Origin of the sequence: Bacillus sp. SH7-1 (assembly GCF_008042405.1) — a bacterium.
GTDB lineage: Bacteria > Bacillota > Bacilli > Bacillales > Bacillaceae_G > Bacillus_A > Bacillus_A thuringiensis_N.
In genome coordinates this window covers 115344-172171 of record NZ_QNUD01000041.1, presented here as the reverse complement: position 1 = coordinate 172171, position 56828 = coordinate 115344, and the positions used below count along the sequence as shown (strand labels likewise).

The following is a 56828-nucleotide window of genomic DNA, read 5'->3' as shown; positions in this document are numbered from 1 at the left end:
CGAATGCACCAACTGTGAAAAAAGCAAATGATGAGCTTCATTCAGTTGGACTTGGCGCAATGAACTTACACGGATATTTATCAAAAAACAAAATCGCATATGAAAGTGCAGAAGCGAAAGAGTTCGCTCGTACATTCTTTATGATGTTAAATTACTACTCTATTGAGAAAAGTATGGAAATCGCTAAAGAAAAAGGCGAAACATTTAAAGACTTCGATAAGTCTGATTATGCGAATGGCACATACTTTGAAAAGTATGAAACGACAGATTACAGCCCAGTAACTGAAAAAGTTCAGCAATTATTTGAAGGAATTCATATTCCAACAAAAGAAGATTGGACAAGTTTAAAAGAGCAAGTGAAGAAGAATGGATTATATAATTCCTACCGTCTTGCTATTGCTCCAACACAATCTATCAGTTACGTTCAAAATGCAACTTCAAGCGTAATGCCGATCGTAAGTCAAATCGAATCAAGAACATATGCGAATGCGACAACATATTATCCAATGCCATATTTATCAAAAGATACGTTCTGGTACTATAAATCTTCTTACGATATGAATCAGTTTAAATTAATTGATTTAATCGCAGAAATTCAAGAACATATTGACCAAGGAATTAGTACAATTCTTTACGTTAATAGTGATATTTCAACACGTGAATTAGCACGTTACTACATCTATGCACATAAAAAAGGTTTAAAGAGTCTGTATTATACGAGAACACGTAAATTAAGCGTGGAAGAGTGTGTGGCTTGTACCGTTTAATATAAGAAGTGAGACATGATGAGCAGGGTTTTCTGAACCCTGCTCATGCTTAGTTATCAATTATTCATGTTTATTTAGAGAAGGGGCGATTGAATGCGTGCGGTAAACTGGAACAAAAAAGAAGATGATTTTAGTTTAATGTTTTGGAAGCAAAACATCGCTCAGTTTTGGACAGAAGAAGAAATCGCAGTGTCTTCTGACAAAAATACTTGGGCGCAATTATCAAAAGAAGAGCAGGTTGCTTATAAGCGTGTATTAGGCGGCTTAACACTTTTAGATACGAAACAAGGCGGCGAAGGGATGCCACTTGTACTTGTTCATCTTGAAAACTTACAAGCAAAAAGTGTATTAGCTTTCATGGGAGCTATGGAAGAAGTACATGCGAAGAGTTACAGTCATATTTTCACAACGTTAGCTACTGAAGAAGAAATCGATGATATTTTTGAATGGGTAGATAAACATCCATTACTTGAGAAAAAGGCTGGTATTGTTACTAGTTATTATCGTCGTTTATTAAAGCCTGAAGTAACGAAAAAAGAGTTATACATGGCGATGGTAGCAAGTGTATTCTTAGAAAGTTATTTATTCTATAGTGGATTCTTCTATCCGCTTTACTTAGCAGGTCAAGGTAAATTGACGGCAAGTGGTGAAATTATTAACTTAATAATTCGTGATGAGTCAATTCACGGCGTATTCGTTGGTATTTTAGCACAACAAATCTTCGCAGAACTTTCTGCAGAAGATCAACAAGAAGTGCAAAAAGAAACGCAAGAGTTATTAATGGAACTATATGAAATTGAAATGGCATACACAGAAGAAATTTATACTTCTATCGGTCTTGTAGAAGATGTAAATCGTTTTGTTCGTTACAATGCGAATAAGGGACTTATGAACTTAGGGCTTGAGCCGAAGTTTGAAGAAGAAGAAATTAACCCAATCGTTTTAAATGGTTTACGTACAGATACGAAAAACCATGATTTCTTCTCTGTAAAAGGAAATGGTTACGTAAAAGCAACGAACGTTGAAAAGTTATCTGACGATGACTTTATGTTTAATTTTTAATATAGGATTATAAAGAAAAGCTGTCTTATCAATGAATAAGACAGCTTTTCTTTATGATTTTGTTTACATAACACTATTATTTTCATATAACAAGTTCTGTTTAAAAAGTTCTATTCAGCTAATGGATAGAACATTTTTGTAATTAAATGGGTATTTACAAACGTTTTGTATCAGTGTATTATTTAACTAGTACACCGATACAAAAGGAGGGAAGAAATGAAAATAGAGTTTTCTCCAAATACACCAATTTACATTCAGGTAATGGAATACATAAAAAAGGAGATCGTAACAGGACATTTATTGCCTGGTGATAAAATTCCCTCCGTACGTGAATTAGCGAGTGAATTACAAGTGAATCCGAATACGATTCAGCGTACATTTCAAGAGCTAGAACGGGATGGAGTTGTTGTAACGCGTAGAGGAATGGGACGATATGTAACGAATGAAGGGGAGAAAATTATGGAGCTGCGAAAAGAGATGGCGAAAGAATTACTTCATTCTTTTATAGATGGAATGGACAATTTAGGTTTTTCAGAAGAAGAAATTCTTACAATCCTTCGTTCTTCATTACATGAGAAGAGGGAGGAGAGCGAATGACAGAACTATTAAAAATAGAAAACTTATGGAAGAGATACGGGTTAAAAGCAGTGATCCGTGAATTGAACATAGAGATTACGGAAGGGAAAATTATAGGGCTTGTTGGAGATAATGGGAGCGGGAAAACGACGTTATTGAAAATGATTGCCGGTCTGCAACACCCTTCTGAAGGTAGCATTACAATCGCTGGTAAAAAGGTAGGATTAGAAACGAAAGAAATTGTTTCTTTTATGTCGGATAAACCAGTATTTGATGATTGGATGACGGTTAAAGATTCTTTATTTTTCTATAGAAACTTCTATAAAGACTTTGATATTCAAAAAGCGGTAGATACGATTGCGGAATTAAAAATACCGTTAGAAGAAAGGATTATAGCTTTATCAAAAGGCATGGTTGAAAAGCTACAAATTATTTTAACGTTTTCTCGGAAAGCGAAGTTATACGTATTAGATGAACCGCTTGGCGGGATTGATCTCGTTTCTAGGGAACACGTACTGGAACTTATTTTACAGTTTTATCGCGAAGATTGTACCATTTTAATTGCAACACATTTAATTGGAGAAGTGGAAAACATTTTTGACGAAGTAATCATTTTAAAAGATGGTGAAAGTGTACTTCATGAAAATGTAGAGGAGTTACGCTTCCAGCGAGGAAAAGCTGTTACGGATTTGTTTAAGGAGGTGTTTAGTAGATGAAGGCCAGTTTAACATATATGTACAATGCGAATAAAAAACAAATTTTTATTTCGTTATTGTCATTCATATTTATTGTAGCTGTCGCTTTTGTAAGTATGGGGAATTATATTAAACAAGAATCAGGAGAAGTAAGGCAAATGATTATTATTGCTTTAGTATTCTTAGTTTATATGATTTTTGCAGTATTAGTATTTCTGCAGGCGATATCTGCGTACGGGAAAATGACCGAAAGTACATTATTTCGATTAACACCGATATCTGGTAAAAAAATTGTTTTAGCAATATTGTCGTATGCGGCAATTAGCTTCATGTGTTTTGAAGTAATAGGTGCTATGTTTGTCTATAGTATTTCGATGAAAGTAATAAAAGGTACAGAACTCTATGGATTGTTATTTACGGAAAGTACAATTGAGATAGATATAGTAAAGCAATTATTTAGTAGTATGTTATATGTATTTAATTTATCAAGTATATTGTTAGTTTTACTTTTTACAGTAGCCGGTGTGAAAGTATTTTCTTTGAAAAAGAAAAAAATGGAGTATGTAATTATTTTCTTCCTATTTTTACTAGTAACGAAAGTAATCAATCTGATATATGAAATGCTGGGCCGACTTGCGCCTACACCTACTTTTATTAAAAAATCAGTTTATATAGATGAATCAGTGGATATAAATCTCATACTATATCCAGAAAGTCTTATGAATTTATATAGTATTACTTTTTCAATAGGTATATTTGTTTTACTTGTTTATATAACAGGTCGCATAATCGATAAAAAACTAGAAGTTTAAAGGAGGAATTGGCATTGGGAAACGTAGTAGTAAAGTTAGAAAATGTTCGAAAAAGGATTGGTGGAACGGAAATTATTCGCGGTTTATCATTTGAAGTTCGCGAAGGGGAAGTGTACGGGTTCCTTGGACCGAACGGTAGTGGTAAAACGACGACAATTCGTATGATGACAGGTCTTATATCAATGACAGAGGGCGATATTACAATTTGTGGTCATAGTATTCGCACGGAGCGTGAAAAAGCGCTAGAGCAAATTGGAGCGATTGTAGAAAATCCTGAACTATATGATTATATGACAGGAATGCAAAACTTAAAGCATTTTGCGAACATGGCAATTACACCGATTAGTAAAGAGCGCATTGCTGAAATTGTAAAGCTTGTTGAATTGGAGCATGCGATTCATAAAAAAGTGAAAACATATTCACTTGGCATGAAACAACGTTTAGGAATTGCACAGGCATTACTGCATCAGCCAAAAATCTTAATTCTAGATGAGCCGACAAATGGATTAGATCCAGCTGGTATTCGCCAAATTCGTGATTATTTACAACGTTTAGCGAAAGAGGAGAATATTGCTGTAATCGTATCAAGTCACTTATTAAGTGAAATTGAACTCATGTGTGATCGTGTTGTTATTATTAAACAAGGTGAGTTTGTACAAGAGTACAACTTACATGAACAAGCAAAACATGATGAGACAGTAGTTGTAGCGTTTGAAGTAGATCAAGTACAGAAAGCAAATGAAATCATTGAAGGTAAGGCGCAAGGAAATGTCATTGTAGTATCTGTAACGAAAGAAGAAATTCCACAACTTGTAAAGAAACTTGTGAGTGACGATGTGCTTGTATACGGGGTTACCGTTCAAAATAAAACGTTAGAGGATGAGTTCTTAGCGATTACAGGGGGAGTGAAAGCGTAATGTTTAAATTAATTCAAAATGAATTTTTAAAGTTGCATGCGAAAAAAGGTATGTATATTTTAATTGGTGTTATTGCAGTATTGGAGATTTTGGGAGTTTTAGCAATGCTGAAATGGGGGGACGGAACTGAATTTAAAGGATCATATTTAGATTTTGCAAGTTCAGAGATTGGTTTAATTACTTTGTTTGCAACAATTTTTGGGATTACGATTGCTTCTCGTATGATTACTGATGAGTTCCAAAAAGGTACAATTAAGCAGTTATTAATCCGTCCAAGAAAACGAGTGACAGTTTTATTCTCTAAATATATTACAGTGTTACTTACTATAGTATTTATCATATTTGCTAGCACGTTAATTGCAATGATTGTTGGCGGAATTGTAATGGATGGTAGTAAAACAGAATTAACGGTAGGAATTGTAATGAAATCTACTTTATATCAAGTACTTTCGCCGTTCTTCTTTGCGACGCTTGCATTTTTCTTAGCAAATGTATTTAGAAAATCTGTATTACCATTAATTATTACGATGTTTTTCTTCTTTTTACAAGGACCAATTAATATGGTACTGATGATGTTTGCAAAAGGTGTAGCGAAATTTGTAGTGTTTTTCCATTTAAATTTAAGTGTTTACGATAGCAATAAATTAGTGAGCGGCGGGATGGAACCAACATTTACAGAGTTTACATTTACAACTTCATTATTACTTGTAGCTGCATACTTTATTGTATTACTTGTAGCATCAAGTGCATTATTCCAAAAACGTGACGTATTATAATAAAAGAAATCCCCGCTTGTAGAAACGGGGATTTTTCTTACATAACTTTCTTGTAGATTGCAACTTAAAGAACAGTGATATGGTATTTTAAAAGATATGTTGTTTAAAAGTATTTGAGAAAAATAGGAAGAATTTCAACTATATTCGAATTATAATTTAGTTATCTGACCATTTATTTATATTATCTTTGGGGGGGTTCTATATGCACTATGCATTTTCACGTATAAGACTCCGTAGCTTTTTTGGATGGATGATTATAGGGTTGTTCCTTACGATGATCCCATTAGGTCTATCGAATGTTTCTGAGAGTACGATGGAAGTTATTTCACAAATAACTATATTTTTTGTATTTCCGTTATTTTGGTTATACGTAAAAACAAATAAAAATAATGTTGTATTTAACAGTTTTTTTGATAAGCCAGGACGTTTACCGTGGGGGTTAATTGTATTAGCGACGATAATGGGAATGATTTTTTCAGTTGGTATATCTCATATTCAATTTTACATATTAGCACATACGTTACCGAATTTCTTAGTTACTATGTTAGAAGATGGAACTGTTATTAATACGAGTAACATATATATGACGATATTTACTTTCATTTCAGCATGTGTATTAGCACCTATTATGGAAGAGGTTATTTTTAGGGGATTCTTTTTACAGCGAATGGCTTATAAATGGGGGATTAAAAAAGCTGTAATTATATCTTCAATTATTTTTGGTCTAGGACATTTTGATGTTATTGGTGCGTTCATGTTTGGTGTTGTGATGTGTCTCTTATACATAAAGACGAAAAATATATGGACGAATATCGCTGTACACGCTCTAAATAATTTGATTGCAACAAGTATGCAATTTGTCGGTGGAGAAGAGAGTAGCGCAATCTCAATTCCTGAATTACAACTGCAAAGTAATTTATGGATCGGTATCGGTCTTACAGTTGTTGGATTACTTTGGTTAATTCCTTACGTTTGGAAACAATGGAGTACAGTAAAAGAAGTGAGTGTGCCACCAGTGCGCTTCATAAATGAGGAAAAAGTAGTGAGTGCATCACCAGAAAATGAAGTGTATAGTCAAGTGATCGTAACGGATAGATTGATGGCTGTAGAGTTACCAGATGAGGCTGTAAATAAGCTCCGGTTAGAAGAAAATGATTATGTAACAGTAGCTGTAGAAGACGATAAAATCGTTATAAAGAAAGTGCATGATAGATAATTAAAAAGTAGCTCCTAAAGAGCTACTTTTTAATTTGTAATAATTTCTACACGAAAATTATTACCGTTCTTTACATATTTAATATCTGTAACAGTGCGGACTGTTTTTAAAATCTCCACTTTTTCACCAATTCGAGGGATAGTCGGAACATTATCCCAAATGCCAAGCAAATCATCTAATTGTGCCGTTTTTTCATAAAACCAGATTTTCAATTCAAAGCCCCTTTCTCGAACTTTATGTATTTTAATACATAATATATTATTTTTATTCTTATTGTAAGGGGTTTTTATATATTTTATGAATAAAAATAAACTAATCTTCTGGAAAGATGTGTTCAATATCAGGAGTAAGAGATACTTCTGATAATACGATATGAGAAACTGTCGTTGCATATGAAGAAACATCATTGATAAAATCTTCAAGTTCAACGAGTGAAGGAATAGAAATTTTTACAATGTAGCATAAGCTTCCTGTTACGCGGTAACAAAAACTTGCGGATGGATAAGATTGGATAAACTGTTGCATACGTGTTGTATCACCGTTTTTTAAAGTGATTTCTAAAATACAATCTAAAACAAGTCCTGCTTTTTTATAATCGATATCAATTGTATATTTTTGAATAACGCCTTCACTTTCGAGTTTACGAACACGTTCTGCAGTAGACGGAGCAGATAAGTTTACTCGTTTCGCCAATTCGCGCATGGAAAGGCGACTATCATTATATAATTCATTTAAAATTTTTCGATCAACACGATCTAGTTGCATTTGTAAATATACCTCCAGTAAAATAATAATTTTTGTAAAGGAAAAATATAAATTAAGATTCATATGAAATGTGAAGTGAACTTTATTTATTTTACAATAAAACAGAAGGAAATAGGAGGGGAAATGATGGAGAGAATTTCATTATCAAATATAGGAGATACAAAATTTCAAAAGTTATTAGGGCATAATCCGGATCTATTACATGCATGGAGTATGGTAGAGAATACGCTGTATAGTAAAGGAACTCTTTCAGCAGAGTTGAAGGAGCAAGTAAGAAGAACATTAGCGTACGGGAATGAATGTCCGTACTGTATGGCAAAGGGAAGACCTGATGATATGCAAAAGATAGAAGAAATGAGTGTCGCAGTTACTTTTGCACATACATTTCTTCATGACAAAAAGGCGATAGATGATAATATGTTTCATATATTGAAACAATATTGGACGGAAAAAGAAATTGTAGAGCTTTGTGCATATATTTGTTTCATTACTGCGTCACAACAACTTGGTTTTCTATTTCAATTACAGCCGAATGAAGGAGAAAGTGATAATGAATCAAATAGCACTTATCATAATTGATGTACAAAAAGCGTTTCAATTACCATACTGGGGCGAGAGAAATAATCTTTTTGCTGAAGAAAATATGAGAATTTTGTTAGAAGAGTGGAGAAAAAGGAAGCGACCAGTTTTTCATATTCAACATGTAAATAAAGAAAATGCTCAGTCGATATTTTATGAGAGAGCCGAAACGGTCAATTTTAAAGAAGAGGTGAAACCACTGCCAGGTGAAGTGGTTATTCAGAAATTCGTTAACAGCGCGTTCATTGGAACAAATTTAGAAGAGCAATTAAGAGAGAACAAATGTAATGCAGTAGTGGTTGTAGGATTAACGACAAATCACTGTGTGGAGACTACGACACGAATAGCAGGGAATTTAGGATTTACAACATATTTAGTGAGTGATGCGACGGCTACTTTTAATCGTAAAGGTCTAGATGGTAAAGAGTATAGTGCAGAAGAAATTCACAATATGACACTTGTAAATTTATATGAAGAGTTTGCTACGATTGTGACGACAAAAGAAGTATTAAAGTTATTTTAAGAAAATAATTGCGAATTATGTAGAAAAAAATAAGAATATTTCGTATAATCTAAGTACAATCATTTTGAAAATAGGGGTGGCATCATATGGAGCAAATTCCGGTAAAGAGAATAGAAGAAGTACTTGTTGTAGCAGGGGATGATAAACAAAAGCAAAAGGAATTTTATGAATTGCTCTTATCTACTGAGTTTTATGTTGCTGGCTCACTAGAAGCAGAGGACGGGGCAACAGAAGGGATACTTCGTTTGCGTCATTTCCAAGGAGAGGGTAGATGGATCGTACCGTTCTTTACACAAATGGAATTAGTAAAAGACGTGCTGCCAGAAGGAACACCCCTTATTACGATACGCGGGAAAGAATTATTTGGTAGCATTGAGAAAGATGCTACAGCCGTATTAAATGTTGGCACTGATATAAGTAAAACATTTATTCCAGAAGAAGTTGCAGATATCGCATCTGGACGAATTTTTAATTATTATAAATAAAAGGAAAAGCGTAATCGCTTTTCCTTTTTAATTTGAACACGGGGTGGCTACGCCAGAAGAAATAGAGAGTGTTTTATTATTTGTATTTATTGTCGCTGTAGCTCCAAGAGGAATACCGATGTTTGGGTTTATATGTCCAATCGGTAAACCGAATAGGACAGGTATATGATATGGCGTGAAATATTCATATAGTATGGTTTGCAATGATTGAGATGGTTTAGAAGGAGTGCAGTCGTGACAACTTGTAAAAATAACACCACTACATTCATTAAACTTTCCAGATAATAATAGCTGATTTAACATACGGTCAATGCGATACGGTTCTTCCCCAATGTCTTCAAGCAATAAAAGTTTATTGGCTGTATGTACCTCGTAGGGTGAGCCAATTATGCTCGTTAGCACTGCTAAATTCCCTCCAACTAACTGACCCGTAATTGTACGGGAAGAGCTAGGTACGATACATTCTGAAGCAGATAAAATGGTTGAATACGGATGGAATAGTTGATTGAAAGAAGAGAAAGAGAGGGAATCTAAACCTTTTCCTAATTCTTCAACCATTGGGCCATGAAAAGTAACGAGCTTTGCATAACGTGAAAAGGCAGTATGTAAAGCTGTAATATCGCTATATCCCCAAAAGATTTTTGGATTCCGTTGAATGATTTCATAGTGAATGTGAGGGAGGAGACGGGCACTTCCGTAACCACCTCGTGCACAGAAAATGGCCTTTACTTCATTATTAGTAAATGCTTCATGTATATCATCAAGACGAACTTGATCACTTCCAGCTAAATATCCATACTTTTCATAAACACTCTTCCCGATTACTACAGATAAACCCATTTCTTGTAATATGTTTACACCTTTTAATACATTTTCAATTGTTGGTGGGCCGGACGGTGCAATAACCATTACTGTATCACCTTGATTTAACGCATTTGGATACATCATTGTTTTCAGCCTCCTTCTCTTTCAATATATTCGCTTCATATGAATTTCAATCCTTGTAAAAGAAGGGGAAAGTTTGTCAAATAAAGAAGATATAAGGGGAATAGGAGGAGAAATGATGTTTACAAGTCGGGTAATAGATATATTACAAATTAAATATCCCATCATCCAAGCAGGTATGGCAGGTGCGATTACGACGCCGGAACTTGTTGCAGCTGTAAGTAATAGCGGAGGATTAGGAACGCTTGGAGCAGGCTATATGAGTCCAGAGCAAATTCGTGAAGCAATTTATCAAATAAGAGAACTAACAGATAAGCCTTTCGGTATTAATTTACTTTTAACGAAAGAGATACAGATCGAAGAAGAGAAGATAAATTTGGCAAAGGTATTACTTAGCGGAGTGAATAGAGAATTCGGTATAAAGGAAGAAGAGACGTTAAAGCTTCCCAAAAGCTATAAAGAACAATTACAAGTGTTAGTAGAAGAAAAAGTACCAGTTGTTAGCTTTGCATTTCAGACGTTAGAAAAAGAAGAAATAGATGACTTAAAAAGAAGAGGAATAAAAGTCATCGGAACAGCTACTCATGTGATAGAGGCAAAAGTACTTGCTGAATTAGGAGTAGACATTATTGTCGGGCAAGGTAGCGAGGCAGGAGGGCACAGAGGAACGTTTATCGGGAAAGAACAGGATGCTATGATTGGTACGTTTGCATTAATTCCGCAGTTAGTAGCAGCAGTTCCGCATATCCCGATTGTTGCAGCAGGTGGTGTAATGAATGGACAAGGGCTTGTTGCGGCATTTACACTGGGAGCAGAAGCTGTTCAAATGGGATCAGCCTTTTTAACGAGTGAAGAAAGTATTACGCATGATGTGTATAAAGAAGCAGTTTTACATAGTACAGATACGAGTACAACTGTGACTCGTGCGTTTTCCGGGAAATATGCACGGGGTATTCGTAATGAATTTATAGAGAAACATGAAGGGAAAGAAGAAGGGCTTCCGATGTATCCAGTACAAAATGTATTAACCTCTAAAATACGACAAGAAGCAGCTAAACAAAATAAAGGAGAATACATGTCGCTTTGGGCGGGACAAGCATCATCATTAGCAAGAATAGAATCAGCTCAGCATGTAGTGGAGCGAGTGATGCAAGAAGCAGATAACGTAATCGAACAATTACAAAATGTATATAGAAAAAGACCACTTGAATAATTCAAGTGGTCTTTTCATTAGTTTGCTTTATAAAATTGTTGGATGGCCTCATCGATATAAACCCAGCCTTTCCAACCTAAGTGCATATGATCTTTTAAGAAGTATTTATCATACTCATGATTTGAGAAGTCGGCAATTGGATAGCCAGCTTTTTCTATTTGCTCATGAACCTTTTTATAGTACAATTCGCGGCGTTCTTTCGGGAAGCCAGCGTAATCGTACCAAGGACCTTTTACAGGAACAGAAATGAAGAGTGGTTTTGCACCAGATTGTTTTAATAAATCAAGTACAATTTGTAAATCTTCATATTCTGGCGATTGATCATAAGCATCATTTTTTAAGTAGCCTTCACGTTGCTTTAATTTCTTCTTGATTTTGCTATTGAAGTAACCATCTTCGATACCATATTCGTTTGATCCTGATTCTACTGCACCAGTTTGATCTGCATGTTTACGAGCCTCTTCCCAGTTCATTTGTTTTAATGAAGGGTCAAGTTTTTCTTTATGCGGTTTAATATTGAACATTGCTGTAAACAAGTCTTTACGATCTAAAATGTTACGATAAATATAAGCGAAAGGTTTAGCAGCAAGTGCTTTTACTTTATGCTTCGTATCATCATAAGCGATACCTTCAAGTGAAATTTTTAATAAAGTTTCTTTTTTAACAATCTCAAAGTTTAATAAACGTTTTGCAATTTGTTTTTTCATTTCAGGTTTTAAATCATCGTTGAAAATGAAGTGATAACCTTGTTGTTTTGAAAAGTTAGGTGCAAAGTGCGTTTCATCAATACCTTGTGGTACAAACCATTGCGGAGAAAGAACGAATACCATTTTCTTATCTTTCAATTGATCCATTGTAGATGCGAAGTTTAACACATGTACAAGGTCTTGTGTTCCGCCGCGCCCAAGTAGGAATGGTGTGAACCCTTCAGGCTTTACTTTGAAATAATTTGATGGATGGAAAGCATCCATACGTGCGAATTCCGATGAACCGTACATCGGAAGGTATTTCGGGTCTGCTAACATCTTTTGCTGTAAAATCATACTTTGAATCTTTTCTTCTTTTAAAGAAGTCGCAGCTTGTTCTACTTTTTCATCACTTAAAAGTGGGAGTAGGAAGCGCGTTGGAATAAGTAAGAATACAGCAAAAAGGGCCAATGCTAAAAGCATCGGACCAAATTTTGCTTTGTTCATCGGATTTCTTCCAACTTCTTAATAACCATGTTTGGTGTAGCCCACTCATCACGGTCAAAATCAGAAATAGAAACTTCAATATCTAAACGCTCTTGGAATTCAACTAATAAGGATACTACAGCGAAAGAATCAAGAATACCTTCTTCAAATAATTGAACATCTAAGTTTTCTTTCACAATATCGTTTTCACATACTTCTTCTAAAATATCTAATACTTGCTCTTTGAATTCTGCCATTTTTAAAATCTCCTTTATATCCGAAATATATTATATGTGCAACTTCTTAATGGTATAAGAAGGGTGCATTAAAAGTATCTGTTAAGGTGTCCAGAGAAAATTAGGAAACCGAAACATACAACGTGGAACGTAATTACAATCGCAAGGACGTGTGTAAATTTATTATTTGGCCAAAACTTATGCTTCTTGTTTTTTCGTTCAAAAATATCGAATAAAATAAACAGTGCGGCATGATATAGACCATAAATAACATACTGCGCAACAGCGCTTCCTTGGATGTGCCAAATTCCCATAATGAAGAAGTTTAAAAATGCCCCGATATACGAAATAGTGTAACGGTTCTTAATTAACTTTTTCTTCGTTGCAAAAAAGACGAAACGCATGTAAATAAAATCACGGAACCAGAATGATAAACTCATGTGCCAGCGGTTCCAGAAGTCTTTAATATTACGACTAAGGAATGGCTTATTAAAGTTTTCAGGAGTTTTAATTCCCATCATATAACTGATACCAATTACGAATGCACTATAACCTGCAAAGTCAAAGAATAACTGCATGCTAGTAGCGTACATAAAAATCACATTAGATAAAAGTGTATCTTGATTGGCGAATACTGCCTTTACAAGGTATGTTGTTATCAAGTGCGCGATTATAAACTTATACAGAAAACCTTGGAAAATACGGTTAAGCCCTGTATATAGTAAATTTTGATATTCCTCAGCGCTCGGTGGCTTTTGGATATCTTTTTGGAATCTACGATAACGATCGATAGGTCCACTTGAAATCGCAGGGAAGAATAAAACGAATTCCCAGAAATTAAAGAAGGAAAGTTCTTTAATTAAATTATCACGAACTTCAAAGACCATTTGTACAGCTCTAAATGTTACGTAAGACATACCTGCGAAAACAATAAAATGCAATTCAGGTACAAATGGTGCGATTTTTGCCAAAATAAGTGGCAAAATCGATAAAATAACAGCTATACAAAACATGAATGTACTATTGTTTTGTTTTCTTAAAAGTAAATAGCCTTTAATAAGGGCATATTGCCAAATAATAAATGCGGCTAACATAATTGCTTGCTTCGGTTTATCCGAGAAGATAATAGCAAGCATGACTAATGTTAAAACGGCATTATATTTACGCAACATTTTACCTTTTAATCCAGCTATGATAGTAGGTATTAATAAAATGCCCACTATAGCGAAAAAATAAAATGATCCATATGCGGTCATGCTGTAACCTCACTCAATAATTTTTTGCGATCTACCTTTCCATTTGGTGTCATTGGAATAGAAGATTGATACATGAATTTACGTGGAATCATGTAGTTTGGTAAACGCTCATTGAGTTCTTTTTTGATTGCAGATGTTAATTTGAATTCTTTTTCAAACGAATGCTCTCCAGGAACAACAACCGCTAATAAATAATCGTATTTTTCACCTTTTTTAATGGGAACGATAACTGCTCCTTCTACGTAAGAACACGCACGAAGATGATGTTCGATTTCTTCTAATTCCATTCGATAACCATGCAGCTTAATTTGGAAATCAAGACGACCATTATAGAATAGAAGACCATTTTCTACATAGCCAGCATCGCCTGTTTTATAGGCACGCTCGCCGTCAATTATAGTAAATGCTTTTTCTGTTAATTCAGGGCTTCCTAAATACCCAACGCTTACGCTAGGACCAACAATTACGATTTCACCTTTTTCACCATCAGGTGCAAGCGTGCCATCTTCTTTCATAATAAGAAGGCGACAGTCTGATTTACAGTAGCCAACTGGAAGTGATTTGTATTGATCAAGCACTTCTTCAGTAACGTGAATACCTGTTACAGCGACAGTAGCTTCTGTTGGACCATACGTATTCATAATTGTTGCTTTCGGGAAACGTTCAATTAATTTTCTAGCTACTTCATTTGGTAACACTTCACCGCAGAATAAGAATGTTTTCATGTTGGGTAGCATACTCTCAGAGAAAGATGCTTCCATTAAACACATCTCTGCGAAAGATGGTGTTGAAGTCCATACTTGTATATCCGATTGCTCTAAAGAAGCAAACAAGTCTTTTGGACGTGCAATCATATCTTTATCGATTGCCCAAAGTGTACCACCTGTTACTAATGATGGGTAAATATCCATGACAGATAAATCGAATGAGAAAGGTGCTTGGTTTAAGAATACTTGCCCAGTTTGTAAGTTGAAATCTTCTACAGCCCATTTTGTAAAGCTTACAAGGCAGTTATAAGTAATCTGAACCCCTTTCGGATTACCTGTGCTTCCTGATGTGTAAATAATGTAGAAGTTCTCATCACCTTTTACCGCATGTTCAGGATTTGGAGTGTTCCCTTTATGAGTAAAGAAAATATCTTTTAAATTGTCTTCACTTACGATGCGAACTGGTAAATCAGTTACAGTTACTGCTGCTGATGATAAAAGTAATTTCGCACCAGAATTTTCAGCGATACGTTGTACACGATCAGCTGGGATAGATAAATCTACAGGAATATAAGCATGTCCAGCTTTTACACATCCTAAAAAGTTAATAATCATTTCAGGTTGCATATGGCCATACACCATAATTGGTGAACGATCATCTGGATACTCAGAAGAAATCCAATGTGCTAACGCATCAGAATCTTCCTTTAATTGTTTGTACGTAATTTTCGCATCTCGCCAAACAAAAGCAGTTTGATCAGGCGTTTCAATAGCCCACTTTTCAATTTGTTCTAATAACTTCATAACGTTCCCACCCTAAAATTCGTTGTAAATAAATGTACTTGTGTTTGTATCATGGAATCCATACAACCAAAGTAATGCAAATAAAATTGCAAGGTAATAAACCGTCTTTGCAACCCATTGTGTGAGTGGTTGAGACCATATCTCTTTTAATCTTTCCATGTCTTTCCCTCTCTTAATGAAATAATAGCTCTTTGTAGGTATCATGTCCTACATTATTGTGAAAAAAACAAAATTCCACATTTTAGGTAAAAATAAGTCAAAAGGCTCTTTTCTGATATTAGCACTAAATACTAAAAAAGAAAATCCCTAACTTAGCAATTATATTACATTCAGCATGAATTTGTAATGGGTTTGACATGTAAATAGGAAGTGGATTGTGTGAATACATAAAAGTGGACGATAAGAATACGTGAAAATATAGTATTTGTTTTTATTAATCGTTCGAGGCAGAGTAAAGTTTAAAATTGCTAGCTCTTTTGAAAAGGAGGAAATTATCATGAATAGAGTATGGAAGAGTCTAATTTCGGAAGAAAATATCGTGAAATGGAGAAGGCATTTCCATAAGTATCCGGAATTATCATTTCATGAAAAAGAAACTTCGCAATTTATATATGATACATTATGCTCATTTTCTTCTTTTGAAGTAACGAGACCGACGAAGTATAGTGTATTAGCAATTAAAAGAGGAATGGAACAAGGGAAAGTGATTGCGATTCGAGCTGATATAGATGCTTTGCCAATTCAAGAGGAGACAAGTAAATCCTATACGTCTGTGAATAAAGGAATAATGCATGCATGTGGGCATGATGCTCACGCAGCTATTTTGTTAAGTACAGCAGAGGTGCTATCAAATATAAAGGAAGAAGATTTTGCAGGTGAGATTCGTCTATTCTTTCAGCACGCAGAAGAAGTGTATCCTGGCGGAGGACAAGAAATGGTTGAGGCAGGTGTAATGAATGATGTTGATTATGTAATAGGTTTACATGTTATGTCTGGATTGGAGAGCGGGAAGATAGGAATTGCGTATGGGCCGATGATGGCGGCACCAGACGTATTTACAATTGAAATTCAAGGGAAAGGAGGGCATGCGGCGAGGCCAGAAGAAACGATAGATCCTATTGCTATCGGAGCACAGATTATTACAAATCTACAACATATCGTATCAAGAAATACAAGTGCTTTCATGCAAAGGGTTGTTTCAGTTTCGCAGTTTCATGGGGGGATGGCTGATAATATTATTCCTAGTGCAGCAACTTTAATGGGAACTGTTCGTACATTTAATCAAGCATTAAGGGTGGAAGCAGAAGAGAAAATCGAGAAAATTGTGAAAGGAATTACAGAAGCACATGGAGGGGCGTATGCATATACGTATCGATATGGATATGATCCAGTTATTAATGATGAATATATTACGAAATTAGTAGAAGAAAGTGCACTACATTTATTTGGAAATGAGCGCGTTGTGAAGCTTGAACCTTCTATGGGAGGAGAAGATTTTTCAGCATATTTAAGAAAAGCACCGGGTTGCTTCATTAAATTAGGGACGGGGAATGAAAAGATAGATACGTGCTATCCGCATCATCATCCAAAATTTGATGTAGACGAATCAGCTCTCATTTATGGAGTGGAATTATTTTTAGAAACAACAATGAGGTTACTGAAATCATAGAAAAGTATAAAAAAAGGCAACTGCGCTCTATCGCAGTTGCTTTTATTTCTTTCCGTCAGAGAGGGCTGAGAAAGAACTATGCTCATTTATAGTATATGAATAGCTAACGGACAAGCTTGTACATTTTAATCATTTTTTTTAAAATAGTTGTTGACATTGATAATCAATTTCAATTAATCTATATGTAGTTGAAATTGATAATTATTATCAATAGGATGGATGCGACATATTAATGAGAAAAAAATTTCACCTTCTGCGGAGGGGATTAAAAGATAAAAATAAAGATGTTGATCAGCATATGGAATGGCAACGAAATGTAATTCGGTCTGAATATGTAGATGAGAAGAAGAGCATTCAAACAGAAAAAGAGATACAAAGTAAAGGGAGAGGTTCAGTTGAGTAAGTTAGTGATGATTTTTGCAAGTATGAGTGGAAATACAGAGGAAATGGCTGATCATATTTCCGGTGCAATTCGTGAAACAGAGAATGAAATTGAAGTTATTGATATTATGGATTCACCAGAAGCTTCTATATTAGAACAGTATGATGGAATTATTTTAGGAGCATACACTTGGGGAGATGGTGACCTTCCTGATGATTTCTTAGATTTTTATGACGCAATGGATTCTATTGATTTAACTGGGAAAAAAGCGGCAGTATTCGGATCATGTGATTCGGCTTATCCGAAATATGGCGTGGCGGTTGACATTTTAATAGAAAAGCTACAAGAACGCGGGGCAGCAGTTGTGTTAGAAGGACTAAAAGTAGAATTAACGCCAGAAGATGAAGATGTAGAAAAATGTTTACAGTTTGGAGCTGAATTTGTAAAACACCTTTCTTAATGGCAGAAGGGAGATGAAGAGCAAGTGCATGAGAAAATCTCAATCAAAACGATGACAGATTATCATTTGTATGATTTTATGCGGTGTCCGCATAAATTTTACTTTCGTCATATAAAAAGAAGAGAACCTTCTTCGTTTGAATGGCAACAAATCGCACAAATGATTGTGAATCAAATTATTAACGAGTATTACACGCTACCTGCGGGTCAACAAACGAAAATTGTACTTTTAATATTAATAGAAAAGTATTGGAAAAAAGTAAGGATTAATATGTTTGCTTCGAAGACGGAGTACTATATTGTATTAGCGAAGCTAACGGATCACTTATTACAGTTTGTTGAAAGGGATGATAGTCAGACACCACCATTGTTTTTATACGAGAAGTTTCAAACATATATGGAAGAGTTAGGTGTCCACATGTCATTGACGTTTGAAGTTGGTGAGTGGAATGCTGAGTCGTTTGTAATTAAAAAGTATGTTGTCGATGCAGATGAGGAAATGCTTGCTCTTTGTCAGAAGCTAATGACAGTATTCAGTTATAAAGCTTTCGGCGTTCTTCCAGGAAAAATTGAAGTTATTAATTTAATAGAAGGAACTAAGTATGAGTACATTCCGAAACAGGAAGATATTATAACTGGAATGGCTGATTTATCTAGAATGAAAGAAATGTTACAGCAACCTGAGCATTATACAGAGCGTCATTTTCGTTCTGAGTGTATAAGTTGTGCGTTTCGTAGTGAATGCCAAGGGGAACAAGTAAAGAAAGAAGCGAAGCAGAAGGAAAACATCGTACATTAAAGGATGCAAATTTGCATCCTTTTTCTGTTGTTGACATGAAAAGCTTTTCATCATTTATCGTATATTTGTAGCAGACTTTAATAAAGGGAGGAATAATCAATGAAAGATGAAAGAAAAGTATTTCAATGGTTAAAAGAACAAAATGCTCCTTTTGGGATTCAACTGCAAATTTTACAAGCATTTCAACTGTATAAAGTCATTGTTGAAATGGATAAAAAGTTAATGATGTATGAGGAGAGAGAGTATAGGAAGAGAATGTAATCTCATCCTTGCAATATCGTTTTTAACTGTTCTATACCCGCTATGAATTTAAGTTCATTCTTTGTTTCAAAGTTATAAATCATATTATGTAGTAAAGGGCTGTATTGATAAAAGGTAATGATGCGGTGAATGAGTAATGGATCATGGTTTGAAATAAGCGTACTGTATTGTTCATAAACTGATGTAGTAAATTCATGTCCGAAATCATAAAATAGCCCTGCAAAATCAAAAGCAGGATCGCCAATTTGTGCGTCACCAAAATCAATAATACCTGAGATAGTTTTATGCTGTTTGCTAAATAAAATGTGATGATGTGTAAAGTCAGCGTGAATGATTGTATTTTGAAATGTGGATGTAGCTAGACGGGCAAAAAAATTCTCGAATAAACGATTTAAGGCTGATTTCTGGAACGAAGTAAGATTATTAGTAACATACTGATTTAATTTAGTTTGTAGCTCTTTCCAGTAGGCAACTGTTTTTTCAATAGGAAATCCTAACGCTGTAACACTTTTTAGAGGAATACTATGTAGAGCCGCAAGAAAAGTAGCTAATTGTGTAATAATTACTTTCCGTTCTTTTTCATCTAAATTCACAACTATTTCTGTTTTTAACGGTTCACCATGAAGGAGAGCATAGTAACTACAACGTGGAATAGTATCAGTATCCTGTTTATAGAGTAGGTGATACTTTGGAACCTTAATTTCATGTAGTGAATAAGAGAGAAGTGTGCATAGTTCTTTTTCTAAAGGAATTCGCATCGCATATTCCTTTTTTCGCGGGAAACGAAACAGTAGCTCATCATTTACTATAACCGCTTCATTATCCCATCCTTCTTCATTTTGTTTATATGAATGTATAGAAAGATTAGGAAAAGCTTCTTTTATAAATTGTTTGTAAGAATCCATAATTGTTCCTCGTTTCTGAGTTAAGTTATTCTACTTTATAATATCAGAATTTTCTTTCTATATGTTAAAATATAACTATCATTATGAAGAGGGGCGGGAGTGTTATGAAGAAAAGACTATTAATCACTTCTTTATGTATCGCTTTTGGACTGTTTTGGTCATATAAAGAGGAGGTTTTTGCTAACTATAAACCGATTGATCAGTACGGATTAAATAAGGAATTAAAGAACAAAAGTATAAAAATTTTAACTCATAATGAAATGAAAAAGGTAGGAGAACATTTTGTGACAGAGCAACTAGCAGTGTTTGAGTTTAATAATAAAGAAGATGTGAAACGAAAAGGTGAAGAACTATTTTTAACTAGAGGGTATGAACGATTAATAGAAAATTATTATCCAAATCGTTTTCGGGATTTAGAGTATAAATTTACAGACGAGGACATACGGGAAGTGACGGATGAAAGTTTTCTCTATCAAACTGCAGCGTACGTGGCGGGTACTGAAAATGGTAAGAGAAGCTAAATGAAATTGAATTATGAAATAAAAATTGTAAAGGTTAATAATATATTTAAGGTGTTAGAACAAAAACAGTATGTACAATAAAGTGAAACATGAATCAGTGCTACAAATAGCGGGATAAAAAAATCCCTCAGTTCTTTGAGGGATTCTAAAGGTTTTCATTTTGTTGCCCAAGTTCTTTTTGAGCAATGTATAAATTTCCTTGCTCGACTTGTTTCTGAGTAAGAACAGAATCACCCGCATACCCTTTTTCTGTTTTTACAGTTCTTTTTGAACGATTGGACTCTTGTTTTTTCATATAATAAATCACCTTCCATTAAAAATAAACGAAAATGATAAGCACAAGTAATACAGCAGCGAAAATGGTAATCCCCATTAAAAAAGAAGTGTTTTTATATTTAGGTGGCTTATGTACATCTTGCCGGTATCCAGGTGAAATTTCTGGGGCGAATTCTTCATCGAATGATTGCTTTTTTTCTTTTTCGTCCATATGTATCCACCTTTCTTTTTCATTATGTTATACATTACAAGAAAAAATATGCATAAAGAAAACAGCCACTATATCATTAGCGGCTGTTTTGCGTTGTATATTTTCTCTGAACTTGAAAGAGACGGATAAGCAGGAAGGTTGCTCCAAATGCTAGACCGATAATAAGGCCAATCCAATATCCTTTTGCTGCCCAGTCCGTATAAGTTGCTAATATATAACCGAGAGGTAGACCGATTACCCAATAGGCGATCAATGTCATAATTAAGGCGACATTTACATCTTTATAGCCACGCAGTGCCCCTTGTACAGGAGTTGCAATTGCATCTGAAATTTGGAATAAAATCGCAAATATAAGAAATTCTTTTGCTAAATGATGAACTTGTACATCTGTCGTATAAATAGAAGCAATTTCATCATCAAAGAAGTAAAGAAGAATTGAATATAATAGGGCGAATGCAAGTGCTAAGCCAATCCCTATAAATCCATATTGTTTTGCGTTATTATATCGTTTCGCTCCAACTTCGAATCCAACAGCGATGGTCATTGCCATTGCTAAACTTAAAGGAGTCATATATAGCAAGGAAGCGAAGTTCATAGCTGCTTGATGAGCTGCGATTGTTGTCGTACTAAAATTACTCATCATAAGTGTCACTGCAGCAAAAATACTCGTTTCAAAAAAGATAGCAAATCCGATAGGGACGCCAAGCTTTAAGAATTCTTTCCAACTCGACAGAGAAGGACGATATAATTGTTTAAAGATATTGAAAGATGCGAAAGGCTCTTTCGTACGAATAATAATAACGGTAATAATTAAAATACACCAATAGGTTGCTGCAGAAGCAATTGCTGCTCCGACACCACCGAGTTTTGGAAAACCGAAATGACCGAAAATTAATACATAATTTAATACTACGTTAATGGGTAATGATAGTAATGTAATGATCATCGTTGTGCGGGTTTTTCCTAATGCATCAATAAATCCACGTAAAACAGTGTAAGTAAATAAAGGGATAATTCCAATTGCGATAATACTTAAAAATTGTGCCGCAATACGTTCTACAGGTTCTTCCAGGCGCATGCCATTTAAAATAGGTGTAACAGCAAAGAAGCCGATAAGGATAACGACGAAACTAGCACAAATTGCTAAATATACTGCTTGTATGACAACGTGAGGAACATCCTCTTTTTTCTTAGATCCAACGAGTTGTGCAACAATTGGAGTAGTGGCCATCAAAATTCCTGTTAATCCCGTACTAACTGGAATCCATATACTCGTTCCAATAGCGACACCTGCTAAATCAATAGGGCTTGCATGTCCTGACATTGTCGTATCGAAAAAACTCATTGCAAATAATGACATTTGCGTTACGAAAATCGGGAAAAATAGTAATAAAAATTGTTTTAATTTTTGTGAGATTGAAGTAGTTTCTTTCATAAAAGCCCCTTTCTGCAAAAAACAAACTCATACTATCATACAATTTAATCAAAAAATAGAAAAGAAATACGCGTCCCGGGCGTATGGAATCAATAAAAAAAAGATGCACTTTGAAAAGGGATAAGGTATTATGATAAGGTGTGAAAAATTACATATTCGTTATTAAGGAGGCACTACTCGTGGCTGATTGGTTAATTGGAATAATCATGGGTGCTGTTGAAGGTTTAACAGAATTTTTACCAGTTTCATCAACAGGACATATGATTTTAACAGGTCATTTACTTGGATTTGACGACGAGAGAGCAAAAGTTTTCGAAGTTGTTATTCAATTGGGATCGATTTTAGCAGTTGTTGTTATATTTTGGAAACGCCTATGGTCTTTAGTTGGTATAGGGAAAGTAACAGACGGACCATCGTTAAATTTATTACATATTATTATTGGGATGATTCCTGCCGGTATACTTGGCGTATTATTCCATAGTGCGATTAAAGAAGTTTTATTTGGGCCAGGCCCAGTTGTTATTAGCTTAGTGGCTGGTGGTATTTTAATGATTGTTGCTGAGAAGTTTTCGAAACCAAGTACAGCAAGAACATTAGATGAAATCACATATAAGCAAGCATTTACAATCGGAATGTTCCAATGTTTAGCGCTTTGGCCAGGATTTTCTCGTTCTGGTTCTACAATAAGTGGTGGTTTATTAGCTCGCGTGTCACATACAGCAGCAGCTGAATATACATTCATTTTAGCAGTACCGATGATGGTAGCTGCGAGTGGATTAGATTTAATTAAAAGCTGGGATATATTAAGTGCAGCTGATATACCGTTATTTGCAACAGGATTTATTACAGCGTTCGTTGTTGCAATGCTTGCAATTGTTTCATTCTTAAAATTATTATCTCGTGTAAAACTAACACCGTTCGCTTACTATCGTTTCATTTTAGCTGCGGTATTCTATTTCTTCATTATGTAATAAAAAAACTGCCGAGTTCGGCAGTTTTTTTATTTTACTACTTTTTCCATCATGCTTTCCATTACATGTTCCCATAGAGAAGTATCATCAGCTAATGTAGCACGGAAATTAGCGTACATTTCTTTTTGTTTCTCTTCGAATGTTGGATCTTCTTTTTCAGGCAATGTGGCGCGCATTGAAGTCACTAACTCTTGTACTTTTGGAGCACGTGGTCCCCAAACGGCTTGTTCGTTTCCATCTTTATCAATGAAAATAAAGATTGGAATCGCACGTGCTGTTCCATTTGTTAAATATTGATCCATTAATTCCAAGTTTTCATCGCGAATTAATAATGACATATCAATATTTGCAACTTCAGAAATTCGTTTCATAACAGGTACGCATAAAAGAGCATCACCACACCAATCAGCTGTTAATACGATAACACGCCAGCCATCATTTTGACGTTCTTCTAATACTGGAAGTAATTCATTTGGAATTAAGAAGTTATTGTAAATATGCAGTAGTTCGTATTGATTTACTTTCATTTCATTCACATATGTATCAAAGGACATACCTTTATCAGCCCATTGTTGTAAGTTCATAAGTAACACCTCTTTAGTATGATTTGTTTTCATTGTACCAATATTTATATAGAAAAGCTTGTATTCTTACTCTTTCTTGTCGCTTAATAATGTATTTAATAGGAAAAGGAATAGTACGACACATAATTCAGCTATGTTGGACAGTTGTACGCTCTCTATCCAGTCGTCGGCCGTATGTATGACAAACCAATCTAACGTAATTTCAATGATGGAGAGCAGGGCGATTGAGAGCGAATTGGGCATACTTGTTATCATTGGATGTAGGAGCACTTTAAAGAAAATGAATATAACATGTGTAATACCACCTAATAGAAGAATAAGTAAAAAAAAGAGTAGTAGAGCTGTTCTTGATGAATATTCTATACCTGTAATTTGAAAGATTCCTACATATACAAAGAATATAAATGCAAAGAATATAATGAGAATAAGAATAACAACACTAATAACAATAGTCTTATCTTTTAGATTAAGATTAGAAAATTTGTCTTCTTCGCTCACTACTTCAACTCCTTTTTCTGGAAGTTCAACTTTATTGTATCATGAAATATATATTAAAAAACTACGAATTACGGGAAAATAAGGTGACAAAAAGTAAGATTTCATGTAAAATTATTAATAAGGTTTTTATTTAACTAAATGAAATAAAAGGGGCTGTCAAAGTTGTCTCAAAATCGAGAGCAATTAATGGAAGAACTATCGACAAATGTTTTTGCTATGTTCCGCACGTTGCGTAATGATATCGGAAAAATATTTGGTGGTTACATACCGTGGAATGAGTTCATCGTCCTTAGAATATTGAATCGTACGAATAAAGAAATGGTATCACGTGTAGCGAATGAGTTAAATGTGTCGAATAGTCATATTACAGCTGTTACAGAAAAATTAATTAATAAAGGTTTTGTAACTCGTTCACGTTCTACGTCAGATCGTCGAGTTGTATATTTGGAGATTACAGAACAAGGAAAAGATTTAGTTGCGAAAATGGAAGGTGCGAAAAAACAATATTTACAAGAAAGATTTTCTACGCTTTCAGAAGAAGAAATGAATATAATGATATCTATTTCTAAAAAACTTATTTAAGTTATTACAAGAAAGAAAACGCTTACGTAGCGATGGAGAAGACCTTCCTTATATGAGGAAGGTCTTCTTTCATATGTAAAAGATTATAAAAAAGAAAATATGTAACATACTACTAGTAAAGGAAAGGGGGCAAAAATATGACAAATCGAAATGGTAGTAAAGGGAGCGGAAATCAAGGCTCACCGAGATCAGGGCAATTTCAGCAAGAGTTTAGTGCAGAATTTGAGACTGGTAATGATAATAAAGGAAAAGAATATCGTTCGAAAAAAGGGAGTAAATCAAAAAAGGAGTGAAATAATTCACTCCTTTTTTGGTTTAAGATGCTGCAGATTGATCCGTATTATATTTTTCTTCTGATTTTGCGACAATCATTGCGCAAATTGCATCACCCGAAATATTTACAGCTGTTCGTGACATATCTAGAATACGGTCAATACCGATAATTAAGGCAATACCTTCTACTGGTAGATTTACTTGATTTAAAACCATCGTAAGCATTACAAGTCCAACACCTGGTACACCGGCAGTACCGATACTAGCTAGTACAGCAGTTAATACGACAACAGCTAATTGGGACATCGTAAGTTCAACTCCGTATACTTGAGCGATAAACACAGTTGCTACCCCTTGCATAATGGCAGTACCATCCATATTAATCGTTGCACCTAGTGGTTGTACAAAAGAACTTATAGCTTTTGGAACGCCAAGTTTTTCTTGTGCGGTTTTCATTGCAAACGGAAGAGATGCATTAGAGCTTGATGTACTAAATCCAATTGCCATTACCGGCCCGAAGTGTTTAAAGAAGCGGACAATACTTTCTTTTGCTAATACCTTTAATAATCCGCCATATACGAAGACACCGTGAATAATAAGTACTAGCATAACAACAATCATATACTTGAACATCGCAGCGACGCCTGCAAGACCCATTTTACCAACGGATGAAGCAAGCAACCCGAATGTTCCGATTGGAGCTAATTTCATAACGAGATTAACAAGGTACATCATTAATTCGTTGCCCTGTTCAAGTAATGAATGGATACCTTGAGCTCGTTTTCCTAAAACAGCTAAACCGAGTCCAATCAGTGCGGCAAAGGCAATAATTTGTAACATGTTTCCATCGGCCATAGCTTGTGCTGGATTATCTGGCACAATATTTAGCAATGTATCGACGAAAGATGTTTCTGTTTTTGCACCTTCATATTTAAGCCCTTCGGTTTTAAAGTTACCGCCAGATCCTGGTTTTATAATAAGTGCAAATGTAACAGCGATAGAGATGGCAACAGCTGTTGTTACGAGGAAGAATGAAATTGATTTTAAACCGATTCTTCCAAGTTGCTTCGGATCCCCAAGACCAGCAGCCCCCAGTACGATAGAAATAAATACAACAGGAACAACTAGCATTTTAATGAGTCGAATAAACAATTGACCAAGTGGATTGAACACATATTGATTTAATGGATCAAAAATGGATGGTGCAGCTAAATTTAGAGTGAGTCCGACAACTAGACCGAGAAATAATGCAATTAAGATTGCTTTTGTTTGTTTCAATAAAATCCCCCCTTATTTTTTGTAAAATAGCTTTCTACATTAATTGTACCGAAAAAATCCCTATTTTGACAATATTTTCTGAATATTTTGCATAAAATTTCATTTTAATGTAGGGAGGATTACATTTTGTATTTGAAAAACAAAATAGGCCATCACATTGGATGGCCTAGGGAAGGGGACAATTTATGTCAATTTAATTAGGGATGGAAGCTACTCAAAGACACTGGGGAATGTCTTATAGATTAGGGAGGAATAGCTTCGATACATATACTATAAAAGGTAAGTGTGACCGGGGTGTGAACATAGAGTGAAAGAGGGAGGGAGTTTTTGATAAAAGATAGAAAGACAAAAAAATAAGACCATCACATATGAGATGGTCAAGGAAGGGGACAATTTATGTCAATTTAATTAGGGATGGAAGTTGTTCAAGACACTGGGGAATGTCTTATAAATTAGGGAGGAACAACTTCGATACATATACTATAAAAGATAGATGTGACCATGATGTGAACATAGAGTGAAAGAGAGAGGGAGTTTTTAATAGTGGATAAAGTAAACAAAAATAAGACCATCATATAAAAGATGGTCAAAGGAAGGGGACAATTTATGTCAATTTAATTAGGGATGGAAAGCTGTTCAAAGACACTGGGGAATGTCTTATAAATTAGGGAGGAACAGCTTCGATACATATACTATAAAAGATAGATGTGACTTAGGTGTGAACATGGAGTGAAAGAGAGAGGGAGTTTTTAATAGTAGATAAAGTAAACAAAAATAAGACCATCATATAAAAGATGGTCAAAGGAAGGGGACAATTTATGTCAATTTAATTAGGGATGGAAAGCTGTTCAAAGACACTGGGGAATGTCTTATAAATTAGGGAGGAACAGCTCCGATACATATACTATAAAAGGTAGATGTGACCCTGATGTGAACATAGAGTGAAAGATATGAGGATTTGAGAAATGATACATATAAAATGATTGTTGCGAGATTTGTAGAATAAGAAGAAATATAATAGAAAGTGTCTTGTCATAAAATGAAGTAAAGTTCGAGTATAAATAAAAGTTGAAATCTTTGAAAAAAAGGATTATGCTCAACTATATTATAAGAATATAAGGTTTATCCCGCTATGTAAGGGCTCTTATAAGCCTTTAGTTATGAGGGAAAAGGGAGTTAGTGAATATGAAAGTAACAAAAAGACAAGGGCTGTATAATCGTTTTATACGATTAAATCCACCACAAATATTAGCTCTAGGTTTTTTCTGCTTAATTGTGGTTGGCGGTTTGTTATTAAAGTTACCATTCGCAACGAAAGTACATATTAGTTGGGTAGATGCTTTCTTTACGGCAACGTCAGCAGCAACTGTAACGGGATTGGGAGTAGTAGATACTGCAAGTACGTTTACGATGTTTGGCGAAATTGTTATTATGTTTTTAATTCAAACAGGTGGTCTAGGTCTTATGACGATTGCCATCTTAATTGTTTGGGTATTAGGTAAAAAGATTGGTTTACGCCACCGATTATTAATTGGAGAGGCATTTAATCAAACAAATATAGGTGGTCTCGTAAAATTAGTAAAGCGTGTCTTTATATTTTCTATTTGTATTGAGCTTATTGGAGTTATCTTTTTATCGTTTCGCTTTATTCCAGAGTTTGGCTTTGGAAAAGGTGTATACTATAGTATTTTTCACGTTATTGCATCTTATAATAATGCTGGATTTGCTCTATGGCCGGATAATTTAACAAGATATGTAGGAGATCCTATCATTAATATTGGGATTTGCTCTTTAATTGTAATAGGTGGTCTCGGTTTTACTGTATTAATTGATATATGGTATAGTCGTAGTTTTCGAAAATTATCACTTCATTCAAAAATAATGATTGTCGGAACAGTAGCGCTAAATGTTATAGCGATGATTGTGATTTTTGTATTGGAATATAATAATGTGAAGACATTAGGGAACTTACCTTTAAATGAAAAATTATGGGCTTCTTTCTTCCAAGGTATTACTCCACGTACTGCCGGATTTAATACAGTTGACTACGGGGGTATGGAAGAGTCATCTATATTATTTACGATGGTTTTAATGTTTATTGGTGCAGGAAGTGTATCAACGGGTGGGGGGATTAAATTAACAACGTTTGTTATTTTAGTTACATCTGTCCTTTCTTTCTTTAGAAAGAAAGAGGGAATCGTTTTATTTCAGCGCACAATTAAAATGTCGACAGTAACGAGAGCTTTAGCGATTGCTGTTGCCAGTCAAATCCTCATTTTTGCAGCAGTATTTGTATTAATGCTTACAGAAAACTTCAGTTTTATTCAGCTACTATTTGAAACAATCTCAGCGTTTGGTACAGTAGGATTAACAATGGGGATTACTGCCAAGTTATCAGCGTTTGGAAAATGTATTATTATGTTTGTTATGTTTTGTGGATTAATCGGACCGTTAACACTTGTCTTTTCTTTAGCACGACCAGCAAAACAAAAAATTAAATATCCATCAGAAGATGTATTTACAGGATAAGGTATCTCGCATAAGCGAGATACCTTTTTCTTTTTAAAAAAGGGAGAACAATAAACCGATAAGCGCTACTCGGAATAAAATTGCAATGAGTGCTGCAATTCCGCCGACAATCGCAGCGATACCACCAGTTACAGTAGCTCCGCGATTATAAGCGTAAATCCCTAGTAATACAGAAACAAGACCAAATAATGTTGGGAAGGTAAATAGTGATAAGATAGATAAGGCAAGAGCGATAAAGCCAGCCGTTGACCCAGCAGCGGACGATCTTACATCATCCTTATTATCTTTCTCATCGTAATCATAATCAATGTGCTGTGGTGCAACCTCAGCTGCATATTCTTCTTTATAGTCACTATCTATTCTATCTCTTTTTTTATACTCATCAAATTTCTCAGTCAAAGTCATGACTCCTTTCATAACAAGGTTCAATAGTAGTATGTATCTCTTTTTCTTTTTTATCCCGCTTTAATGGGCAGTAAGACCCCCACCTCAAAATTCAGCGAAAGCAAAGAAGTTAGGTGGGGATCAACTGCCCATAAAAGTCCGATTGGTGAGGGCTAATAATCAGTGGGGATGAAGAAACCCCCCACTGATTAAAGTTTCACTTTATCCGAGTATGTACAGGGAGTAATATCCATCTAGTAGGAGAAAATTGTTTTTTTGAAATAGGAAAAGTTAGTATGACTTCCTCTATTTTGGAAAGTATAAAAAGGAATAATGAGGAAAGGGTGCAATACATAATGGAACATCCAATTGAAAATTTAATGAAAACAGCAATGACAAATTTAAAAGAGATGGTAGATGTAAATACGATTGTTGGAAGTCCAGTTTCAACAGCTGATGGAAATGTAGTATTAACAGTATCTCAAGTGGCTTTTGGTTTTGGTGCCGGTGGAAGTGACTTTAAAGGTGATTTTATTTCCGAAAAACATAATAACGGACAAGGACAGCATAAAGAGAACAAGCAAGCTCATCCGTTTGGAGGCGGAAGCGGGGCTGGGGTTTCTATTAGCCCAGTTGCTTTTTTAGTAGTTGGTTCTAACGGTGTGCAAGTATTGCACCTCAATAGTAGTACGCATTTAATTGAGAAGGCTTTAAATACTGTACCAAGCACTGTAGATAAATTTGTAAATAACCGTCAAAAGTGAACTTGCATTTTTTAGGAATTATGATATATTAGAAAAAGTGCGCTTTATGATGATCGGAATAATTGAACTGTAAATATATATGATGTGTGGAATAAGGGAGAGGAACTTATGATTAATATCAAAAACTTAGTAGTTGGCTTATGTATGTTAGTAAGCGGCTTTGTTGTATATGTAATAAAAGAAAAAGCTCCATTCTAAAACAGACAAACCGTTACTGTCTGTTTTTAATTTGTAAAAAGTGTTGACAATTTATTGTATTGATGTTAAAATTTTAATTCGTGTCTCGGTTACAGCTAGTGTAAAGTAAATAAATCTTATAAATATAATACGAAAAGTTTGCGAAAGATCGGGTAGTTTTACCAACAACTTTTGTGAACAAACCCTATAAATTATAATTATAGGCTTTATAGGTATACTAGTGAATCAAGGAGCGGTCAGTGGAACCGTAATGATGAGAGAGAGGTAGGGCTTTCATCCAGTATATGTTACTTTCCCGTTAGGTGAATATAAAAAAGAGGACTTCTTTTCAAAAGGAGTCCTCTTTCTATTTTTATAATAAATTTAAGTGCGGCTCTCAACTTGCTGACAAATTTCATCCGTTGTTAAACCATGAGCTGTAATTACCGAACCTTTAATTGATGCATCTGCAATCCCCATCATATTGGAATCTTGCCCAGTTACAACACAACAATCGCACCCTTGTGCATCTTGTTCTGAATTAAGGGTAACAACTTCATGTCCCTGTTGCTGGAGAGCTTGCTGAACATCTGTTAACGAGTTTTCAACACCGATTCTAGCCATAATTCTCACCTCCTACCATCTAGTTGCTAGTATGCTCAAGTACATCGCATATATTTATGAAAAGACGGTAGGAAGCATATATTTATCTGTTATTTATGGGTAGTCTGATTAAAGTTTCACTTTATCCCGCTTTAATGGGCAGTAAGACCCCCACCTCAAAATTCAGCGAAAGCAAAGAAGTTAGGTGGGGGATCAACTGCCCATAAAAGTCCGATTGGTGAGGGCTAATAATCAGTGGGGGATGGAGAAAACCCCCACTGATTAAAGTTTCACTTTATTTAGTCGTTATATACACCAGTAAGCATTTGGCTTACGAATTGATCGTTTAAAGTATCTTGGGCGGAAGAAGTATTTGAATGGATGTCGATTGAAGCAATAAAATTGTTATGTTCTTTATTATTTGGTTCTACCTCTACATAATTATCGAATTTACAAAAACCTTTCGTATCCATTAGATCAAATAGTTGAAGCATTTCTACTACCTCTTGTCTCGTTCCTTTAATTTGTACACACGCCATATTGATTTCCTCCTTCATTTTGACAAATTGTTTTTTAAAAATAGGATTATGATTCCGAAATGAAAAATATGAATGTTATTTTTAGACAGCGTTATTTTTATTATTTTCCTCCTTTTTCAGCAAAAGTCGTTGTATATTCCCGAATTTATAAAAACGGACGTCCGTTTATTGAATACAATAGATTCGTATCAATTGACGAAAATCCTTCTTTTAAACAAATATTTTTTTTAGTGGAAATTGGCGAAAAAAATTTTTTGACTTTTTGTAAACGTTAACAATGTTGTTAAATCAATATAATTAAAGATGTACGTACGAATAAAAATTATAAATTTTCTAAAAATTCACTTGATTTATTTAGAAAGGAGAGTAAACTAGGAAACAATAAAAAATTCATAGAACATAGGAGGCGCTTTCCAGTGAACGAGCAATGGATTTTCTTAAATGGAGAATTTGTTCCAAAAGACGAGGCAAAAGTATCAGTATATGATCATGGTTATTTATATGGAGATGGAGTATTTGAAGGAATTAGAGTCTATAGCGGTAATGTTTTCCGTTTGAGAGAGCATCTTGTCCGGTTATATGAATCAGCAAAATCCATCATGTTAGAAATTCCATATTCTTTAGATGAAGTAACGAATATTGTTGTTGAGACGATTCGACAAAATAAATTATCTAATGGATACATTCGCCTAGTTGTATCGAGAGGAGCAGGAAATCTTGGGTTAGATCCCGATTCTTGTAAGAAACCGAATGTAGTAGTAATTGCAGAGCAACTATCTTTATTCCCGCAAGAATATTATGAAAAAGGGATTCCAGTTGTAACAGTTGCAACGCGCCGAAACCGTCCAGATGTATTGTCGCCTCAAGTGAAATCTTTAAATTACTTAAACAATATTTTAGTTCGCATCGAAGCGAAATTGGCTGGAGTACAAGAAGCGCTTATGTTAAATGATCAAGGATACGTAGCTGAAGGCTCAGGAGATAATGTATTTATTGTAAAAGGAAATAAATTAATTACACCACCAAGTTCTGCTGGAGCGTTAGAAGGTATTACACGAAACGCTATTTTAGAAATTGGTGAAAAACTTGGATATGACGTTAGAGAAGAGTTATTTACAAGACATGACGTATATGTAGCTGATGAAGTATTTTTAACAGGAACAGCAGCTGAAGTAATTGCTGTTACGACAGTAGATGGTAGAACGATTGGTTTAGGGCAAACGGGTCCACATACGAATCGTTTATTAGAAGAATTCCGAAAGTTAGTTATAGAAGATGGAGAGAAAATTTACGAAGAAAATAAAGTTGGATAACAACTCTTTATAACATAAGAAAGCGTTGATAGGGAGGAGTAGTTGATTGTGAAGCCTCACAGAGAGTCGGTGGTTGCTGGAAACCGATGGTTCACGTCGACGAACATCGCCCTTGAGTGCTAAGCTGAAGCATTTGTCTAGGCTTAGACGGTAGCTCCGTTATTAGCTAGACTCATTTATGGGTCACTGAGGCAAGAGTATTCTTGCGAAGAAGGGTGGTACCGCGAAATCTTTCGTCCCTTCAGCACATAGCTGGAGTGTGGACGTAGGATTTTTTTTATTGATAAAAGTTTTTAAAAGGGGGCTTATAAGAACAATGTCTTCAAAAACGGAAGAGAAACTGGCAACTGGTGCACAGCTATTGTTAGAAGCGCTAGAAAAGGAAGGAGTAGAGGTGATTTTCGGTTATCCTGGTGGTGCTGTTTTACCTCTTTATGATGCACTCTATGACTGTGAAATTCCGCATATTCTAACAAGGCATGAACAAGGTGCTATTCACGCTGCTGAAGGGTATGCCAGAATTACTGGCCATCCAGGGGTTGTAATTGCAACGAGTGGACCAGGTGCTACAAATGTGATTACTGGTCTAGCAGATGCGATGATTGATTCATTACCACTTGTAGTATTTACAGGGCAAGTAGCAACAACATTAATTGGAAGTGATGCTTTTCAAGAAGCGGATATTATGGGGCTTACGATGCCGGTGACAAAACATAACTACCAAGTGCGAAAGGCTTCAGATTTACCTCGAATTATTAAAGAAGCATTTCATATTGCTAGAACAGGAAGACCAGGCCCGGTCGTTATTGACCTTCCGAAAGATATGGTAGTGGAACGAGGAGAACGATGTAGTGATGTACAAATGGATTTACCAGGATACAACCCTAATTATGAACCGAATCTACTCCAAATAAACAAATTATTACAAGCAATTAGGGCTGCAAACAAGCCGTTAATTTTAGCTGGAGCAGGTGTATTGCATGCGAAAGCATCGAAAGAATTAACAAGTTTTGCTCGTAAATATGACATTCCTGTTGTCCATACATTACTTGGTCTTGGTGGCTTTCCGCCAGATGATGAACTTTTTCTAGGGATGGGAGGAATGCATGGTTCTTACACAGCTAATATGGCGTTATACGAATGCGACTTACTCATTAATGTAGGTGCGAGGTTCGATGATCGTCTTACGGGAAATTTAGCTTATTTTGCTAAAGAGGCGACTGTTGCGCATATCGATATTGATCCGGCAGAAATTGGGAAAAATGTACCGACTGAAATTCCAATTGTTGCAAGTGCTAAGCGAGCGCTGGAAGTATTACTTCAATCAGAAGGGAAGAAAGAAAATCATCATGAATGGCTCTCTTTATTAAAGAGTAGAAAAGAAAAGTATCCACTATCTTATAAACGAAATTCGGAAAGTATTAAGCCACAATATGCAATTGATATGTTATATGAAATTACGAAAGGAGAGGCCGTTGTAACAACAGATGTTGGGCAACATCAAATGTGGGCAGCACAATATTATCCGCTCAAAACTCCAGATAAATGGGTAACTTCAGGAGGACTAGGAACGATGGGATTCGGATTTCCAGCCGCGATTGGTGCGCAAATTGCAAAGCCTGATGAACTAGTTATTGCAATTGTCGGTGACGCTGGATTTCAAATGACTCTGCAAGAATTAAGTGTCTTAAAAGAACATTCTTTACCCGTTAAAGTATTTATTTTAAATAATGAAGCGCTAGGAATGGTAAGACAGTGGCAAGATGAATTTTATAATCAAAGATATTCGCACTCTTTACTACCGTGCCAACCAGATTTCGTCGCTCTTGCGAATGCGTATGGCATAAAAGGAATTCGCATAGACGATCCACTTCTTGCAAAGAAGCAAATACAGCATGCGATTGAATTACAAGAGCCAGTCGTAATTGATTGCCGTGTACTTCAATCAGAAAAGGTAATGCCGATGGTTGCGCCAGGGAAAGGTGTTCACCAAATGGAGGGAGTGGAAAAAAGGTGAAGAGAATTGTTACAGCAACAGTTCGAAATCAAAGTGGTGTGTTAAACCGAATTACAGGTGTTATGACACGAAGACATTTTAATATTGAAAGTATTTCAGTAGGTCATACGGAATCATCGGACATATCGCGGATGACGATTGTTGTACATGTTGAAAATGAACAGCAAGTGGAGCAGTTAATTAAACAACTTCATAAGCAAATTGATGTTCTGAAAGTGTCAGATATTACAGAAGAAGCGATGATCGCAAGAGAACTTGCACTTATTAAAGTAGCAACTTCAGTAGCAAGAGCAGAATTATATAGTTTAATTGAACCGTTTCGAGCCGCTGTAATAGATGTTGGGAAGGATTCCATAGTGGTGCAAGTAACAGGTACGCAGGAAAAAGTAGAAGCGTTAATTGAATTACTTCGTCCATACGGTTTGAAAGAAATTGCAAGAACAGGTGTAACGGCCTTTACGCGTAGCATGAAAAAGCAAGATAAGCAAGTTATGTTAATTCAATAATCATTTAAATATAGGGGGAAATGAAAATGGCGAAAGTTTATTATGAGAAAGATGTAACGGTAAATGTATTAAAAGAAAAGAAAGTAGCAATCATCGGATACGGTTCGCAAGGTCATGCACATGCACAAAATTTACGTGATAATGGATTTGATGTTGTAGTAGGTTTAAGAAAAGGGAAGTCTTGGGATAAAGCGAAAGAAGATGGATTTTCTGTATATACAGTAGCGGAAGCAGCGGGAAAAGCTGATGTAGTAATGATTTTGCTACCGGATGAACTGCAACCAGAAGTATATGAAGCGGAAATTGCACCAAATTTAAAGGCAGGAAATTCTCTCGTTTTTGCACACGGATTTAATGTTCACTTTGATCAAGTAAAACCACCAGCTAATGTAGATGTATTTCTAGTAGCGCCTAAAGGTCCAGGGCATCTTGTACGCCGTACGTTTGCTGAAGGCGGAGCCGTTCCTGCATTATTTGCAGTATACCAAGATGCAACAGGAGTTGCGACTGAAAAGGCACTTTCTTATGCTGATGGAATTGGAGCGACGAGAGCTGGTGTACTAGAAACGACGTTTAAAGAAGAAACAGAAACAGATTTATTTGGAGAGCAAGCTGTACTTTGCGGCGGAGTAACTGCGCTAGTAAAAGCTGGATTTGAAACGCTAGTTGATGCAGGATACCAGCCTGAACTTGCATATTTTGAATGTTTACATGAACTAAAACTAATCGTTGACCTTATGTATGAAGGTGGACTTGAAAATATGAGATATTCAGTTTCAGATACAGCACAGTGGGGCGACTTCGTATCAGGACCACGCGTTGTAACGGAAGATACGAAGAAAGCGATGGGTGCAGTACTAGCCGAAATTCAAGATGGTACATTTGCGAGAGGTTGGATTGCAGAGCATAAAGCAGGAAAACCAAATTTCCATGCTACAAATGAGAAAGAGAATGAACATGAAATCGAAGTAGTTGGACGTAAATTACGTGAAATGATGCCTTTCGTACAGCCGCGAGTAAAGGCAGGGGTCAAATAATATGAAGCAGATTTTGTTCATGGATACGACGCTACGTGATGGCGAACAATCACCAGGAGTGAATTTAAATGAACAAGAGAAATTGCAAATTGCAAGGCAATTAGAGAGACTAGGGATTAATGTCATGGAAGCTGGCTTTGCAGCAGCTTCCGAAGGGGATTTTCAATCGGTAAAACGCATCGCAAATACAATTCAAAATGCTACAGTTATGAGTTTAGCTAGAGCGAAAGAAAGTGATATTCGAAGAGCATATGAAGCTGTGAAAGGTGCGGTATCTCCTCGTTTACACGTATTTTTAGCTACGAGTGATATTCATATGAAATATAAACTTTGTATGTCAAAAGAAGATGTGTTAGACAGTATTTATCGCTCGGTTACGCTTGGAAAGTCGTTATTTCCGACAGTACAATTTTCTGCAGAAGATGCGACAAGAACATCAAGAGATTTTTTGGCTGAGGCAGTAGAAGTTGCGATTCGTGCTGGAGCGAATGTAATTAATATCCCGGATACAGTTGGATATACGAATCCAGAAGAATATTATTCTCTTTTTAAGCACTTACAAGAATCTGTTCCTTCATATGAAAAAGCAATTTTCTCTTGTCATTGTCACGATGATCTTGGGATGGCTGTAGCAAATTCGCTAGCTGCAGTTGAAGGTGGAGCATTGCAAGTAGAAGGAACAATTAATGGAATTGGAGAAAGGGCAGGGAATGCGGCGTTAGAAGAAGTTGCGGTTGCTCTGCATATTAGAAAAGATTTTTATAAAGCAGAGCCTTCTATGACGCTAAAAGAAATTAAAGCGACAAGTACATTAGTAAGCAGATTAACAGGTATGGTTGTGCCGAAAAATAAAGCGATCGTTGGAGCGAATGCATTCGCTCATGAATCAGGAATTCATCAAGATGGTGTTTTAAAAGAAGTGACAACATATGAAATTATTGAACCAGCGCTAATAGGCGAATCTCAAAATCTATTTGTACTTGGGAAACATTCTGGACGTCACGCGTTTACGGAAAAAATGAAAGAGCTTGGCTATGAATTTACAAACGAAGAGCGTGATGCGGTATTTGAAGCATTTAAAAAATTGGCTGATCGTAAAAAGGAAATTACTGAAGAAGATCTACGCGCGCTTATGCTTGGTGAAGCAGCATTTGCAGCACAACAATATAACATTACGCAATTACAAGTACATTTCGTATCAAATAGTACACAATGCGCGACAGTTGTACTAAAAGATGAGGAAGGAAATGTATATGAAGATGCAGCCACTGGTTCTGGTAGTATTGAAGCGATATACAATGCGATTCAAAGAATTTTAGGATTAGAATGTGAATTGGCAGATTATCGCATACAATCTATTACACAAGGTCAAGATGCACTTGCTCATGTTCATGTTGAATTAAAAGAAGGAACGCATCAAGTATCAGGTTTTGGTGTTGCGCAAGACGTATTAGAAGCGTCGGCAAGAGCATATGTCCATGCAGCAGGGAAATTAAAATCTCTTATAGCGCTTGTGAAATAAATGTTTGATAGGTGAGAGAAGCTTTCCTCACCTATCAAATCAAGGTTCTGAAAATTTTGTTAAAAGGAGTGTTAAAAATGGAAAAACGTATCGTTTGTTTAGCTGGTGATGGTGTCGGCCCGGAAATTATGGAGAGTGCAAAGGAAGTATTGCATATGGTAGAGAGGCTATATGGGCATCATTTTCATTTGCAAGATGAGTACTTTGGTGGGAGTGCTATCGATTTAAATGGGCAACCATTACCACAACGAACACTTGCCGCCTGTTTAGCGAGTGATGCGGTTTTACTAGGAGCAGTTGGTGGACCAAGGTGGGATGGTGTGAAAGAAAGGCCAGAGAAAGGATTATTAGCTTTAAGAAAAGGACTTGGAGTATTTGCAAATGTTCGCCCTGTCACGGTAGAAAGCGCAACGGCACATTTATCGCCATTAAAAAAGGCTGATGAAATTGATTTCGTTGTCGTTCGTGAATTAACAGGTGGGATTTATTTTTCTTATCCGAAAGAACGAACGGACGAAGTAGCAACAGATACACTTACGTATCATCGTCATGAAATTGAACGTATCGTTTCTTATGCTTTTCAATTAGCGAGTAAGCGGAAGAAAAAAGTAACATCTATTGATAAGGCAAATGTTTTAGAGTCTAGTAAACTATGGAGAACTGTAACAGAAGAGGTAGCACTTCGATATCCAGGTGTTGAATTAGAACATATTTTAGTGGATGCCGCAGCTATGGAATTAATTCGGAATCCCGGACGGTTTGATGTAATTGTAACGGAAAATTTATTTGGGGATATTTTGAGTGACGAGGCTTCAGTATTAGCTGGATCATTAGGAATGCTGCCATCAGCTAGTCACGCGGAAAAGGGCCCTTCGCTATACGAGCCTATTCACGGATCAGCACCGGATATTGCTGGGAAAAATAAGGCGAATCCAATTGCAATGATGCGCTCTGTTGCAATGATGCTTGGGCAATCGTTCGGATTAACGAGAGAAGGGTGTGCAATTGAAGAAGCAATTTCAGCAGTCCTTAAATCAGGAAAATGTACAGCAGATATCGGAGGGACTGAAACGACAACTTCTTTTACGAAGGCAGTTATGCAAGAAATGGAAGAGCAAGCGCTAGTAGGGAGAGGAAGATAATGGGGAAAAGGTTGCTAGATAAGCTTTGGGAAAGACACATAGTTACGACAAATGAAAATGGATTAGATTTATTATATATCGATCTGCATCTTGTTCATGAAGTAACGTCACCGCAAGCCTTTGAAGGCTTGCGGCTTACAAATCGAACGGTCCGCAGACCAGATCTAACATTCGCAACGATGGATCATAATATTCCAACGAAAGATGTTTGGAATATTACCGATCGCATTGCGAAGCAGCAACTAGATACACTTCGGGAAAATTGTAAACAATTTCAGGTGCCATTGGCGGATATCGGAGATGAAGAGCAAGGGATTGTTCATGTTATCGGACCAGAATTAGGGCTCACGCAGCCAGGAAAAACAATTGTTTGTGGTGATAGTCATACAGCAACGCACGGTGCGTTTGGTGCGTTAGCATTTGGTATTGGTACGAGTGAAGTGGAACATGTATTGGCAACGCAAACGTTATGGCAACGCAAACCGAAAGCGATGGGCATTGAGTTAAAAGGGAATTTACAGAAAGGTGTTTACGCAAAAGATATTATTTTACATCTCCTTTCAAAGTACGGTGTAGCAGTTGGAACTGGATACGTAATGGAATTTTACGGAGAGACGATTCAAGTTATGGAGATGGAAGAGAGAATGACGCTTTGTAATATGGCAATTGAAGGGGGAGCAAAAGCGGGTATTATCGCGCCAGATGAAAAAACATTTGCTTACGTAAAAGGACGTAAATATGCACCGAAAGACTATGAAATATTTGAGAAGAAATGGTCCGAACTTTATACAGATGCAGATGCAATTTATGATTTGCATATTGTGGTAGATGTGACAGATTTAGCACCGTACGTTACGTGGGGAACAAACCCGAGTATGGGTGTTCGTATTGATGAAAAATTACCAGAAAAGCATGATGCAAATGAAGAAAGAGCATTTTCTTATATGGGATTAAGCCCTGGACAAAGTACGTATGACATTCCAGTTCAGCATGTTTTTATTGGATCTTGTACAAATTCCAGGCTTTCTGATTTAGAAATTGCTGCATCTGTTGTGAAAGGGAGAAAGGTAAAAGAAGGTGTGCGAGCACTCGTTGTGCCTGGATCGAAAAGAGTAAGAGAAGCTGCGATGCAAAAAGGACTACATCACATCTTTGAAGAAGCTGGATTTGAATGGAGAGAACCTGGATGTTCCATGTGTCTTGGAATGAATCCAGATCAAGTACCTGAAGGAGAACATTGTGCTTCAACTTCAAATCGTAATTTTGAAGGAAGACAAGGGAAAGGAGCACGAACACATTTAGTTAGCCCAGCAATGGCGGCAGCAGCTGCGTTATATGGGCATTTTGTTGATACTAGAAAGGAGAGTTATGATGGAGCCATTTCGTATTCATAGAGGTACTGCCGCAGTACTGATGAATGATAACATTGATACTGATCAAATTATACCGAAGCAATACTTAAAGAGAATTGAAAGGACCGGATTTGGAAAGTATTTATTCGATGAATGGCGTTATGATAATAACCGCCATGAAAACCCTAATTTTCCGCTTAATGCACAAGATAGAAAAGGGGCAAGTATATTAATTACAGGTGATAATTTTGGTTGCGGCTCTTCAAGAGAACATGCTCCGTGGGCACTTGCTGATTATGGTTTCCGCGTAATTATCGCCGGAGGGTTTGCAGATATTTTTTATATGAATTGTATGAAAAATGGTATGTTACCAATTGTAATGGATAAAGAAATGCGAGAAAAACTTGCCAAAACGGATGCGAGAGAAGAAATAGAAGTAGATTTAGAGAATGAAGTCATTACAATGAGTGCACACAGATTCCATTTTACAATCGAGAAAATGTGGAAAGAGAAATTATTAAATGGTTTAGATGAAATTAGTATTACAATGCAACATGAACAAGAAATTGTAGAGTATGAAAGGAAAGTAGCTTTATATTAAGAAATAACGGAATGTTCAAAATGTATTTACATTCAGAATTAAGTATTATATACTATGTAAAAATCAGAGGAGAAAGGGAGTAAGTGTTATGAATATCGTGCAATCTATTAAAATGCTTACACAACTACATCATCATACATAAAGCCCTTGAACCTAGCGTGAAAACGTGTAGGCACAAGGGTTATTCCCGTTGTACCTACACTCTACTAAAGAGCCTTGTAGGTATTTTGTCTACGAGGCTCTTTTTATTTTCGGTTTAGGTGCACGAAATAGGCATACATTAGAAAGGGAAAGGTGTGAGCATTTAGATGACAAAATGGAAACGGGCAAACCCAAATGGAACGAGAGATTATTTATTCGAAGAATGTACGTTAATTGAAGAAGTAGAACAAAAATTAAGGCGTACTTTTTTAGAGCGAGGTTATGAGGAAATAAGGACACCTACAATTGAATTTTATGATGTTTTTGCTTTTCAAAATAGACCGATAGATGAAGAAAAGATGTATAAATTTTTTGATGAAAAGGGACGGATTATCGTCTTGCGTCCAGATATGACAATTCCTTTAGCGAGAGTGATCGGAACGCAGAGATGTGATACGCCACTTAAACTGACGTATAGCGGGAATGTATTTCGAGCGAATGAGTCTCTTACTGGAAAATATAATGAAATTGTGCAAAGTGGTATTGAAATTATCGGGATTGATAATGTAAGAGCTGAAATTGAATGTGTCATAAGCGTCATTCAATCACTTCAAAAGTTGAAAGTGCAATCTTTTACAATAGAGATTGGGCAAGTGCAGTTATATAAATGTATTGTCAAAAAGCTCTCCATTCATGAGGAAGAGGAGAGAATACTTAGAACATATATTGAAAGTAAAAATTATGCTGCTCTATCAAATTTTATTAGAGAAAAGAAATTAGATCGATGTGATGAAACAGTAAGATTACTTGAGAAATTACCAAGGCTATTTGGGAATTTAGAAGTGATTGAGGAAGCAGAAAAACTCGCCTCAAGTAATGAAATGAAAATGGCCATTGCAAGAGTGAAAGAAATATATGAAGCAATTGAAAAACTAGGCTATGGATCTTACATATCAATTGATTTAGGTATGATTCAACATTTAGATTACTATACGGGAGTTATTTTCAAAGGGTATATATATGAAATAGGAGAAGAAATTGTTAGTGGCGGAAGATATGATGAGTTAATTGGAAATTTTGGAGAGATGCTGCCAGCTGTTGGACTCGCGGTGCAAGTCAATCAAATTGTGAAGGCGCTACAAGAGCAGCAAAAACCATATGAACGAAAGAGAATAGATATTCTGATTCATTATGAGTTAAATAGATTAGCAGAAGCGGAACGATTGCGAAATTTACTTCAAAAGGACGGGAAAAAAGTAGAGCTATCTTTATTCTCAAATATAAATGAATCCTTTCAATTTGCAAGAAAAAATCAAATAGTAACGGTCGTTGAGGCAAAGAATGAATCGTTAGTGGAATATGTATGGAACGAGAAATGGGTAATCCAGAAAGAAGGAGAAACTTCATGCGTAACATTCAAATTGCGTTAACGAAAGGAAGATTAGAAAAATATGTGATTCCGCTCTTTGAACAAATTGGAATTGATTGTTCAGAGCTCAAAAATAAAGGACGAAAGCTAGTCTTTCAAAGTAAAAATACAGACATTTCGTTTATTTTAGTGAAAGCAGTAGATGTTGCTACTTATGTAGAACATGGAGTAGCTGATATTGGAGTCGTTGGTAAAGATGTTTTAATGGAAAACGAGAAGGATATTTATGAAATGCTGGATTTGGGAGTGGGCGTGTGTAAGTTTTGTGTTGCTTCTATTCCTACTTATAACCCGAAGAGCTACCGGAAGAAACGTATTGCGACGAAATATCCACATATTACTTCTAACTATTTTCATGATAAAGGAGAGGATGTAGAAATTATAAAAATAGAAGGCTCTGTAGAAATCGCTCCTATTCTTGGATTGGCAGATGCCGTTGTTGATATTGTTGAAACCGGAAAAACATTACAAGAAAATGGACTCATTGTATTTGAAGAAATGTGTTCTATATCTGCTCGAATGATTGTAAATAAGGCTGCATTAAAAACTAAAAAAGACGAAATATTCAGTATTATAAATATGATGGAACAAGAAATTTTGTCAGGAAAATAGGAGGACTTGTTATGGAGATCGTTTGTGAAGATTTTCAAAAGGCGTTATCGAAAATAAAATTGCTACGAGAAAACGCTAATATAATAGAAGAAACTGTTCAAAGAAATGTAAGCGAAATTGTTCGAAATGTAAGGGAGAGTAGGGATGGAGCCCTATCTTTTTATACAAACAAGTTTGATGGTGTAAAGGTGGAAGAGTTTCGTGTAAGTGAAGAAGAAATAAAACAAGCGAGTATGTTTGTAGAGAATTCATTTTTAGAAGCGTTGCAAGAGGCGAAGAAAAACATTATTTCATATCATGAAAAGCAAAAAAGGCAATCCATATTCGATTGCGCGAGTAAAGGCATCATTAGAGGACAAATCATTCGGCCGTTAGAAAATGTAGGGGTATATGTGCCGGGCGGAACTGCTTCGTATCCTTCGTCAGTATTAATGAATGTATTGCCAGCAAAACTAGCTGGTGTGAAAAAGATTGTAATGGTAACACCGCCGAGAGATGGAGGAATTGATCCACATGTTTTAGTTGCTGCAAGCCTGGCAGGAGTAGATGAAATTTATACGATAGGTGGTGCGCAAGCAATTGCTGCTTTAGCATACGGGACGGAATCGATTCCGAAAGTGGATAAAATAGTTGGACCGGGAAATTTGTACGTCGCTCTGGCGAAACGAGAAGTATACGGAATAGTAAATATTGATATGATTGCTGGACCCTCAGAAATTGTAGTTATCGCTGATGAAACCGGCAATGCAAAATATATTGCTGCTGATTTATTATCACAAGCAGAACATGACGTAAGAGCAACGGCAATTTGTATTACAACGAATATAAAGTTAGCAAAAGAAGTAGAAAAAGAGATAGAAAGACAGTTAGAAACATTGCCAAGAAGCGAAATCGCCCGTGAATCGATAAATAGAAATGGAGCCATTTTTATCGTTCCTTCTTTAGATGAAGCACTTCAATTATCGAATGAAATTGCCCCGGAACATTTAGAGTTACATATAAAAGAACCGATGAATGCTCTAGCTTATGTGAAACATGCAGGATCTATCTTTCTTGGATCATATTCACCGGAACCGCTCGGTGATTATTTAGCGGGGCCGAATCACGTATTACCGACAAGTGGAACGGCAAGGTTTTTCTCACCATTATCAGTCGATGATTTCGTGAAAAAATCAAGCTTTTTGTCTTACACGGAGGAAGCGTTAAGAGATGTACAACATCATATTGTAGAACTTGCCAATAAAGAAGGGCTACATGCGCATGCGAGAGCAATTCAAATAAGATTTGAGGAGGAAGAATAATGCGTGAGTCCAGTCAAATACGTGAGACGACAGAGACAAGAATAAAATTAAGTTTGCAGCTTGATGAAGGAAAGAACGTTTCTATACAAACCGGAGTTGGATTTTTTGATCATATGCTAACTTTATTTGCAAGGCATGGAAGGTTTGGTTTGCAAGTGGAGGCGGAAGGCGATGTATTCGTTGATGCGCATCATACAGTTGAAGATGTTGGGATTGTACTTGGAAATTGTTTGAAAGAAGCATTGCAAAATAAAGAGGGGATTAACAGGTACGGCGCAGCATATGTGCCGATGGATGAATCTTTAGGTTTTGTCGCAATTGATATTAGCGGGCGCTCATATATTGTATTTCAAGGAGAATTAACGAATCCGAAGCTAGGGGATTTTGATACAGAACTAACAGAAGAATTTTTTAGAGCAGTTGCTCATGCTGCCAATATTACATTACATGCTCGCATTTTATATGGAAGCAATACACATCACAAAATTGAAGCGTTATTTAAAGCATTTGGTAGAGCGCTTAGAGAAGCGGTCGAAAGGAATGCCAACATTACTGGTGTAAATTCAACGAAAGGGATGTTGTAATTGATTGCCATTATAGATTATGGAATGGGAAATATTCGTAGTGTAGAACAAGCATTAAAATATATTGGAGCAGCGTACATCGTAACGAGTGATAAAGAAGAGATTTTTAGAAGTGATGGAGTGATTTTACCAGGAGTAGGTGCATTTCCAAAAGCGATGGATATATTGGAAGAAAAAGATTTAGTGCGTGTGTTAAAAGAAGTTGGAAGTTCAGGAAAACCGCTGCTAGGTATTTGCTTAGGAATGCAGCTTTTATTTGAAAAAAGTGAGGAATTACAAGGCTGTAACGGATTGAATTTATTACCAGGTATCATTCGGAAATTAAAAGTTCCTTATAAAATTCCACATATGGGATGGAATGAGTTAAAGAAAGAGGGAGAAATAGAGCTTTGGAATGGAGTAGAGGACGGTTCTTTCGTATATTATGTTCACTCTTATTATGCAGATTGTTCGAATGAAATTGTGTATGGGATAAGTGAATATGGAGTGAAAGTACCTGGTTTTGTAGCAAAAGGTAATATATACGGCGCACAGTTTCATCCTGAAAAAAGCGGTGACATTGGCATGCAAATGTTGAAAAATTTCAAAGGAGTGGTAGAAACATGGAAATCTTCCCAGCTATCGATTTAAAAGAAGGGCGATGCGTTAGACTTTATCAAGGAGAGTTTAGTAAAGAAACAGTAATGAATGAAGACCCAGTTGCACAAGCGATTATATTCGAAAAATTTGGAGCGAAAACATTACACATTGTTGATTTAGATGGTGCAATTGCTGGGGAATCATTAAACTTGCCAATCATTGAAAAAATTTGTAAGGCGGTACGTATTCCTGTGCAAGTTGGAGGAGGAATTCGCTCACTTGTAGCGGTAGAGAAATTATTTTCAGTAGGTGTAGATAAAGTGATTTTAGGAACGGCTGCTCTTTATGATAAGGCATTTTTAGAAGCAGCAGTTCTTCTATATAAAGAAAAAATCATCGTTGGAATTGATGCGAAAAATGGTTTCGTCGCAACGAGAGGCTGGCTTGATGTGTCTGAAATTTCTTACATTGATTTAGCAAAACAAATGGAGAATGTAGGTGTTCAAACAATTGTGTTTACAGACATTTCGAAAGACGGAACACTTGCAGGGCCGAATTTAGAGCAATTAGAGTTACTACAAAAAAGCGTGGGTCTTCGTCTCATTGCTTCTGGAGGAGTTGCATCTATTCAAGATGTGAAGAAATTAAATGATATGAATATATACGGTGTCATAATTGGTAAGGCTCTTTACGAGAAAACGATTGATTTAGAAGAAGTGCTAGAGGTAACAAAGTTATGTTAGCAAAACGCATTATTCCATGTCTAGATGTGAAAGAAGGGCGAGTCGTAAAGGGGATAAATTTTATAGGATTACAAGACGTCGGTGACCCTGTTGAAATAGCAGCTGTATATAATGATGCGGGAGCAGATGAAATAGTATTTTTAGATATTACGGCAACGCATGAAGGACGAAAAACGATTATAGATGTTGTAGAAAAAACGGCTTCAAAAGTATTCATTCCTCTTACAGTTGGCGGAGGAATTTCAAGTGTGAAAGATATGTACAATTTACTAAGAGCTGGAGCAGATAAAGTTTCAATTAACTCAGCGGCAGTGCGAAATCCAAAATTAATCGAAGAAGGGGCACAGCATTTTGGTTCACAATGTATTGTCGTAGCAATTGATGCTAGAAAAGTAGCAGAAGATAAGTGGAATGTATATGTGAACGGCGGAAGAGTTGATACGGGAATGGATGCCATCGAATGGGCGAAGCGCGTTGTTATGCTCGGGGCAGGTGAAATTCTATTAACGAGTATGGATGCAGATGGAACGAAAAATGGATATGACCTTCGTTTAACTGAAGAAATTTCAAAAAGCGTTTCCGTACCAGTCATCGCGTCAGGTGGATGTGGTCATGTTGATCACATTATAGAAGTCTTTCAAAAGACAACAGTTGATGCAGCACTAGCGGCATCAATCTTTCATTATGGTGAGGCGACAGTGCAGGACGTAAAGAGAAAATTAAAAAATGCAAATGTTGAGGTGCGGTTATGAAGCCTAGCTTTTCAAAAGGATTAATACCGGCAGTTGTCATCGAAGAGGATACGAGAGAAGTTTTAATGCTAGCTTATATGAATGAAGAAGCGTATGAAAAGACGCTAGAAACGAAAAGAACATGGTTTTATTCCCGTTCGAGACAATCTTTGTGGAATAAAGGAAAAACATCAGGAAATGTCCAATATGTGCAATCTCTTTATTTAGATTGTGATCAAGATTCAATCGTTGTTGTCGTAAAGCAAGTAGGACCTGCTTGCCATACGGGAGAAAAAACATGTTTTCACTACAAAATTATATAGGGGGATACATATGGGAAATGCCTTTAAATTACTATTTGAAACAATTGAAGAACGAAAGGAAAATCCACTTCCTGAATCATATACAAATTACTTGTTTTCAAAAGGAGAAGATAAAATTTTAAAGAAAATTGGTGAGGAATGTTCTGAAGTAATCATCGCATCTAAAAATAATGACAAAGAAGAGTTAGTGAAAGAAATGGTTGATGTATTGTATCACTGCTTCGTTTTATTAGCTGAAAAAAATATATCATTAGAAGATATTATGGAGGAAGTGACAGAAAGAAATGGGAAGCTTTCGAGAGTAGGGGACAGAAGAGAAATAGATACATTATAGGGGGAATGTGTATGAAAGTGGATTATCACATTCATTTAGAAGAAGGGCCATATTCAATAGGATGGCTAGCTAAAATAAATGAAGCATTACAACACTATGAACCGCTTAAAGAAGAAAAACATTCTATGGAATGGCTTGTGAAAACACAAGAACGCCTGCAAAGACGTGTGAATGAAGGGCCATTTACAACGAACTGGATTGATTTATATTTAGAAGAAGCTTTGCGAAAAGGGATAAAAGAAGTTGGTATTGTCGATCATTTATACCGTTTTTATGAAGCGAAAGAATACTATGAAAAATATGTTGATATTAGTAATTCGGGGCTTGGACGTTTACAAAAGGAATGGTTAGACCAAGTAAGGGTAGCTTCACTACATGATTTTACTAAGGCAATTGAAGAGGCGAAAGAACGATGGAGTAAAAGAGGCGTTACGCTTAAACTTGGAATTGAAGCGGACTATTTTATTGGTGGTGAACAAGAATTACAATCTTTACTGGCATTAGGAGACTTTGATTATGTAATTGGTTCTGTTCATTTTTTAAATGGATGGGGATTTGATAATCCAGACACGAAAGAATATTTTGAGCAACATGACTTATGTGCTTTATATGATACGTTTTTCAAAACTGTAGAGAGTGCGGTTCGCTCTGAGTTATTTGATATTATAGCGCATCTTGATAACATAAAAGTATTTAATTATCGATTAGATGAGAATGAACAACTTTCTTATTATAAGGAAATTGCGCGTGCATTAGTAGAAACAAATACGGCAACAGAAATAAATGCGGGACTGTACTATCGCTATCCTGTGCGAGAAATGTGCCCGAGTCCGCTCTATTTACAAGTATTAGCTAAGCATGGTGTACCGATTACTCTCTCCTCGGATGCTCATTATCCGAATGATTTAGGAAAATATGTGGAAGAGAATATAAAGACATTACGTAATCATGATATTTCTCACTTAGCTACATTTACGAAAAGAGTAAGAACGATGAGATTACTGGAAGAAGTAGTAACAATTTCAAAATGAACTACGATTTTTTGATGAAAACCCTCCTTTTTGTTCAAAATAAGAAAGAATAAAAAGGAGGGAAAGAAATGGCGAAACAACAAAATAAACCAAATGTACAAGGTGCACAGCAACAATCGTATACTTCTGAAACAACGAATACTGCTCAGTCAGTTATTGAGGAGCAAATTAGTGATACAGTTGCAGAAGGAACGATTGATGTGAAGCTCGGAAAAGCATCGCAGGAAAAAGCGTAAGAAGAGGGGAGAGTTACATCTCCTCTTTTTTCATGGAAAAGTGTCGATTTTCAAAACTATAATCAAATTCCTTGGTTTTTATATGTGGATTTCTTACAATGAAATATAAGAGATATCTTATTTTCTATAGAAGAGGTGTTAGTAGTGGCAAAAATATTAGTAGCAGGGAAAATTCCAACAATCGGATTAGAATTATTAAAAGATTATGATGTAGAAATGTATGATAAAGAGGCGCTAATTTCTTTAGATGAATTAACAGAGCGTGTAAAAGATAAAGATGCATTGTTAAGCCTACTTTCTACAAAGGTGACAAAAGAAGTGATTGATGCGGCACCTAATTTGAAGATTGTTGCAAACTACGGTGCTGGTTACGATAATATTGATTACTCGTATGCCGGAGGAAAAGGGATTGCGGTAACGAATACACCGAAAGTATCAACGGAAGCGACAGCAGAATTAACATTTGCACTTCTTTTAGCAGCTGCACGTAGAATTCCTGAAGGTGATACGCTATGTCGTACAACTGGATTTAACGGATGGGCTCCATTATTTTTCTTAGGCCGCGAAGTACATGGTAAAACAATTGGAATTATTGGCCTTGGAGAAATCGGAAAGGCAGTTGCAAAGCGTGCGAAAGCATTCGGAATGAACGTTTTATATACAGGACCAAATCGAAAACCTACAGCTGAAAGTGAATTGGAAGCAACATATGTAACATTGGAAGAATTGTTACAAACGGCAGACTTTATTACAATTAACTGTGCGTATAATCCGAAATTGCATCATATGATTGATGAAGAGCAGTTTAAAATGATGAAGAAAACAGCGTACATTGTAAATGCCTCACGTGGACCAATTATGAATGAAGCGGCACTTGCTCAAGCATTAAAAACGAATGAAATTGAAGGGGCAGCTCTTGACGTGTTTGAATTTGAACCGAAAATTACCGAAGAGCTAAAAGAATTAAAGAATGTAGTACTTGCTCCTCACGTAGGAAATGCAACCTTTGAAACGCGTGATGCGATGGCTGAAATGGCAGTAAGAAATATTTTAGCCGTATTAAACGGTGAAGAGCCTGTAACACCTGTAAATCAAAAAGTATTGGTTACAAAATAAAAAGAAACCTTCCGGAATCGGAAGGTTTTTTATTTTTCTTTATTTGCTCTTTTAGATGGTCTTTGTCTAAGAAATTGAGATAGCATATACAAAATATATAGTGGAATAGCAATGAATAAGAAAACAGAAAAATTACCGAACCCTGTTTGGTACATTGTAATAATGATTCCAACTAAAAATAGTGTAATAATGATGCTATATCGTGGAATTGGTACATCTTTTAAACTTGGGATACGAATGCGGCTTACCATTAAAAATGCGAACGTTACAAATACTGTAATAAGAACGATTTTTGGAATGGTATGTGAAAATAATGTTAAGAAAGCAACAAGCCCACCGGCTGCTGTAATCGGTACCCCAGTGAAATATTTCATTGAAGTAGAAGATGGTGTTACATTAAATCGTGCTAAACGATATGCCCCGAAAAGAGGGAATAATCCCGCTATGTATAGACCGATGATTCCGTAGTTGGAGAAAGATGTGTAATACATTAAAACAGCAGGTGCTGCACCAAATGTTACGACATCTGCAAGTGAGTCGAGCTCTTTTCCCATTTGTGAATCAACACGTAATAAACGAGCAACACGCCCATCAAGACTATCTAACATCATCCCGATAAGTACTAAAATAGCAGCTGATTTATAATATCCTAAAGATGCATAGCCGATTGACAAGAATCCACTATATAAATTTCCGAGCGTAAATAAGTTTGGAATAGCTGCTCTATACAAAATCTGATCCCTTGCTTTCTGTAATAAATTCTTAATTAGTGTATGAAAGTTTACTTATTTTATCATACCATAAATTTCTTCCTCATACGAAAGAAATTCCCAATTTGTGAAAGATTTCATTGAAGAATAATTTCATAGAAGAATAATTTGAATAAAAAAGAAGCAACTTTTATAATTTTGCTTCTTTTTTATTCAAATCTCGTTTTCATAGTTCCGGTTTTATACCGATTGTTAGGATCGAAACGTAATAAATCTCCATAAATGAGTTTGTCCGAGAGTTTCAATTCAGTTTTTGCTTTTTCAATATTTGGTTGACATAATGAAATGTCCGCCTCTTCACCTGTATTTCGTTTATAGCACATGTTTTTTGTATAAACATAATCTTTTGAAACGAAGCTGCCATCCCGCATTACCATAAGTGGGTCTTCTTCTTTAATAAATAAGTCAGTTCCAAATTCAACTGATTGATTTGTTTTAATACCAAGTAAATGAAGTAGTGTTGGTTTAATATCAATTTGACCAGATACTTTAGAAATGACTTTTCCTTCTTGACCAGGTACATGAATAATGAGAGGGACGCGTTGTAATTGCATAGAATCAAACGGTGTAATAGCGTCTTTCCCAAGGAACTGAGCCATAGCTGCGTTATGGTTTTCAGAAATACCGTAATGATCTCCATAAATGACGATAACTGAATTATCATACAGTCCTTCATCTTTTAATTGTTTAATAAATAGTTTAAGAGCTTCATCCGTGTAGCGAACAGTTGGGAAGTAACGGTTTACAACACCACTTTCTGAATTAAACTCATCAACATATTGATCTTCTGGATTTAGAAGAAATGGAAAATGATTTGTTAAAGTAATGAATTTTGTATAGAACGGTTGTGTTAAAGATTTTAGCTTTGGAATAGATTGTTCAAAGAACTCTTTATCTTTTAACCCCCAACCGACAGACATTTGTTCTGTGCCTACGTAATCATTTAAATTAAAGTAACGATCATATCCAAGTGCAGGATACATTACATCACGATTCCAAAACGCTTTATCATTTGAATGGAAGACAGCAGAAGAATATCCGTATTTCTTTAATTGTTCTGGTGTAGCTGTATATTCATTTGTTGCGTGAGTAAAGAATACAGAACCGCGGTCTAACGGATAAAGTGAATTTTCAACGATAAATTCAGCATCAGAAGTTTTACCTTGTCCTGTTTGATGATAGAAGTTATCGAAATAAAAACTATCTTTAATAAATTCGTTTAAAAATGGAGTAATTTCTTTTCCATTTATTTTTTTATTAATAACAAAACTTTGTGTAGATTCCATTGAAATCAAAATTACATTTTTACCTTTTGCAGCTCCAAATAAGTTCTTATCAACTTGCTTATCTTTTGAGTCTGTATAGTTTTTAATTTCAGAGAACCCGTCCCCACTTGCAAATACACGTTCAGCTGAAGATTTTGATTGAAGTGTAATATCGAATAGATGATATGTGTATAAACCTAAATTTTTCACGACAGTTTGACGGTCAAATGAGCGTGAGAACATTTGTGGTTTATAAATAACGGAAACAACAATCTGTAGTGCTAATAGAGCTGTTACACCGCTAAAGAAAGTTCGCTTCTCAGAGCGAGAAAGCGGCGTCTTGTCACAAAATGCCGGGAATTTACGCGAAAGAAACATTAAAATAATCGCATCTGCAAATAAAAGTAATGTTTTATACGTAAAGAGTTCTTTTATACTTGTCCCTAAATCAGCCATATTATTTGTTTGGAATAACACTGGGAATGTAACGAAATCGTTATAAAACCCATAAAACATTGCATTTCCAAATAAAATGAATGAAAGTATAAAACTAATTCCAACTATAATGCGGTTCCGGTGTTTAGATGCAAATAAAGCAAAACCGAAAAATAAAAGTAACGCAGCCAGTGGATTAATAAAAAGCATAAATTCTTCAAAGAAATTATCAATTTTAATATCAAATGCTAGCTTGTACACAATATATGTTTTTATCCATAATAAAACGACTGCAACGAGTGCGAATCGCAGTTTTGGAAACAGACGTTGTAGCATAATATACTCCTCTCCTAAAAAGCATGACGGTTCTTATGAGTCGATTTGATTAGCGCCTCATTTTATATATACGAACAGTCCTTTGTTATTATGTTTATTATACTATGAGTATCATTATACGAAAATAAAAGAGAGTTGTGGACTTTTTTATAATAATTGAGTAGAAAAAGGGCAGTAGGAGACAATAAAACGGAGTTTCTATGTATGATTATCGTGCGCAGAAAGAATCGTGTAACAATACGGAGGTTATAATGCGAAAATTATTATATTTTATAGTATGCAGTAGTGTTATACTTTTTGCTTCACCGAGTGTGTCGGTAGCTCAATATGATGCACCTCTTATGGAAGATGCCCTTTATTCTGTGTTATTCCCGAAAATAAATAAAGCAATTGAAAAACAATATGGGAGCTTGAAGCCTTATCAATGTCCTAAAATTATTAGTTTAAAAAAAATGTATAGCGGTACATATTTATTTCAAGCGAGTATTGAAGTGATAAAGTATGAACGTGTTGCTGGGAAAATTGCTCCACCATTTGAGAAGGTAACGATTACATTTAATAACGAAGAAGGCGAATGGGAAGTGACAAAGATTTTAGTAAAGCGCTTACCAAACGATACGAAACTAAACTGTAAAAAAACAATATAAAAAATTGTTTGACAAATAAAATGATCCTTTGGTATTGTTAATAGCAACAATTAGATGTTTGAAAATTAAATAGACTTACCTCATCTACTCTCAAAGGTAGAGGCCGCGATAGGAAAGAGTAAGCTATGGGAGATTTAATGGAATCTGTGATCATAGGTTGAAAGGGACTATTGCCGAAATATAAGAATAACCATCTTATTCATATATTGGGACTGCATTGAATAAATGTAGTACTGTCATAAGATTTATTTTATGGAGAGCTATTTGGAGATGTTGATGCGGTTTCTTATTTTGAGGAGATAACAACTCGTTTATTTTTTCAATATATATTTTTCCTAATAAGAAACGCGTGTGAACATTGTTCCGCGCGTTTTTTGTCTATCTAAAAGCGTGCTGCAATGAATAGAAGATTGGGGTTATGAGTTTTAGAGGAAATAAGGGAGGAATTCAAATGTATTTACACGGCACAAGCCGAATCAATGGGCAAGGACACTTAGAAATTGGAGGGTGCGATACGACGCAGCTAGCAAAACAATACGGAACACCACTTTATGTATACGATGAAGAGTCAATTCGAGGAAAGTGCCGCGCGTTTCATCGTGCTTTTAAAGAAAGTGGTTTCTCTTATCAAGTAGCATATGCAAGCAAGGCGTTCTTGTGCATGGAGATGTGCCGAGTAGCTCGTGAAGAGAATATGTCATTAGATGTTGTTTCTGGAGGAGAATTATATACTGCGCTTCAAGCGGGATTTCCAGCATCGCGTATTCATTTTCACGGCAATAATAAAACAGAAGAAGAGATCGTGATGGCTCTTCAGGCGAATATTGGTTGTTTTGTCGTAGATAATTTCTTGGAATTAGAAATTTTGCATGATTTAGCAGTGCAACACGGGAAATTTGTGAACATATTAATCCGTGTAACGCCTGGAGTAGAGGCGCACACACATGAATATATTACAACAGGTCAAGATGATTCGAAATTTGGATTTGGCGTATCAAATGGTCAAGCGATGCAGGCAATTGAGCTTGCTTTACAAAAATCAAATTATAATGTGTTAGGAATTCATTCACATATCGGATCGCAAATATTTGAAACGGCTGGATTTGTTCGAGCGATTGAAGTTCTTCATCAATTTTTAGAAGAAGTGAGAGAGCGAACGAACTATGTAGTAAAAGTGCTAAATGTGGGCGGAGGATTCGGAATACGCTACACAGAGTCAGATACACCATTAACTCTTGAGACATATGTGCGTGCTGTAACAAGTGCAGTGAGAGAACAATTTACAGTATATAATTATCCATTGCCAGAAATATGGGTTGAGCCAGGCCGTAGTATTGTAGGCGATGCTGGAACGACAATTTATACAGTCGGATCTGTGAAAGACATTCCTGGTATTCGGAAATATGTATCAGTGGATGGTGGGATGACTGATAATTTAAGACCAGCTTTATATAACGCTCGTTATGAAGCGATGTTAGCGAATCGAGGGAATGATGAGAATGAGGAAATCGTTTCGATTGCTGGGAAGTGCTGTGAGAGTGGAGATATGTTAATTTGGGATATTACTCTACCGAAAGTTGCTTCTGCCGATTTATTAGCAATTTCTTGTACAGGGGCATATGGGTACTCGATGGCGAATAATTATAATCGGATTCGTAGACCAGCTGTCGTCTTCGCGAAAGGCGGTACATCCCAAATTGTTGTAGAGCGCGAAACATATGAAAATATTATTGGGAACGATCGCATACGTATTAAAGAACTTGTTTAAATGGGGAAAAGGAGTTGTTCGGATGGGCAATTCCTTTTTTATAAAATAAAATAATTAAAATATATCGGAAAACTAGGATTGAAAAAAATCAGAATTATGATAAAATACAAATACAAAGCTTATCAAGAGAAGCGGAGGGAACTGGCCCGACGAAGCTCGGCAACCTGCTTATAGAAAGCAAGGTGCTAAATCCAGCAAAATGGAATCCATTTTGAAAGATAAGGTAAAATATATTACCGAACAGTCTTTTCGAAATGGGAAAGATTTTTTTTATGAATAAAAAGGGGGGCTGTTCGCGTGAGCGTACGGGAACATTTTGAGGAAGTGTCTGAGAAAATTCAAGCGATGCTTGCTGATATGAAATATGGTTCAATTACAATTGTTGTGCAAGATGGGAAAGTTATTCAATTAGAGAAAAGTGAAAAGGTACGTTTAAAGTAAAAAGCGCTGACTAGAAAAACTAGAGGCGGTTTTAACCTAATTTATTAGGTTAAAACCGTCTTTTTGCTTTTACAGGGGGAAAAAACATGTTGACGTATGAGACGTGGGAAGAAAATGCTGTTTCATTTTCAGAAGAAGATGAGACGAAAGGTGCGCTATCAGTATTAAGTTGGGCTTATAAAGAGTATAAAGATGAAATTGTATACGCATGTAGCTTTGGAGTGGAAGGGATGGTATTACTGCATCTTATAAACCAAGTAAATCCATCTGCTAAAGTTGTATTTTTGGATACAAACGTACATTTTCAAGAAACGTATGAATTAATTCAAAAAGTGCGGGAACGATTTCCTTCATTGAATATTATAGAAAAACAGCCAAAATTTACACTTGATGAACAAGCAAAATTGCATGGTGATAGGTTGTGGGAAAGAAACCCGAATCTTTGTTGTAAGATTAGAAAAATTTTACCTTTAGAAGAATCATTAGCGAATGAAAAAGCGTGGATATCAGGATTGAGAAGGGAACAATCAGAAACCCGTAAGCATACAGAGTTTATAAATCAAGATTATCGTTTTCAATCTATTAAAGTTTGTCCGCTTATTCATTGGACGTGGAAAGAGGTATGGCGATATGTATACAAACATAGTTTACCGTATAACCCATTGCATGATATTGGATATCCAAGTATTGGGTGTGAGAAGTGTACGCTGCCTGTAGGAGAGGGTGGCGATTCGAGAGATGGTAGATGGGCTGGGAAAGTGAAAACTGAATGTGGCCTTCATTACCAATAAGATGAATTTGAAAATAAAGCTAAGAGAGGGTATAGAAAATGAGTACAAGAAACGAATTAATAAATCGAATAGACGAGACATACGACGTATCACAAATTGAAAAAGAAATTCAACTAGAT

At 35.8% G+C, this 56828-nt stretch carries 69 protein-coding genes, 1 pseudogene, 2 riboswitches and 1 other annotated feature (2 of these 73 cut by a window edge); of the genes and pseudogenes, 50 read left to right on the top strand and 20 right to left on the bottom strand.

Going from position 1 to position 56828, the window contains the following annotated elements:
• From DN390_RS26165 to DN390_RS26130, 8 genes are all read left to right on the top strand, one after another.
• A protein-coding gene (locus DN390_RS26165) for a ribonucleotide reductase large subunit (protein ID WP_306295567.1) crosses the window boundary here: on the top strand, positions 1-767 show its 3' portion. It extends 184 nt beyond the left edge of the window; 767 of the gene's 951 nt are visible here — the last part of the coding sequence; its start codon lies beyond the left edge, outside the window; it ends in the stop codon at positions 765-767.
• A 93-nt stretch (positions 768-860) separates the two neighbouring features.
• Complete coding sequence (gene nrdF / locus DN390_RS26160; RefSeq protein WP_060630071.1) at positions 861-1829, top strand: class 1b ribonucleoside-diphosphate reductase subunit beta; 969 nt, start codon at positions 861-863, stop codon at positions 1827-1829.
• 216 nt (positions 1830-2045) lie between these two features.
• Entirely contained in the window at positions 2046-2426 is a 381-nt protein-coding gene (locus DN390_RS26155; protein ID WP_000687513.1) for a GntR family transcriptional regulator, read from the top strand.
• Complete coding sequence (locus DN390_RS26150) at positions 2423-3121, top strand: ABC transporter ATP-binding protein (protein WP_147808857.1); 699 nt, start codon at positions 2423-2425, stop codon at positions 3119-3121. The genes DN390_RS26155 and DN390_RS26150 overlap by 4 nt, the downstream gene beginning before the upstream one ends.
• Entirely contained in the window at positions 3118-3912 is a 795-nt protein-coding gene (locus DN390_RS26145; protein ID WP_048526822.1) for a hypothetical protein, read from the top strand. Before DN390_RS26150 ends, DN390_RS26145 begins: the two co-directional genes overlap by 4 nt.
• 14 nt (positions 3913-3926) lie before the next feature.
• Positions 3927-4829 (top strand): ABC transporter ATP-binding protein, encoded by a 903-nt coding sequence (locus tag DN390_RS26140; protein WP_048526823.1) that lies wholly within the window; start codon positions 3927-3929, stop codon positions 4827-4829.
• Positions 4829-5605 carry an ABC transporter permease gene (locus DN390_RS26135; RefSeq protein ID WP_048544982.1) on the top strand — a complete coding sequence of 259 codons (777 nt, stop codon included), beginning with the start codon at positions 4829-4831 and terminating at the stop codon, positions 5603-5605. The genes DN390_RS26140 and DN390_RS26135 overlap by 1 nt, the downstream gene beginning before the upstream one ends.
• Positions 5606-5807: 202 nt before the next feature.
• The gene (locus DN390_RS26130; protein WP_147808856.1) at positions 5808-6821 is read left to right on the top strand and encodes a CPBP family intramembrane glutamic endopeptidase; all 1014 of its coding nucleotides are present in this window, start codon (positions 5808-5810) and stop codon (positions 6819-6821) included.
• Between the two features lie 29 nt (positions 6822-6850).
• Here the strand turns inward: DN390_RS26130 and DN390_RS26125 are convergent, their stop codons facing one another.
• Together DN390_RS26125 and DN390_RS26120 are read right to left on the bottom strand one after the other, a co-directional pair.
• Positions 6851-7033 carry a DUF3913 family protein gene (locus tag DN390_RS26125; RefSeq protein WP_000707107.1) on the bottom strand — a complete coding sequence of 61 codons (183 nt, stop codon included), beginning with the start codon at positions 7031-7033 and terminating at the stop codon, positions 6851-6853.
• A gap of 100 nt (positions 7034-7133) precedes the next feature.
• A complete protein-coding gene (locus DN390_RS26120; protein WP_147808855.1) occupies positions 7134-7586 on the bottom strand; it encodes an Lrp/AsnC family transcriptional regulator in 453 nt (150 codons plus the stop codon).
• Between the two features lie 63 nt (positions 7587-7649).
• On the opposite strand from DN390_RS26120, the gene DN390_RS26115 reads away from it, so the two are divergent.
• The 3 genes from DN390_RS26115 (at position 7650) to DN390_RS26105 (ending at position 9173) form a co-directional block, all read left to right on the top strand.
• Positions 7650-8165 carry a carboxymuconolactone decarboxylase family protein gene (locus tag DN390_RS26115; RefSeq protein WP_141439249.1) on the top strand — a complete coding sequence of 172 codons (516 nt, stop codon included), beginning with the start codon at positions 7650-7652 and terminating at the stop codon, positions 8163-8165.
• Positions 8134-8688, top strand: a complete 555-nt coding sequence (locus DN390_RS26110) for a cysteine hydrolase family protein (RefSeq protein WP_147808859.1) — start codon at positions 8134-8136, stop codon at positions 8686-8688. The genes DN390_RS26115 and DN390_RS26110 overlap by 32 nt, the downstream gene beginning before the upstream one ends.
• An 86-nt stretch (positions 8689-8774) precedes the next feature.
• Positions 8775-9173 carry an SseB family protein gene (locus tag DN390_RS26105; protein WP_147808854.1) on the top strand — a complete coding sequence of 133 codons (399 nt, stop codon included), beginning with the start codon at positions 8775-8777 and terminating at the stop codon, positions 9171-9173.
• A 27-nt stretch (positions 9174-9200) separates the two neighbouring features.
• On the opposite strand, the gene DN390_RS26100 is transcribed toward DN390_RS26105, so the two are convergent.
• Positions 9201-10121, bottom strand: a complete 921-nt coding sequence (locus tag DN390_RS26100) for a S66 peptidase family protein (RefSeq protein WP_147808853.1) — start codon at positions 10119-10121, stop codon at positions 9201-9203.
• 115 nt (positions 10122-10236) lie between these two features.
• Here DN390_RS26100 and DN390_RS26095 point away from each other — a divergent pair, with 115 nt between their 5' ends.
• Positions 10237-11331 carry an NAD(P)H-dependent flavin oxidoreductase gene (locus DN390_RS26095; RefSeq protein ID WP_147808852.1) on the top strand — a complete coding sequence of 365 codons (1095 nt, stop codon included), beginning with the start codon at positions 10237-10239 and terminating at the stop codon, positions 11329-11331.
• A 17-nt stretch (positions 11332-11348) separates the two neighbouring features.
• On the opposite strand, the gene dltD is transcribed toward DN390_RS26095, so the two are convergent.
• The 5 genes from dltD to DN390_RS26070 form a co-directional block, all read right to left on the bottom strand.
• Positions 11349-12524 carry a D-alanyl-lipoteichoic acid biosynthesis protein DltD gene (dltD, locus tag DN390_RS26090; protein ID WP_097951168.1) on the bottom strand — a complete coding sequence of 392 codons (1176 nt, stop codon included), beginning with the start codon at positions 12522-12524 and terminating at the stop codon, positions 11349-11351.
• The gene (gene dltC / locus DN390_RS26085) at positions 12521-12760 is read right to left on the bottom strand and encodes a D-alanine--poly(phosphoribitol) ligase subunit DltC (protein WP_000807310.1); all 240 of its coding nucleotides are present in this window, start codon (positions 12758-12760) and stop codon (positions 12521-12523) included. The genes dltD and dltC overlap by 4 nt, the downstream gene beginning before the upstream one ends.
• A 68-nt stretch (positions 12761-12828) precedes the next feature.
• The gene (gene dltB, locus DN390_RS26080; protein WP_000127946.1) at positions 12829-13995 is read right to left on the bottom strand and encodes a D-alanyl-lipoteichoic acid biosynthesis protein DltB; all 1167 of its coding nucleotides are present in this window, start codon (positions 13993-13995) and stop codon (positions 12829-12831) included.
• The gene (dltA, locus tag DN390_RS26075) at positions 13992-15506 is read right to left on the bottom strand and encodes a D-alanine--poly(phosphoribitol) ligase subunit DltA (protein ID WP_060630081.1); all 1515 of its coding nucleotides are present in this window, start codon (positions 15504-15506) and stop codon (positions 13992-13994) included. Before dltA ends, dltB begins: the two co-directional genes overlap by 4 nt.
• A 12-nt stretch (positions 15507-15518) precedes the next feature.
• Complete coding sequence (locus tag DN390_RS26070) at positions 15519-15665, bottom strand: teichoic acid D-Ala incorporation-associated protein DltX (RefSeq protein ID WP_002011626.1); 147 nt, start codon at positions 15663-15665, stop codon at positions 15519-15521.
• A 337-nt stretch (positions 15666-16002) separates the two neighbouring features.
• Here DN390_RS26070 and amaA point away from each other — a divergent pair, with 337 nt between their 5' ends.
• The 5 genes from amaA to DN390_RS30850 all read left to right on the top strand — a co-directional run bounded on the left by amaA (position 16003) and on the right by DN390_RS30850 (position 19076).
• Positions 16003-17175: an N-acyl-aliphatic-L-amino acid amidohydrolase gene (gene amaA, locus DN390_RS26065; RefSeq protein WP_147808851.1), complete on the top strand. Its 1173-nt coding sequence runs from the start codon at positions 16003-16005 to the stop codon at positions 17173-17175.
• Positions 17176-17407: 232 nt separating this feature from the next.
• Complete coding sequence (locus tag DN390_RS30855) at positions 17408-17578, top strand: hypothetical protein (RefSeq protein WP_176545730.1); 171 nt, start codon at positions 17408-17410, stop codon at positions 17576-17578.
• On the top strand, positions 17571-18017 hold the full coding sequence (locus tag DN390_RS26060) for a flavodoxin (RefSeq protein ID WP_147808850.1): 447 nt from the start codon (positions 17571-17573) through the stop codon (positions 18015-18017). Before DN390_RS30855 ends, DN390_RS26060 begins: the two co-directional genes overlap by 8 nt.
• Positions 18018-18041: 24 nt before the next feature.
• Positions 18042-18815, top strand: coding sequence for a hypothetical protein (locus tag DN390_RS26055; protein WP_147808849.1), 774 nt, complete (start codon positions 18042-18044; stop codon positions 18813-18815).
• 99 nt (positions 18816-18914) lie between these two features.
• The gene (locus tag DN390_RS30850) at positions 18915-19076 is read left to right on the top strand and encodes a hypothetical protein (RefSeq protein ID WP_097951171.1); all 162 of its coding nucleotides are present in this window, start codon (positions 18915-18917) and stop codon (positions 19074-19076) included.
• Positions 19077-19078: 2 nt separating this feature from the next.
• Here the strand turns inward: DN390_RS30850 and DN390_RS26050 are convergent, their stop codons facing one another.
• A complete protein-coding gene (locus DN390_RS26050) occupies positions 19079-19981 on the bottom strand; it encodes an aminoglycoside phosphotransferase family protein (RefSeq protein ID WP_147808848.1) in 903 nt (300 codons plus the stop codon).
• 83 nt (positions 19982-20064) lie between these two features.
• Here DN390_RS26050 and DN390_RS26045 point away from each other — a divergent pair.
• A pseudogene (locus DN390_RS26045) lies at positions 20065-20583 on the top strand (biotin transporter BioY).
• Positions 20584-20647: 64 nt separating this feature from the next.
• Here DN390_RS26045 and DN390_RS30845 read toward each other — a convergent pair.
• The 3 genes from DN390_RS30845 to DN390_RS26035 all read right to left on the bottom strand — a co-directional run bounded on the left by DN390_RS30845 (position 20648) and on the right by DN390_RS26035 (position 22424).
• On the bottom strand, positions 20648-20797 hold the full coding sequence (locus DN390_RS30845; protein WP_060630088.1) for a hypothetical protein: 150 nt from the start codon (positions 20795-20797) through the stop codon (positions 20648-20650).
• An 18-nt stretch (positions 20798-20815) separates the two neighbouring features.
• Entirely contained in the window at positions 20816-20989 is a 174-nt protein-coding gene (locus DN390_RS26040; RefSeq protein ID WP_000343559.1) for a hypothetical protein, read from the bottom strand.
• Positions 20990-21065: 76 nt separating this feature from the next.
• Positions 21066-22424, bottom strand: coding sequence for an MATE family efflux transporter (locus tag DN390_RS26035; RefSeq protein WP_097951174.1), 1359 nt, complete (start codon positions 22422-22424; stop codon positions 21066-21068).
• A 179-nt stretch (positions 22425-22603) separates the two neighbouring features.
• On the opposite strand from DN390_RS26035, the gene uppP reads away from it, so the two are divergent.
• Complete coding sequence (gene uppP / locus DN390_RS26030; protein ID WP_016088739.1) at positions 22604-23395, top strand: bacitracin resistance undecaprenyl-diphosphatase; 792 nt, start codon at positions 22604-22606, stop codon at positions 23393-23395.
• 29 nt (positions 23396-23424) lie between these two features.
• On the opposite strand, the gene DN390_RS26025 is transcribed toward uppP, so the two are convergent.
• Both DN390_RS26025 and DN390_RS26020 read right to left on the bottom strand, forming a co-directional pair.
• Positions 23425-24012: a thioredoxin family protein gene (locus DN390_RS26025; protein ID WP_125902873.1), complete on the bottom strand. Its 588-nt coding sequence runs from the start codon at positions 24010-24012 to the stop codon at positions 23425-23427.
• A 33-nt stretch (positions 24013-24045) separates the two neighbouring features.
• Positions 24046-24477 carry a YrvL family regulatory protein gene (locus DN390_RS26020; protein WP_147808847.1) on the bottom strand — a complete coding sequence of 144 codons (432 nt, stop codon included), beginning with the start codon at positions 24475-24477 and terminating at the stop codon, positions 24046-24048.
• A gap of 162 nt (positions 24478-24639) precedes the next feature.
• Here DN390_RS26020 and DN390_RS26015 point away from each other — a divergent pair, with 162 nt between their 5' ends.
• Both DN390_RS26015 and DN390_RS26010 read left to right on the top strand, forming a co-directional pair.
• Positions 24640-25059: a MarR family winged helix-turn-helix transcriptional regulator gene (locus tag DN390_RS26015; protein WP_000081439.1), complete on the top strand. Its 420-nt coding sequence runs from the start codon at positions 24640-24642 to the stop codon at positions 25057-25059.
• Positions 25060-25196: 137 nt separating this feature from the next.
• Positions 25197-25352, top strand: coding sequence for a hypothetical protein (locus tag DN390_RS26010; RefSeq protein WP_000184934.1), 156 nt, complete (start codon positions 25197-25199; stop codon positions 25350-25352).
• A gap of 22 nt (positions 25353-25374) precedes the next feature.
• Here DN390_RS26010 and DN390_RS26005 read toward each other — a convergent pair whose 3' ends face one another.
• Entirely contained in the window at positions 25375-26610 is a 1236-nt protein-coding gene (locus DN390_RS26005) for a dicarboxylate/amino acid:cation symporter (protein ID WP_147808846.1), read from the bottom strand.
• Positions 26611-27795: 1185 nt separating this feature from the next.
• On the opposite strand from DN390_RS26005, the gene DN390_RS26000 reads away from it, so the two are divergent.
• On the top strand, positions 27796-29139 hold the full coding sequence (locus DN390_RS26000; RefSeq protein ID WP_147808845.1) for a TrkH family potassium uptake protein: 1344 nt from the start codon (positions 27796-27798) through the stop codon (positions 29137-29139).
• 33 nt (positions 29140-29172) lie between these two features.
• Here DN390_RS26000 and DN390_RS25995 read toward each other — a convergent pair whose 3' ends face one another.
• Entirely contained in the window at positions 29173-29556 is a 384-nt protein-coding gene (locus DN390_RS25995; RefSeq protein WP_060633101.1) for a hypothetical protein, read from the bottom strand.
• 263 nt (positions 29557-29819) lie between these two features.
• Here DN390_RS25995 and ytfJ point away from each other — a divergent pair, with 263 nt between their 5' ends.
• A complete protein-coding gene (ytfJ, locus tag DN390_RS25990) occupies positions 29820-30287 on the top strand; it encodes a GerW family sporulation protein (protein ID WP_147808844.1) in 468 nt (155 codons plus the stop codon).
• A 108-nt stretch (positions 30288-30395) separates the two neighbouring features.
• Positions 30396-30485: a hypothetical protein gene (locus DN390_RS25985; RefSeq protein WP_000608225.1), complete on the top strand. Its 90-nt coding sequence runs from the start codon at positions 30396-30398 to the stop codon at positions 30483-30485.
• Positions 30486-30848: 363 nt separating this feature from the next.
• Here the strand turns inward: DN390_RS25985 and DN390_RS25980 are convergent, their stop codons facing one another.
• On the bottom strand, positions 30849-31088 hold the full coding sequence (locus tag DN390_RS25980; RefSeq protein WP_000101018.1) for a YkuS family protein: 240 nt from the start codon (positions 31086-31088) through the stop codon (positions 30849-30851).
• 278 nt (positions 31089-31366) lie between these two features.
• The gene (locus DN390_RS25975; protein WP_000752504.1) at positions 31367-31606 is read right to left on the bottom strand and encodes a DUF3911 family protein; all 240 of its coding nucleotides are present in this window, start codon (positions 31604-31606) and stop codon (positions 31367-31369) included.
• Positions 31607-31665: 59 nt separating this feature from the next.
• On the opposite strand from DN390_RS25975, the gene DN390_RS31705 reads away from it, so the two are divergent.
• From DN390_RS31705 to DN390_RS25870, 21 genes are all read left to right on the top strand, one after another.
• Complete coding sequence (locus DN390_RS31705; protein WP_060630094.1) at positions 31666-31881, top strand: hypothetical protein; 216 nt, start codon at positions 31666-31668, stop codon at positions 31879-31881.
• Between the two features lie 141 nt (positions 31882-32022).
• Entirely contained in the window at positions 32023-32919 is an 897-nt protein-coding gene (ilvE, locus tag DN390_RS25965) for a branched-chain-amino-acid transaminase (RefSeq protein WP_001005497.1), read from the top strand.
• A gap of 16 nt (positions 32920-32935) precedes the next feature.
• Positions 32936-33163, top strand: a binding site (T-box leader).
• A gap of 72 nt (positions 33164-33235) precedes the next feature.
• Entirely contained in the window at positions 33236-34936 is a 1701-nt protein-coding gene (gene ilvB, locus DN390_RS25960; RefSeq protein WP_147808843.1) for an acetolactate synthase large subunit, read from the top strand.
• Entirely contained in the window at positions 34933-35442 is a 510-nt protein-coding gene (ilvN, locus tag DN390_RS25955) for an acetolactate synthase small subunit (RefSeq protein ID WP_000822948.1), read from the top strand. Before ilvB ends, ilvN begins: the two co-directional genes overlap by 4 nt.
• Before the next feature lie 26 nt (positions 35443-35468).
• Positions 35469-36479 carry a ketol-acid reductoisomerase gene (ilvC, locus tag DN390_RS25950; RefSeq protein ID WP_060630096.1) on the top strand — a complete coding sequence of 337 codons (1011 nt, stop codon included), beginning with the start codon at positions 35469-35471 and terminating at the stop codon, positions 36477-36479.
• Between the two features lies 1 nt (position 36480).
• Positions 36481-38001 carry a 2-isopropylmalate synthase gene (gene leuA, locus DN390_RS25945; protein WP_147808842.1) on the top strand — a complete coding sequence of 507 codons (1521 nt, stop codon included), beginning with the start codon at positions 36481-36483 and terminating at the stop codon, positions 37999-38001.
• 77 nt (positions 38002-38078) lie between these two features.
• Entirely contained in the window at positions 38079-39143 is a 1065-nt protein-coding gene (gene leuB, locus DN390_RS25940; RefSeq protein ID WP_060630098.1) for a 3-isopropylmalate dehydrogenase, read from the top strand.
• Complete coding sequence (leuC, locus tag DN390_RS25935) at positions 39143-40537, top strand: 3-isopropylmalate dehydratase large subunit (protein WP_060630099.1); 1395 nt, start codon at positions 39143-39145, stop codon at positions 40535-40537. Before leuB ends, leuC begins: the two co-directional genes overlap by 1 nt.
• Positions 40515-41096: a 3-isopropylmalate dehydratase small subunit gene (leuD, locus tag DN390_RS25930; protein WP_060630100.1), complete on the top strand. Its 582-nt coding sequence runs from the start codon at positions 40515-40517 to the stop codon at positions 41094-41096. Before leuC ends, leuD begins: the two co-directional genes overlap by 23 nt.
• 308 nt (positions 41097-41404) lie before the next feature.
• Entirely contained in the window at positions 41405-42667 is a 1263-nt protein-coding gene (hisZ, locus tag DN390_RS25925; protein ID WP_147808841.1) for an ATP phosphoribosyltransferase regulatory subunit, read from the top strand.
• A complete protein-coding gene (hisG, locus tag DN390_RS25920) occupies positions 42643-43278 on the top strand; it encodes an ATP phosphoribosyltransferase (RefSeq protein ID WP_060630102.1) in 636 nt (211 codons plus the stop codon). The genes hisZ and hisG overlap by 25 nt, the downstream gene beginning before the upstream one ends.
• 11 nt (positions 43279-43289) lie before the next feature.
• Positions 43290-44579, top strand: a complete 1290-nt coding sequence (gene hisD, locus DN390_RS25915; protein WP_060630103.1) for a histidinol dehydrogenase — start codon at positions 43290-43292, stop codon at positions 44577-44579.
• Positions 44579-45163 carry an imidazoleglycerol-phosphate dehydratase HisB gene (hisB, locus tag DN390_RS25910; protein WP_060630104.1) on the top strand — a complete coding sequence of 195 codons (585 nt, stop codon included), beginning with the start codon at positions 44579-44581 and terminating at the stop codon, positions 45161-45163. Before hisD ends, hisB begins: the two co-directional genes overlap by 1 nt.
• Positions 45164-45793: an imidazole glycerol phosphate synthase subunit HisH gene (gene hisH / locus DN390_RS25905; RefSeq protein ID WP_060630105.1), complete on the top strand. Its 630-nt coding sequence runs from the start codon at positions 45164-45166 to the stop codon at positions 45791-45793.
• The gene (gene hisA, locus DN390_RS25900; protein ID WP_060630106.1) at positions 45766-46485 is read left to right on the top strand and encodes a 1-(5-phosphoribosyl)-5-[(5-phosphoribosylamino)methylideneamino]imidazole-4-carboxamide isomerase; all 720 of its coding nucleotides are present in this window, start codon (positions 45766-45768) and stop codon (positions 46483-46485) included. The genes hisH and hisA overlap by 28 nt, the downstream gene beginning before the upstream one ends.
• Complete coding sequence (hisF, locus tag DN390_RS25895; RefSeq protein ID WP_060630107.1) at positions 46479-47237, top strand: imidazoleglycerol phosphate synthase cyclase subunit; 759 nt, start codon at positions 46479-46481, stop codon at positions 47235-47237. The genes hisA and hisF overlap by 7 nt, the downstream gene beginning before the upstream one ends.
• Complete coding sequence (hisI, locus tag DN390_RS25890) at positions 47234-47539, top strand: phosphoribosyl-AMP cyclohydrolase (protein ID WP_060630108.1); 306 nt, start codon at positions 47234-47236, stop codon at positions 47537-47539. The genes hisF and hisI (DN390_RS25890) overlap by 4 nt, the downstream gene beginning before the upstream one ends.
• A gap of 10 nt (positions 47540-47549) precedes the next feature.
• A complete protein-coding gene (hisI, locus tag DN390_RS25885) occupies positions 47550-47873 on the top strand; it encodes a phosphoribosyl-ATP pyrophosphatase (RefSeq protein ID WP_060630109.1) in 324 nt (107 codons plus the stop codon).
• An 11-nt stretch (positions 47874-47884) separates the two neighbouring features.
• On the top strand, positions 47885-48904 hold the full coding sequence (locus DN390_RS25880; protein ID WP_147808840.1) for a histidinol phosphate phosphatase domain-containing protein: 1020 nt from the start codon (positions 47885-47887) through the stop codon (positions 48902-48904).
• Between the two features lie 68 nt (positions 48905-48972).
• Complete coding sequence (locus DN390_RS25875) at positions 48973-49140, top strand: YozQ family protein (RefSeq protein ID WP_147808839.1); 168 nt, start codon at positions 48973-48975, stop codon at positions 49138-49140.
• Positions 49141-49284: 144 nt separating this feature from the next.
• The gene (locus tag DN390_RS25870; RefSeq protein ID WP_147808838.1) at positions 49285-50256 is read left to right on the top strand and encodes an NAD(P)-dependent oxidoreductase; all 972 of its coding nucleotides are present in this window, start codon (positions 49285-49287) and stop codon (positions 50254-50256) included.
• A 29-nt stretch (positions 50257-50285) separates the two neighbouring features.
• On the opposite strand, the gene pssA is transcribed toward DN390_RS25870, so the two are convergent.
• Together pssA and DN390_RS25860 are read right to left on the bottom strand one after the other, a co-directional pair.
• Complete coding sequence (gene pssA, locus DN390_RS25865) at positions 50286-50987, bottom strand: CDP-diacylglycerol--serine O-phosphatidyltransferase (protein ID WP_000285422.1); 702 nt, start codon at positions 50985-50987, stop codon at positions 50286-50288.
• 188 nt (positions 50988-51175) lie between these two features.
• Positions 51176-53062, bottom strand: coding sequence for an LTA synthase family protein (locus tag DN390_RS25860; RefSeq protein ID WP_147808837.1), 1887 nt, complete (start codon positions 53060-53062; stop codon positions 51176-51178).
• Between the two features lie 251 nt (positions 53063-53313).
• Between DN390_RS25860 and DN390_RS25855 the strand changes: the two genes are divergently transcribed.
• The 5 genes from DN390_RS25855 to sat form a co-directional block, all read left to right on the top strand.
• Positions 53314-53709 carry a DUF3888 domain-containing protein gene (locus tag DN390_RS25855; RefSeq protein WP_170955067.1) on the top strand — a complete coding sequence of 132 codons (396 nt, stop codon included), beginning with the start codon at positions 53314-53316 and terminating at the stop codon, positions 53707-53709.
• A gap of 89 nt (positions 53710-53798) precedes the next feature.
• Positions 53799-53980: riboswitch (Lysine riboswitch) on the top strand.
• A gap of 180 nt (positions 53981-54160) precedes the next feature.
• The gene (lysA, locus tag DN390_RS25850; RefSeq protein WP_147808835.1) at positions 54161-55477 is read left to right on the top strand and encodes a diaminopimelate decarboxylase; all 1317 of its coding nucleotides are present in this window, start codon (positions 54161-54163) and stop codon (positions 55475-55477) included.
• A 116-nt stretch (positions 55478-55593) separates the two neighbouring features.
• A riboswitch (SAM riboswitch) is annotated at positions 55594-55702 on the top strand.
• Positions 55703-55774: 72 nt separating this feature from the next.
• Complete coding sequence (locus DN390_RS25845; protein WP_000116163.1) at positions 55775-55918, top strand: YezD family protein; 144 nt, start codon at positions 55775-55777, stop codon at positions 55916-55918.
• Positions 55919-56004: 86 nt separating this feature from the next.
• The gene (locus DN390_RS25840; RefSeq protein WP_147808834.1) at positions 56005-56709 is read left to right on the top strand and encodes a phosphoadenylyl-sulfate reductase; all 705 of its coding nucleotides are present in this window, start codon (positions 56005-56007) and stop codon (positions 56707-56709) included.
• A gap of 38 nt (positions 56710-56747) precedes the next feature.
• Positions 56748-56828 carry the start of a sulfate adenylyltransferase gene (sat, locus tag DN390_RS25835; RefSeq protein ID WP_147808833.1) on the top strand. The gene runs 1056 nt beyond the window's last position, so 81 of the gene's 1137 nt are visible here — the first part of the coding sequence; the start codon lies at positions 56748-56750; its stop codon lies beyond the right edge, outside the window.

Excerpts from the sequence above, each read along its gene's own strand:
- nrdF (WP_060630071.1), top strand. The coding sequence starts at position 861 with ATGCGTGCGGTAAACTGGAACAAAAAAGAAGATGATTTTAGTTTAATG.
- DN390_RS26155 (WP_000687513.1), top strand. The coding sequence starts at position 2,046 with ATGAAAATAGAGTTTTCTCCAAATACACCAATTTACATTCAGGTAATG.
- DN390_RS26150 (WP_147808857.1), top strand. The coding sequence starts at position 2,423 with ATGACAGAACTATTAAAAATAGAAAACTTATGGAAGAGATACGGGTTA.
- DN390_RS26145 (WP_048526822.1), top strand. The coding sequence starts at position 3,118 with ATGAAGGCCAGTTTAACATATATGTACAATGCGAATAAAAAACAAATT.
- DN390_RS26135 (WP_048544982.1), top strand. The coding sequence starts at position 4,829 with ATGTTTAAATTAATTCAAAATGAATTTTTAAAGTTGCATGCGAAAAAA.
- DN390_RS26130 (WP_147808856.1), top strand. The coding sequence starts at position 5,808 with ATGCACTATGCATTTTCACGTATAAGACTCCGTAGCTTTTTTGGATGG.
- DN390_RS26120 (WP_147808855.1), bottom strand. The coding sequence starts at position 7,586 with ATGCAACTAGATCGTGTTGATCGAAAAATTTTAAATGAATTATATAAT.
- DN390_RS26115 (WP_141439249.1), top strand. The coding sequence starts at position 7,650 with ATGAAATGTGAAGTGAACTTTATTTATTTTACAATAAAACAGAAGGAA.
- DN390_RS26105 (WP_147808854.1), top strand. The coding sequence starts at position 8,775 with ATGGAGCAAATTCCGGTAAAGAGAATAGAAGAAGTACTTGTTGTAGCA.
- DN390_RS26100 (WP_147808853.1), bottom strand. The coding sequence starts at position 10,121 with ATGATGTATCCAAATGCGTTAAATCAAGGTGATACAGTAATGGTTATT.
- DN390_RS26095 (WP_147808852.1), top strand. The coding sequence starts at position 10,237 with ATGTTTACAAGTCGGGTAATAGATATATTACAAATTAAATATCCCATC.
- dltD (WP_097951168.1), bottom strand. The coding sequence starts at position 12,524 with ATGAACAAAGCAAAATTTGGTCCGATGCTTTTAGCATTGGCCCTTTTT.
- dltC (WP_000807310.1), bottom strand. The coding sequence starts at position 12,760 with ATGGCAGAATTCAAAGAGCAAGTATTAGATATTTTAGAAGAAGTATGT.
- dltB (WP_000127946.1), bottom strand. The coding sequence starts at position 13,995 with ATGACCGCATATGGATCATTTTATTTTTTCGCTATAGTGGGCATTTTA.
- dltA (WP_060630081.1), bottom strand. The coding sequence starts at position 15,506 with ATGAAGTTATTAGAACAAATTGAAAAGTGGGCTATTGAAACGCCTGAT.
- DN390_RS26070 (WP_002011626.1), bottom strand. The coding sequence starts at position 15,665 with ATGGAAAGATTAAAAGAGATATGGTCTCAACCACTCACACAATGGGTT.
- amaA (WP_147808851.1), top strand. The coding sequence starts at position 16,003 with ATGAATAGAGTATGGAAGAGTCTAATTTCGGAAGAAAATATCGTGAAA.
- DN390_RS30855 (WP_176545730.1), top strand. The coding sequence starts at position 17,408 with ATGAGAAAAAAATTTCACCTTCTGCGGAGGGGATTAAAAGATAAAAAT.
- DN390_RS30850 (WP_097951171.1), top strand. The coding sequence starts at position 18,915 with ATGAAAGATGAAAGAAAAGTATTTCAATGGTTAAAAGAACAAAATGCT.
- DN390_RS26050 (WP_147808848.1), bottom strand. The coding sequence starts at position 19,981 with ATGGATTCTTACAAACAATTTATAAAAGAAGCTTTTCCTAATCTTTCT.
- DN390_RS30845 (WP_060630088.1), bottom strand. The coding sequence starts at position 20,797 with ATGAAAAAACAAGAGTCCAATCGTTCAAAAAGAACTGTAAAAACAGAA.
- DN390_RS26040 (WP_000343559.1), bottom strand. The coding sequence starts at position 20,989 with ATGGACGAAAAAGAAAAAAAGCAATCATTCGATGAAGAATTCGCCCCA.
- DN390_RS26035 (WP_097951174.1), bottom strand. The coding sequence starts at position 22,424 with ATGAAAGAAACTACTTCAATCTCACAAAAATTAAAACAATTTTTATTA.
- DN390_RS26025 (WP_125902873.1), bottom strand. The coding sequence starts at position 24,012 with ATGAAAACAAATCATACTAAAGAGGTGTTACTTATGAACTTACAACAA.
- DN390_RS26010 (WP_000184934.1), top strand. The coding sequence starts at position 25,197 with ATGACAAATCGAAATGGTAGTAAAGGGAGCGGAAATCAAGGCTCACCG.
- DN390_RS26000 (WP_147808845.1), top strand. The coding sequence starts at position 27,796 with ATGAAAGTAACAAAAAGACAAGGGCTGTATAATCGTTTTATACGATTA.
- DN390_RS25995 (WP_060633101.1), bottom strand. The coding sequence starts at position 29,556 with ATGAAAGGAGTCATGACTTTGACTGAGAAATTTGATGAGTATAAAAAA.
- ytfJ (WP_147808844.1), top strand. The coding sequence starts at position 29,820 with ATGACTTCCTCTATTTTGGAAAGTATAAAAAGGAATAATGAGGAAAGG.
- DN390_RS25985 (WP_000608225.1), top strand. The coding sequence starts at position 30,396 with ATGATTAATATCAAAAACTTAGTAGTTGGCTTATGTATGTTAGTAAGC.
- DN390_RS25980 (WP_000101018.1), bottom strand. The coding sequence starts at position 31,088 with ATGGCTAGAATCGGTGTTGAAAACTCGTTAACAGATGTTCAGCAAGCT.
- DN390_RS25975 (WP_000752504.1), bottom strand. The coding sequence starts at position 31,606 with ATGGCGTGTGTACAAATTAAAGGAACGAGACAAGAGGTAGTAGAAATG.
- DN390_RS31705 (WP_060630094.1), top strand. The coding sequence starts at position 31,666 with ATGAAAAATATGAATGTTATTTTTAGACAGCGTTATTTTTATTATTTT.
- ilvB (WP_147808843.1), top strand. The coding sequence starts at position 33,236 with ATGTCTTCAAAAACGGAAGAGAAACTGGCAACTGGTGCACAGCTATTG.
- ilvC (WP_060630096.1), top strand. The coding sequence starts at position 35,469 with ATGGCGAAAGTTTATTATGAGAAAGATGTAACGGTAAATGTATTAAAA.
- leuA (WP_147808842.1), top strand. The coding sequence starts at position 36,481 with ATGAAGCAGATTTTGTTCATGGATACGACGCTACGTGATGGCGAACAA.
- leuB (WP_060630098.1), top strand. The coding sequence starts at position 38,079 with ATGGAAAAACGTATCGTTTGTTTAGCTGGTGATGGTGTCGGCCCGGAA.
- leuC (WP_060630099.1), top strand. The coding sequence starts at position 39,143 with ATGGGGAAAAGGTTGCTAGATAAGCTTTGGGAAAGACACATAGTTACG.
- leuD (WP_060630100.1), top strand. The coding sequence starts at position 40,515 with ATGGAGCCATTTCGTATTCATAGAGGTACTGCCGCAGTACTGATGAAT.
- hisZ (WP_147808841.1), top strand. The coding sequence starts at position 41,405 with ATGACAAAATGGAAACGGGCAAACCCAAATGGAACGAGAGATTATTTA.
- hisG (WP_060630102.1), top strand. The coding sequence starts at position 42,643 with ATGCGTAACATTCAAATTGCGTTAACGAAAGGAAGATTAGAAAAATAT.
- hisD (WP_060630103.1), top strand. The coding sequence starts at position 43,290 with ATGGAGATCGTTTGTGAAGATTTTCAAAAGGCGTTATCGAAAATAAAA.
- hisB (WP_060630104.1), top strand. The coding sequence starts at position 44,579 with ATGCGTGAGTCCAGTCAAATACGTGAGACGACAGAGACAAGAATAAAA.
- hisA (WP_060630106.1), top strand. The coding sequence starts at position 45,766 with ATGGAAATCTTCCCAGCTATCGATTTAAAAGAAGGGCGATGCGTTAGA.
- hisF (WP_060630107.1), top strand. The coding sequence starts at position 46,479 with ATGTTAGCAAAACGCATTATTCCATGTCTAGATGTGAAAGAAGGGCGA.
- hisI (WP_060630108.1), top strand. The coding sequence starts at position 47,234 with ATGAAGCCTAGCTTTTCAAAAGGATTAATACCGGCAGTTGTCATCGAA.
- hisI (WP_060630109.1), top strand. The coding sequence starts at position 47,550 with ATGGGAAATGCCTTTAAATTACTATTTGAAACAATTGAAGAACGAAAG.
- DN390_RS25880 (WP_147808840.1), top strand. The coding sequence starts at position 47,885 with ATGAAAGTGGATTATCACATTCATTTAGAAGAAGGGCCATATTCAATA.
- DN390_RS25875 (WP_147808839.1), top strand. The coding sequence starts at position 48,973 with ATGGCGAAACAACAAAATAAACCAAATGTACAAGGTGCACAGCAACAA.
- DN390_RS25860 (WP_147808837.1), bottom strand. The coding sequence starts at position 53,062 with ATGCTACAACGTCTGTTTCCAAAACTGCGATTCGCACTCGTTGCAGTC.
- DN390_RS25855 (WP_170955067.1), top strand. The coding sequence starts at position 53,314 with ATGCGAAAATTATTATATTTTATAGTATGCAGTAGTGTTATACTTTTT.
- lysA (WP_147808835.1), top strand. The coding sequence starts at position 54,161 with ATGTATTTACACGGCACAAGCCGAATCAATGGGCAAGGACACTTAGAA.
- DN390_RS25840 (WP_147808834.1), top strand. The coding sequence starts at position 56,005 with ATGTTGACGTATGAGACGTGGGAAGAAAATGCTGTTTCATTTTCAGAA.